Source organism: Pseudomonas sp. 10-1B, from assembly GCF_000935045.1.
Classification (GTDB): domain Bacteria; phylum Pseudomonadota; class Gammaproteobacteria; order Pseudomonadales; family Pseudomonadaceae; genus Aquipseudomonas.
In genome coordinates, this window is sequence record NZ_JYKS01000015.1 from 346,030 (window position 1) to 402,616 (window position 56,587).

Annotated in this window: 43 protein-coding genes and 1 tRNA gene (1 of these 44 cut by a window edge); 14 read left to right on the forward strand and 30 right to left on the reverse strand. The window is 62.6% G+C overall.

Going from position 1 to position 56,587, the window contains the following annotated elements:
• From TZ03_RS11645 to tssB, 12 genes are all read right to left on the reverse strand, one after another.
• On the reverse strand, positions 1-321 hold the start of the coding sequence (locus TZ03_RS11645; protein WP_321163307.1) for a sel1 repeat family protein. Its footprint begins 858 nt before the window's first position; the window shows 321 of its 1,179 coding nt (coding positions 1-321); the start codon lies at positions 319-321; its stop codon lies beyond the left edge, outside the window.
• Positions 322-407: 86 nt separating this feature from the next.
• Positions 408-2,225 (reverse strand): phospholipase D-like domain-containing protein, encoded by a 1,818-nt coding sequence (locus TZ03_RS11650; RefSeq protein ID WP_051097740.1) that lies wholly within the window; start codon positions 2,223-2,225, stop codon positions 408-410.
• A 71-nt stretch (positions 2,226-2,296) separates the two neighbouring features.
• The gene (locus TZ03_RS11655; RefSeq protein ID WP_152645424.1) at positions 2,297-3,475 is read right to left on the reverse strand and encodes a sel1 repeat family protein; all 1,179 of its coding nucleotides are present in this window, start codon (positions 3,473-3,475) and stop codon (positions 2,297-2,299) included.
• Positions 3,476-3,558: 83 nt separating this feature from the next.
• Positions 3,559-5,376, reverse strand: a complete 1,818-nt coding sequence (locus TZ03_RS11660; protein WP_051097742.1) for a phospholipase D-like domain-containing protein — start codon at positions 5,374-5,376, stop codon at positions 3,559-3,561.
• Positions 5,373-8,063, reverse strand: a complete 2,691-nt coding sequence (locus tag TZ03_RS11665; protein ID WP_051097743.1) for a type VI secretion system Vgr family protein — start codon at positions 8,061-8,063, stop codon at positions 5,373-5,375. The genes TZ03_RS11660 and TZ03_RS11665 overlap by 4 nt, the downstream gene beginning before the upstream one ends.
• The gene (gene tssH, locus TZ03_RS11670; protein ID WP_051097744.1) at positions 8,056-10,722 is read right to left on the reverse strand and encodes a type VI secretion system ATPase TssH; all 2,667 of its coding nucleotides are present in this window, start codon (positions 10,720-10,722) and stop codon (positions 8,056-8,058) included. Before tssH ends, TZ03_RS11665 begins: the two co-directional genes overlap by 8 nt.
• Before the next feature lie 151 nt (positions 10,723-10,873).
• Complete coding sequence (locus TZ03_RS11675; protein ID WP_051097745.1) at positions 10,874-11,371, reverse strand: Hcp family type VI secretion system effector; 498 nt, start codon at positions 11,369-11,371, stop codon at positions 10,874-10,876.
• A gap of 15 nt (positions 11,372-11,386) precedes the next feature.
• Entirely contained in the window at positions 11,387-13,120 is a 1,734-nt protein-coding gene (locus TZ03_RS11680) for an OmpA family protein (protein ID WP_051097746.1), read from the reverse strand.
• A gap of 7 nt (positions 13,121-13,127) precedes the next feature.
• Positions 13,128-13,808 (reverse strand): type VI secretion system protein TssL, short form, encoded by a 681-nt coding sequence (gene tssL, locus TZ03_RS11685; RefSeq protein ID WP_051097747.1) that lies wholly within the window; start codon positions 13,806-13,808, stop codon positions 13,128-13,130.
• Positions 13,805-15,160 (reverse strand): type VI secretion system baseplate subunit TssK, encoded by a 1,356-nt coding sequence (gene tssK / locus TZ03_RS11690; protein WP_051097748.1) that lies wholly within the window; start codon positions 15,158-15,160, stop codon positions 13,805-13,807. The genes tssL and tssK overlap by 4 nt, the downstream gene beginning before the upstream one ends.
• 21 nt (positions 15,161-15,181) lie before the next feature.
• The gene (gene tssC, locus TZ03_RS11695; RefSeq protein ID WP_051097749.1) at positions 15,182-16,720 is read right to left on the reverse strand and encodes a type VI secretion system contractile sheath large subunit; all 1,539 of its coding nucleotides are present in this window, start codon (positions 16,718-16,720) and stop codon (positions 15,182-15,184) included.
• 39 nt (positions 16,721-16,759) lie between these two features.
• On the reverse strand, positions 16,760-17,254 hold the full coding sequence (gene tssB / locus TZ03_RS11700) for a type VI secretion system contractile sheath small subunit (RefSeq protein ID WP_051097750.1): 495 nt from the start codon (positions 17,252-17,254) through the stop codon (positions 16,760-16,762).
• A gap of 308 nt (positions 17,255-17,562) precedes the next feature.
• Here tssB and TZ03_RS11705 point away from each other — a divergent pair, with 308 nt between their 5' ends.
• The 4 genes from TZ03_RS11705 to TZ03_RS11720 all read left to right on the forward strand — a co-directional run bounded on the left by TZ03_RS11705 (position 17,563) and on the right by TZ03_RS11720 (position 24,235).
• On the forward strand, positions 17,563-18,711 hold the full coding sequence (locus TZ03_RS11705) for a M14-type cytosolic carboxypeptidase (protein ID WP_051097751.1): 1,149 nt from the start codon (positions 17,563-17,565) through the stop codon (positions 18,709-18,711).
• A 399-nt stretch (positions 18,712-19,110) separates the two neighbouring features.
• A complete protein-coding gene (locus tag TZ03_RS11710; protein WP_051097752.1) occupies positions 19,111-21,357 on the forward strand; it encodes an ATP-binding protein in 2,247 nt (748 codons plus the stop codon).
• 15 nt (positions 21,358-21,372) lie between these two features.
• On the forward strand, positions 21,373-21,834 hold the full coding sequence (locus TZ03_RS11715; RefSeq protein WP_003250360.1) for a response regulator: 462 nt from the start codon (positions 21,373-21,375) through the stop codon (positions 21,832-21,834).
• A 13-nt stretch (positions 21,835-21,847) separates the two neighbouring features.
• Complete coding sequence (locus TZ03_RS11720) at positions 21,848-24,235, forward strand: hybrid sensor histidine kinase/response regulator (protein ID WP_051097753.1); 2,388 nt, start codon at positions 21,848-21,850, stop codon at positions 24,233-24,235.
• A 142-nt stretch (positions 24,236-24,377) separates the two neighbouring features.
• Here the strand turns inward: TZ03_RS11720 and TZ03_RS11725 are convergent.
• Both TZ03_RS11725 and TZ03_RS11730 read right to left on the reverse strand, forming a co-directional pair.
• Positions 24,378-24,452 (reverse strand) — tRNA-Gln (locus TZ03_RS11725).
• 140 nt (positions 24,453-24,592) lie between these two features.
• Complete coding sequence (locus TZ03_RS11730; protein ID WP_051097754.1) at positions 24,593-25,057, reverse strand: DUF1810 domain-containing protein; 465 nt, start codon at positions 25,055-25,057, stop codon at positions 24,593-24,595.
• A 158-nt stretch (positions 25,058-25,215) separates the two neighbouring features.
• On the opposite strand from TZ03_RS11730, the gene zapE reads away from it, so the two are divergent.
• Positions 25,216-26,286: a cell division protein ZapE gene (gene zapE / locus TZ03_RS11735; RefSeq protein ID WP_051097755.1), complete on the forward strand. Its 1,071-nt coding sequence runs from the start codon at positions 25,216-25,218 to the stop codon at positions 26,284-26,286.
• 142 nt (positions 26,287-26,428) lie between these two features.
• Here the strand turns inward: zapE and TZ03_RS11740 are convergent, their stop codons facing one another.
• A complete protein-coding gene (locus tag TZ03_RS11740; protein WP_051097756.1) occupies positions 26,429-28,318 on the reverse strand; it encodes a propionyl-CoA synthetase in 1,890 nt (629 codons plus the stop codon).
• A 183-nt stretch (positions 28,319-28,501) separates the two neighbouring features.
• Here TZ03_RS11740 and TZ03_RS11745 point away from each other — a divergent pair, with 183 nt between their 5' ends.
• The gene (locus tag TZ03_RS11745) at positions 28,502-29,368 is read left to right on the forward strand and encodes a LysR family transcriptional regulator (protein WP_051097757.1); all 867 of its coding nucleotides are present in this window, start codon (positions 28,502-28,504) and stop codon (positions 29,366-29,368) included.
• Here the strand turns inward: TZ03_RS11745 and TZ03_RS11750 are convergent.
• From TZ03_RS11750 to TZ03_RS11770, 5 genes are all read right to left on the reverse strand, one after another.
• Positions 29,342-30,496, reverse strand: coding sequence for an HPP family protein (locus TZ03_RS11750; RefSeq protein WP_051097758.1), 1,155 nt, complete (start codon positions 30,494-30,496; stop codon positions 29,342-29,344). The genes TZ03_RS11745 and TZ03_RS11750 overlap by 27 nt on opposite strands.
• Positions 30,497-30,957: 461 nt before the next feature.
• Positions 30,958-32,307: a sensor histidine kinase gene (locus TZ03_RS11755; protein WP_051097759.1), complete on the reverse strand. Its 1,350-nt coding sequence runs from the start codon at positions 32,305-32,307 to the stop codon at positions 30,958-30,960.
• Complete coding sequence (locus TZ03_RS11760; RefSeq protein WP_051097760.1) at positions 32,304-32,972, reverse strand: response regulator transcription factor; 669 nt, start codon at positions 32,970-32,972, stop codon at positions 32,304-32,306. The genes TZ03_RS11755 and TZ03_RS11760 overlap by 4 nt, the downstream gene beginning before the upstream one ends.
• Positions 32,973-33,287, reverse strand: coding sequence for a PepSY domain-containing protein (locus tag TZ03_RS11765; protein WP_051097761.1), 315 nt, complete (start codon positions 33,285-33,287; stop codon positions 32,973-32,975).
• Positions 33,287-33,595, reverse strand: a complete 309-nt coding sequence (locus tag TZ03_RS11770; protein ID WP_051097762.1) for a PepSY domain-containing protein — start codon at positions 33,593-33,595, stop codon at positions 33,287-33,289. Before TZ03_RS11770 ends, TZ03_RS11765 begins: the two co-directional genes overlap by 1 nt.
• A gap of 455 nt (positions 33,596-34,050) precedes the next feature.
• Between TZ03_RS11770 and queD the strand changes: the two genes are divergently transcribed.
• Positions 34,051-34,407: a 6-carboxytetrahydropterin synthase QueD gene (gene queD / locus TZ03_RS11775; protein ID WP_051097763.1), complete on the forward strand. Its 357-nt coding sequence runs from the start codon at positions 34,051-34,053 to the stop codon at positions 34,405-34,407.
• A 13-nt stretch (positions 34,408-34,420) separates the two neighbouring features.
• On the opposite strand, the gene TZ03_RS11780 is transcribed toward queD, so the two are convergent.
• Together TZ03_RS11780 and TZ03_RS11785 are read right to left on the reverse strand one after the other, a co-directional pair.
• Positions 34,421-35,017, reverse strand: a complete 597-nt coding sequence (locus tag TZ03_RS11780; protein WP_051097764.1) for a hypothetical protein — start codon at positions 35,015-35,017, stop codon at positions 34,421-34,423.
• 77 nt (positions 35,018-35,094) lie between these two features.
• Positions 35,095-35,562, reverse strand: coding sequence for a DUF1289 domain-containing protein (locus TZ03_RS11785; protein WP_177328457.1), 468 nt, complete (start codon positions 35,560-35,562; stop codon positions 35,095-35,097).
• Between the two features lie 406 nt (positions 35,563-35,968).
• On the opposite strand from TZ03_RS11785, the gene acnB reads away from it, so the two are divergent.
• Positions 35,969-38,578 (forward strand): bifunctional aconitate hydratase 2/2-methylisocitrate dehydratase, encoded by a 2,610-nt coding sequence (gene acnB / locus TZ03_RS11790; protein ID WP_051097766.1) that lies wholly within the window; start codon positions 35,969-35,971, stop codon positions 38,576-38,578.
• A gap of 149 nt (positions 38,579-38,727) precedes the next feature.
• On the opposite strand, the gene prpD is transcribed toward acnB, so the two are convergent.
• The 6 genes from prpD to TZ03_RS11820 form a co-directional block, all read right to left on the reverse strand.
• Complete coding sequence (gene prpD / locus TZ03_RS11795) at positions 38,728-40,212, reverse strand: 2-methylcitrate dehydratase (protein WP_051097767.1); 1,485 nt, start codon at positions 40,210-40,212, stop codon at positions 38,728-38,730.
• 172 nt (positions 40,213-40,384) lie between these two features.
• A complete protein-coding gene (prpF, locus tag TZ03_RS11800) occupies positions 40,385-41,578 on the reverse strand; it encodes a 2-methylaconitate cis-trans isomerase PrpF (protein WP_051097768.1) in 1,194 nt (397 codons plus the stop codon).
• Between the two features lie 164 nt (positions 41,579-41,742).
• Positions 41,743-44,331 carry a Fe/S-dependent 2-methylisocitrate dehydratase AcnD gene (gene acnD, locus TZ03_RS11805; RefSeq protein WP_051097769.1) on the reverse strand — a complete coding sequence of 863 codons (2,589 nt, stop codon included), beginning with the start codon at positions 44,329-44,331 and terminating at the stop codon, positions 41,743-41,745.
• A gap of 191 nt (positions 44,332-44,522) precedes the next feature.
• A complete protein-coding gene (gene prpC, locus TZ03_RS11810) occupies positions 44,523-45,650 on the reverse strand; it encodes a 2-methylcitrate synthase (protein ID WP_051097770.1) in 1,128 nt (375 codons plus the stop codon).
• A gap of 217 nt (positions 45,651-45,867) precedes the next feature.
• Positions 45,868-46,758 carry a methylisocitrate lyase gene (gene prpB, locus TZ03_RS11815; RefSeq protein ID WP_016714743.1) on the reverse strand — a complete coding sequence of 297 codons (891 nt, stop codon included), beginning with the start codon at positions 46,756-46,758 and terminating at the stop codon, positions 45,868-45,870.
• The gene (locus tag TZ03_RS11820; RefSeq protein ID WP_051097771.1) at positions 46,755-47,471 is read right to left on the reverse strand and encodes a GntR family transcriptional regulator; all 717 of its coding nucleotides are present in this window, start codon (positions 47,469-47,471) and stop codon (positions 46,755-46,757) included. Before TZ03_RS11820 ends, prpB begins: the two co-directional genes overlap by 4 nt.
• A gap of 322 nt (positions 47,472-47,793) precedes the next feature.
• On the opposite strand from TZ03_RS11820, the gene TZ03_RS11825 reads away from it, so the two are divergent.
• The 5 genes from TZ03_RS11825 to TZ03_RS11845 all read left to right on the forward strand — a co-directional run bounded on the left by TZ03_RS11825 (position 47,794) and on the right by TZ03_RS11845 (position 53,335).
• A complete protein-coding gene (locus tag TZ03_RS11825) occupies positions 47,794-48,330 on the forward strand; it encodes an ATP-dependent zinc protease (protein ID WP_051097772.1) in 537 nt (178 codons plus the stop codon).
• A gap of 5 nt (positions 48,331-48,335) precedes the next feature.
• The gene (locus TZ03_RS11830; protein WP_051097773.1) at positions 48,336-49,871 is read left to right on the forward strand and encodes an inactive transglutaminase family protein; all 1,536 of its coding nucleotides are present in this window, start codon (positions 48,336-48,338) and stop codon (positions 49,869-49,871) included.
• Entirely contained in the window at positions 49,871-50,851 is a 981-nt protein-coding gene (locus TZ03_RS11835; protein WP_051097774.1) for an alpha-L-glutamate ligase-like protein, read from the forward strand. Before TZ03_RS11830 ends, TZ03_RS11835 begins: the two co-directional genes overlap by 1 nt.
• A 211-nt stretch (positions 50,852-51,062) precedes the next feature.
• A complete protein-coding gene (gene pabB / locus TZ03_RS11840; RefSeq protein ID WP_051097775.1) occupies positions 51,063-52,406 on the forward strand; it encodes an aminodeoxychorismate synthase component I in 1,344 nt (447 codons plus the stop codon).
• A 194-nt stretch (positions 52,407-52,600) separates the two neighbouring features.
• The gene (locus TZ03_RS11845; RefSeq protein WP_051097776.1) at positions 52,601-53,335 is read left to right on the forward strand and encodes a phosphoadenylyl-sulfate reductase; all 735 of its coding nucleotides are present in this window, start codon (positions 52,601-52,603) and stop codon (positions 53,333-53,335) included.
• A 115-nt stretch (positions 53,336-53,450) separates the two neighbouring features.
• Here the strand turns inward: TZ03_RS11845 and cysB are convergent, their stop codons facing one another.
• Positions 53,451-54,425, reverse strand: a complete 975-nt coding sequence (cysB, locus tag TZ03_RS11850; RefSeq protein WP_051097777.1) for an HTH-type transcriptional regulator CysB — start codon at positions 54,423-54,425, stop codon at positions 53,451-53,453.
• Positions 54,426-54,552: 127 nt separating this feature from the next.
• Positions 54,553-55,050 (reverse strand): universal stress protein, encoded by a 498-nt coding sequence (locus TZ03_RS11855; protein ID WP_051097778.1) that lies wholly within the window; start codon positions 55,048-55,050, stop codon positions 54,553-54,555.
• Positions 55,051-55,320: 270 nt separating this feature from the next.
• On the opposite strand from TZ03_RS11855, the gene TZ03_RS11860 reads away from it, so the two are divergent.
• On the forward strand, positions 55,321-56,397 hold the full coding sequence (locus TZ03_RS11860) for a 3-deoxy-7-phosphoheptulonate synthase (protein ID WP_051097779.1): 1,077 nt from the start codon (positions 55,321-55,323) through the stop codon (positions 56,395-56,397).
• The last annotated feature ends 190 nt before the right edge of the window (positions 56,398-56,587 follow it).

The following is a 56,587-nucleotide window of genomic DNA, read 5'->3' on the forward strand; positions in this document are numbered from 1 at the left end:
GACGAAGTAATAACCTGTCGCGACCCCCGCCTCAATCAATCTCTGACTTAATCGCAGGTGCTCTCCTCTACCAATCTCAAATCGCCCACGCATAGCACCATTCTGCAGGTTGATATTGGCCTTGAAATGATCATGCTCCATTGCAATTCTATAGAGCCGTGCAATTTCAATATCCACGGCCCTATCACGTTTGAGTAGGTTGTTTTTTTGCAACCATCGCGCATATTTAAACAGGACATCAGCTTCCGCTGGCGGCTCTGGGATTTTTTCATGCACACAACTGAAATCCAGCTTGGCTTGTATATTTTCCAGCGAATCCACAGCCACCCCCTTGGACGAGTACACGTAACCAGGCTCATTGCTGCACGCAGACAGCAATAGGCCTATCAACAGTAAGCCACACCACATCAATCAAGATCCCTAATCACTCTATCTTCATAACGAAACTCAACTAGAGAACATGCCGGCATTTTCTTTGAACGCTGAAGTCCTTTGTTATCCTCCAGAATTCTGCCCCATTCTCTAAACGCATCCGCCGCTTTATCCTGTCCCCCTCTCCCACCCGTATGCAGCCCCCACAACCGCCGCCTCAACGCCTGCGTCACACTCGCCCACTCGTAGGCAATATTCAGTTCACTATCAACTTGCATACTTCGCGTATTGATATTCGCCGAGCCGTGCGTGGTGAATACATCATTGACGATCATCAACTTCGAATGGATATACACCGGCGTCCATGGCTGCCCCGCTGGCGAGTCCGGTGCAACCAACGAACACAGGTGTACCTTGAGCCCTGGAATATCCTCCGGCCTGATCGTGCTTTCTTCGATTTCCTGAATGTGCCCATCGAGTTCCGCCTGCCATTCTTCAGCAGCACGTTTACCCATGTAGTCATTCGGCCCGTCCACAGGCGGCCGTGGCGGTGCTTTTCTTTTCACCTGCTCGATGCGCAACAACTTGGTCACGCCCGGAATGGTGTCCGCACGCCCCAGGCTTTCGATCATCCGCTGGGTATTCACCGTCCCTGCGCCGATACCCTCGTCGCTGGCATTGGTGACGACGAACAGGTGCAAAGCACCATGAAGCCCCGGATCGCGCCCGCCAGCGGTCTGCTCCAATGCGGCCTTCTTGATTGCTTCGGCCAGCGGCGGCCAGCGGAAATACTGGTTCTCGATGTAGATGAACTGCGTGGCATTGTTGACTGCCTGCAGGTACAGCTTCTCGATCTCACGCCGCCCCTCCTGGGCCTGGGTGCGCAGCAACTGGCCCATCATCGGCGTACCTGTCCCCGTGTTGAAATCCAACTTCTGCGCCACGGCAATCGCCTGTCGCGATGCCAGCAGGTCTTCGCCGGTTTCCTTGCGCCAGGCACTGGCGAAGTTGTGGTGCAGGTGCTCGACAAGCGGCCCTCTGATCTGGCAGGAGATGTCCTGGCGCGGCTGCACGCCGCGCGGGCCGCGATTGGGCGCCGGTTTGTCGTAGCCACTGCGGTTCAGCGCGGAGTGCTGGTCGGTGTCCCAGTATTCGTCGAGCATGTTGTGCCCCATGACGAAACCTACCGCGCAATCTGCCAACTCGTAGTCCACCAGCACGCTTTTCTGGTGATGGGTGGCGGACAACCGCAAGGTCTGGCGCATGCGGGCACTGATGGCGCTATCGAGGCTGTGGTATTTGACCTGATGGGCCACTTCGGCCCGCTCGCGCCAGGAAAAACCACGGCTGACGAACACCGGAAGCCCGCTGTCGACACGCCCGGCAGCCTCGCTGTCGGCCACCCTGCAAGCAGCGAACCACTCACGGTCAAACGCGTACTGTGCCTCGCTCGAACTCTGCAGGGCGCGGTCGCTGAGGCGTATGGGCCCTTTGCCAGGCAGGTTGGCCTCACCCGCCATGCCAGCGGCATTGAGTGGCATCTCCCAGCCGAGCACGCGCACCTGCACCCCTTCACGGGCCTTGGCCATCAGCAGCTCGCCGATACTGGGCGCCTTGCCGTCGCGGATGAAGTACATCGACGGCTGGAAACCCCAGCAGATGATGTCGATGGATTTTTTCGCGCTGGCAATGGCCAGGTGCACCGCCCTGAACGTTTCCTCACCGTTCACCAACGGCTCGTAACTGGCCGGTGCCGGGTGGTACTGGGTATCGCAGACGAACCACGGGGCGGTAAGGACGCACTCGTTGGTTTCCCGTAGCGCTAGCGGTACGGTGATTTCGATCTGGCTCATTACAACTTGCCCTCAAACACTTTCGGTTCTCGCGTGACCAAGTTCACAGCTCAAACGATGCAGACCAGAGTTCAGCCAAGCAAACCCCACTCGACTCGCTTTACGCACTGCATCGGTTTGTCCCGCAATGGCCAAATACGCGGTTCTTTCCAGCTCATCGTGTACCGCGGCATGATTTCGCCTTGCTCGAAGTAGCGAGTAGTCTCTCGCAGGCTGGTGATCATGACCTTCCAATAACCACTCTCCGGGCAGGGTTGGTCGCTTTCGCAAATCAGCACCGGGAAGTTGGCATCGCTGAACGAGGGTGAGCCCGGCATGGGTTTGCCGGTGGCCGGGTCGAGGACTTTCTCCTTGGCCAACTTGCGAATTAGCGCTTCGCTGGGTTTTTCTGGCGGGATATTGGCCAGGCGGTCCTCCAGCCATTTAAGCTTGCCGTCCCATGGGGGGAGTTTGGCCGGAGGCAGTGGGACTATTTCGTTAATTTCGGGAACCGTGGGATTTGCGTAAGAATAGTTGCCCAACACGGCACCAATAATTCTATAGCGCTCAGCGCGCCCCAAGTCCTCTTTTAAACCCAAGTAATGAAGCGCATCTTCTGGCTCCGGACCTCGGAAGCCTTTTGAAAGGAATGAACTTGATATTTCGTCGCCAGCAGCTACTCCAAGTTGGAACGCTTCGAGTGATTCTACGTAGCGCCCTATATTTTTTAAATTCACCCCCAAAGATACCGCCGCACCACCATGACCTTGTTGCGCCGCGCACGCTCGCATCTGCCGTGCTACATCCGGAGCAATATCTATAGGGGCCAATTTCTCTGCCACATAATACTGGGCAAGCGCGCTACCCTCATCGGCAGCTTTACGGTAGTAACGCAGCGCCATTTCCTGATCTTTCCGCAGGCCAGCCGAACCTTGTTCGAGAAATATGCCGACGAAGTAATAGCCTGTCGCGACCTTCGAATCAATCAACCTCTGGCTTAACCGCAGGTGCTCTCCTCGACTGATTTCGAATTGCCCACGCATAGCACCATTTTGCAGATTTATATTGGCCTTGAAATGATCATGCTCCATTGCAACTCTATAGAGCCTAGCAATTTCAATATTCACTTTTCCGTCGCGCTTGAGTTGATTGTTTTTTTGCAGCCATCGTGCATATTTAAAAAGCATGTCAGCTTCCGCTGCCGGCTCTGGAATATTTTCATACGCACAACTGAACTCCAGCTTAGCTTTTACGTCTGCTAGTGGATCCATATCATCCCCTCCATACGAAAACCTGCTTACTTCAGCACCGCAAGCAGCAAGCAGCATACTTATCAGCAGAAAAATTGAGCGCATCAATCAATATCTCTTACAATCCTATCCCCATAATAAAACTCAACCAAAGAGCACACAGGCATTCTTTCTAAGTTCTTACGATCCTGGTTATCTTTTAAAATTTCACCCCATGCCTTAAACGCATCCGCCGCTTTATCCTGAGCCCCTACCCCACCCGTATGCAGCCCCCACAACCGCCGCCTCAACGCCTGCGTCACACTCGCCCACTCGTAGGCAATATTCAGTTCGCTATCAACTTGCATACTCCGCGTATTGATATTCGCTGACCCGTGCGTGGTGAATACATCATTGACGATCATCAACTTCGAATGGATATACACCGGCGTCCATGGCTGCCCCGCCGGCGAGTCCGGTGCAACCAACGAACACAGGTGTACCTTGAGCCCTGGAATATCCTCCGGCCTGATCGTGCTTTCTTCGATTTCCTGAATGTGCCCATCGAGTTCCGCCTGCCATTTTTCGGCGGCGCGTTTACCCATGTAATCATTCGGCCCATCCACAGGCGGCCGTGGCGGTGCTTTTCTTTTCACCTGCTCGATGCGCAACAACTTGGTCACGCCCGGAATGGTGTCCGCACGCCCCAGGCTTTCGATCATCCGCTGGGTATTCACCGTCCCTGCGCCGATACCCTCGTCGCTGGCATTGGTGACGACGAACAGGTGCAAGGCACCATGAAGCCCCGGATCGCGTCCGCCAGCGGTCTGCTCCAGTGCGGCCTTCTTGATCGCTTCGGCCAGCGGCGGCCAGCGGAAATACTGGTTCTCGATGTAGATGAACTGCGTGGCATTGTTGACTGCCTGCAGGTACAGCTTCTCGATCTCACGCCGACCTTCCTGGGCCTGGGTGCGCAGCAACTGGCCCATCATCGACGTCCCTGTCCCCGTGTTGAAATCCAGCTTCTGCGCCACAGCAATCGCCTGCCGCGATGCCAGCAAGTCTTCGCCGGTTTCCTTGCGCCAGGCACTGGCGAAGTTGTGGTGCAGGTGCTCGACAAGCGGCCCGCTGATCTTGCAGGAGATGTCCTGGCGCGGCTGCACGCCGCGCGGGCCGCGATTGGGCGCCGGTTTGTCGTAGCCACTGCGGTTCAGCGCGGAGTGCTGGTCGGTGTCCCAATATTCATCGAGCATGTTGTGCCCCATGACGAAACCTACCGCGCAATCTGCCAACTCGTAGTCCACCAGCACGCTTTTCTGGTGATGGGTGGCGGACAACCGCAAGGTCTGGCGCATGCGGGCACTGATGGCGCTATCGAGGCTGTGGTATTTGACCTGATGGGCCACTTCGGCCCGCTCGCGCCAGGAAAAACCACGGCTGACGAACACCGGAAGCCCGCTGTCGACACGCCCGGCAGCCTCGCTGTCGGCCACCCTGCAAGCAGTGAACCACTCACGGTCAAACGCGTACTGTGCCTCGGTCGAACTCTGCAGGGCGCGGTCGCTGAGGCGTATGGGCCCTTTGCCAGGCAGGTTGGCCTCACCCGCCATGCCCGCGGCATTGAGTGGCATCTCCCAGCCGAGTACGCGGACCTGCACCCCTTCACGGGCCTTGGCCATCAGCAGCTCGCCGATACTGGGCGCCTTGCCGTCGCGGATGAAATACATCGATGGCTGGAAGCCCCAGCAGATGATGTCGATGGATTTTTTCGCGCTGGCAATGGCCAGGTACACTGCCCGGAACGTTTCCTCACCGTTCACCAACGGCTCGTAACTGGCCGGTGCCGGGTGGTACTGGGTATCGCAGACGAACCACGGAGCGGTAAGGACGCACTCGTTGGTTTCCCGCAACGCTAGCGGTACGGTGATTTCGATCTGGCTCATGGTTGCCTTTCCGGTTTCTGCAGCACAGTGGCGTACTGATCTCGAATGGAAGTGAAGGGGGATATTTCAGCTTCGTTGCCCAGGGAGTAACGGAGCATGCCCCGATTGGCCAACTCGCCTTGTCGAGGTTTTGTGTACTGCTCCGGTAGCGGTATCCGATAGGTCGTGCCGTTGACCAGCCGTACCAGGTAATGGCTGGTAACTACCTGATGCTCGACCTGAATTACCCCGGTCTCGTCCAGTACGCCTTGCTGCAGCACTGCACCATCTGCTATCAGGGTGTAAGGCATACCTGCCCAATGTGCAGCCGACGCATTGGGGGCCTGAGGAATACGCAGTTGCACCGGCTGAACGCTCAGGCGTTTGGGATAATCCGCATGATCCGCCTTCATGCTCGCCGGCCCGCTGTAGTCGAAGTACGCCGACTTGACGTTGTAATCACCCTCGGTACCTGCCTCGATGCAGCAGGCATCCAAAGTGATGTAGCTCCCTCCGGCATTGAGGATGATCTTCTTCTTTGCGGTGATGCTGATGGTGTCTTCCGTACTGGTGATTGCCAGCCCTTCGCGCGCCAGCAGTTCCAGGGTGTCGTTCTGCGCCTGGACCGTGACCGGGCCCTGGTTGGCGATCAGCTTGATCCCCAGCTTGCGCACGAACAGGCTCAGTCCCTGCCCCACGCCGATGAACAAGCGCTTGATCACGCTCACATCCGCCTCACCGCCAGCGTTGAGCATCAGGTTCTGCTGCGCTGCCAACTGCAGGTGCTTGCCACTGCTCAAGGCGATGCCATCGGGGGCACTCAGCAGCAGCACCGATGCCTTGAGTTCATCGAGTTGCTCACGCAGCAATGTCAGCTGTGCCTGCACATCAGCAGGCTCGGCCTGGCTGGCTTGGGCATCGGCGGACAGCCGTTCAAGCTCGTCGCCCGCCTGCTGCAAACGGCCTGTCGCAGCACGCATTTCCAGCACTGGGCCCTGGGCGTTGGCCTGCGCATCTGCACTGATGAACAGCCCTTTGCCGCCCCGAATGGCCCCCCACGCATCGGTGCGCAACTCAAAGCCCTCGCCCCGCTTGTCCCTGCCGGCATCCACCACATGCCCCAGGTTCAACTGGCTCTTGCCACCATGCTCGCTGCTGAGCTTGATATGTTCCTCACCCCGGGTGTCATCCATGCGCAGCTTGTTGTTCGCCGGGGTACGCAGCACATTGCGCTTGTAGTTGCGCAGGGTCACGTGGTCCGGGTGGCGGCTGTCGTGCAGGGCATGGGCGATGTAGGGCCGGTCGGGGTCGCCTTGCTCGAACGCTACCGCCACTTCCGTGCCGCAGATCAGCGGCAGGTGCAGGCCATGGGTGTCGCCAGCGTAGGGCCGGGCCAGACGCAGCCAGGCGCTTTCCTGGCCCTGGTTCCAGCTGTCGCGGTCGAACAGGAAGCTGACCCGGTAGCGGCCTTCGAGGTCGATGTGGCCGTAGGGGTCGTTGGCCTTGGAACTGCTGACCCGCGCCGGCAGCGTGCCGGCCATGTGTGGCTTGGGCAGCAAGGCCGGGCGGAAGCAGATCGTCTCCGCGTAGGGAATGGCCTCGAAACAGGTTTCCAGGCTGCGATCACGGGCGGCACGGGTGTGCACGCGGGTAATCACCGCGCCGGGGGCGAACGCTTGTGGGGCGCCGCCCGAGATCTTCAGCACCTGCCCCGGGGCCAGGCCGGCACTGCTGCTGGCACCGCTGAGGTGGGTCTGGCCGTTCAGGTAGCGCTCGTGTTTCAGGCGGGCGTAGAAGAAGCCGCTTTCGCTGAGCAGGTCTTCATCCTGGGCGTAAGGCTCGCCAAGGGCGCTGTAGGGTTCGCCGTAGTGGTAGGCCTCGCCGTAGGTGGTGGTCGCGCCGCGGGTCTGGTCGACTTCGCCGTCCAGGTAGGCGCCCGCCTCGCGGTGGTGGTACGCACGGAAATTGATGTGCTGTTCCACCACCTGGTGGCTGGCCTGCAAGGCCCACACCGCTTCCTCGCCATTGCTGCTCAAGCCCGACGGTGGGCGGCACGGCAGCTTGACGTTGAACTGGTAGAAACGCTGGTCATCATGCAGCTCGACCACGCTGATGCGCAGGCGGTCATCGCTGACCAGGCGATACCAGATGCCCACCTCCGCCAGCAGGCGGGAGATGAACGCCAGGTCGCTTTCGCCATACTGCATCACCTGTTCACGCCGGGGATACTCGCGCGCCAGCTTGAACAGGAAGTGCTGCCCCCTGAATTGGTGGCGGCTGCGCAACACGCTCTCGACGATTTCCGGTACCGACTGTTGCTGGTAGATGCGGTACTGCTTGCCACGCCCGAGCAGGGCCAGGCGAGGCTCCAGGGTAATCTGGTAACGGGCTTCATCACGCGATTCGGACAGGCGTTTGAACGCGGTGATGACGCCGTGCAAGGTACGCAGCGGCTTGACGACCGGGGCGGTGAAGCCGCGCGGTGGGGGCTTTTGTGGTGGCGCGTTGAGGCTGAAAGTAGCGTCCCGGTTGAGCATTTGCTCGACGGGGATATCCTGCACGGCTGAGGTGAACTCCACCTGGTATTGGAAAGGTTGGCTCAGCCACTCATTGCCATCGAAGGCCAACACGTCGAGAGGTACCTTCAGGCCTTCGACTTCGAGCTTGTGCTGGCTGTGGTTGAAGAATAGAGCGATCGCTTCAGACATGATCGCGCTCCAGGTCCGCGGACCGCAACGGCTCGAGCTGATCGGCGAAGTCCAGGGTGATGCCCTGGGCTTCGCTGTAGCTCATGGTCACCGCCAGCGTCGCCTGGCCGCTGGCCTGACGCTGCAGCAACTGTTGACTGAGCACGGGCAGAATCTGCTGGTTGAGCAGGCTGTCGATGTTGCGGGCACCGGTATCGGGAAGCAGGCAGGCGGCAACCAAAGCGTCTTGCAAAGGCTCGTTGACCCGGCAGTGCAACCCGTAATGACGGCGCAGGCGTGTGGCAACCTTGGCCAGTTTGATTGCCACGATCGACCTGAGCGCTTCGGCTGCCAGCGGCCGATAGATCAGCGTTTGAAAGCGCGCCAGCAAGGCAGGCTGGAAGTGCTCGCGCAGGGTCGGGCGCAGCAATGCCTGTAGCTCGCTGTCGGCGGCCGTGGGTTGATCGTGCAGGTACTGCTGCAGCAGATCGCTGCCCAAGTTGGAGGTCATCAGGATGACGGTGTTCCTGAAGTCGATCTCACGCCCTTCGCCGTCGCGCATGAAGCCCCGGTCAAACATCTGGTAGAACAGGTTGAGGACATCGCGGTGCGCCTTCTCCACTTCATCGAGCAGCACCACGCTGTAGGGTCTCTGGCGTACCGCTTCGGTGAGCACGCCGCCCTGGCCGTAACCGACATAGCCAGGCGGCGAGCCTTTGAGTTGGCTGACGGTATGCGCCTCCTGGTATTCGGACAGGTTGAGCGTGATCAGCGACTTCTCACCGCCGAACAGGCTATCGGCCAGCGCCAGAGCGGTTTCGGTCTTGCCCGTGCCACTGCTGCCCACCAGCAGGAAGACGCCCAAGGGTGCCTGGTCATCGGTCAGGCCCGTTCTGGCTGCACGCAGTCGCTGCGCCAACGCGCTCAAGGCGGGAGTTTGGCCAATCACCCGCTCGGCCAGTTGCTGCTCTAGCGCCAGCAGGCTGGCCTGTTCGTCCTTGAGCAAGCTGCCCAGCGGCACGCCGGTCCAGTCGGCAACCACTTCGGCGATACTGCGTGCGGTCACATCCAGCGATAGCAGCGGTTGGTTACCCTCGGCGTCGCTCAACTGCTGCTGCAACGCGGTGCATTCTGCCGACGCGTTCGGCAGTGCCTGGCGGGCGTCGAGTAATTGCCGGGTCAGCGCCAGCGCCTGCTGGTATTGCAACTCCAGAGCGGCCTTGTCGAGGCCCAGTTGAACCTGCTGCGCCTGAAGCCTGGCCATGCCTTCGTCATCCCCCCTGCCATTGACCCGGGCATCCTCTTCCAGTGCCTGATACTCCAGCGTCAACGCAACCTGCCGGGCCTTGAGCCGCACCAGCGCCTGTGGTTCGCAGTCCAGGCCCATACGTACTCGGGCGCTGGCTGTGTCGAGCAGGTCGACGGCTTTGTCGGGCAGGTGGCGGCCTGTCAGGTAACGACGGGACAGGTTGACCGCAGCCTGTACGGCGGCATCCTGGATGTGCACGCCATGGTGGCTGGCATAGCGAGCCTTGAGCCCGCGCAGCATGAGGCAGGCATTGGCATCGTCCGGCTCTTCCACCTTGACTCTCTGGAAACGCCGTTCCAGTGCGGCGTCGCGCTCGAAGTACTGCTTGTATTCGCTCCAGGTGGTCGCGGCGATGGTGCGCAGTTCACCGCGGGCCAAAGCGGGTTTGAGCAGGTTGGCGGCATCTGCAGCGCCTGCCTGGTTGCCGGCGCCGATCAGTGTGTGGGCTTCATCGATGAACAACAGTACCGGCGTCGAAGACTGCTGCACCGCGTCGATGACGCTTTTGAGGCGTTGCTCGAACTCCCCTTTCACCCCCGCCCCCGCTTGCAACAGCCCGAGGTCCAGCGTACGTACGCTTACCGGTTTCAGGCTGTCGGGGACTTCGCCTTTGGCGATACGCAAGGCAAGCCCTTCTACCAACGCGGTTTTGCCGACCCCCGGCTCTCCCACCAGGATCGGATTGTTCTTGCGCCGACGGCTGAGGATGTCGATGACCTGGCGGATTTCATCGTCCCGGCCGTAAACCGGATCGATCTGCCCCGCCGCCGCTTTGGCGGTGATGTCCTGGGTAAACCGTTCGAGTACCGTTCGCCGGGCAAGGTCTTGAGTGGGCGCCTGATCGGCACCTGCATTCCCCGTTGCGCCTGGCTTCTCGATCAACAGCGCCTCAGCGTCAGGGCGTTCGTCCGATGCCTGATCGAGGGCCGGCGCCAGCTGCTGCAGCTGCGTCGCACTGATACTCAGCAGTGGCCAGGCAGCAGTGCACTTGAGCAGGCTTGGCGCCTCCAGCAGCGCCCCCAGCAAGTGAGCGGAGCGCAGTGTGTCGCTGTCATCCTCCAGTGATGCCCGCAACCACGCGTTGGTAATCAACTGCCGCAGTTCACTGCTCAGGCGCGGCTTGCTGCGCACACTGCATGGCAAGGTATCGAAGTAGTCCAGCAAACCTTGCCACAGCGCATCCAGGTCCCAGGCGTAGCGCTGAGCGATCACGTTGAGGTCACCGTGCCCCTGTTCCAGCAGCTTCAGCAACCAGTGTTCGATACTGATCAGCGCATGGCCGCGGCTTTGGCACAATGAAGCCGCCGCGGTCAGTGCCTGGGCACAGAATGGGTTGAGACGGCGAAGCAGACGAGCGGAGTTGTGTGCCATACGGAGCGTCCTTGGTATGTGTACTCGACAAAACCGTCAACGCACCTGGCGACAACGGGCCTGGGTGTGTTCGGCTGAACATCCGCACACGGAGGCTCAACCCAAGACACCTGCGCCGACAGGTGGCAACCCACCTGCCGGTAATGCGCTATCAGCCTGCAGCAGCAGGGCGTTCATTCCAGGAATCGGAATGGATGATGTTGCCGTCCAGGTAAGTCCAGGTGATCTTTTCGTAACGCAGCTCGACCACTTCCAGGTGATTGTGTTTCTCCTTGGACGGGTCCTTGATGTCGTGCATTTTTGGCGAGACGTTCACCACTTTGACGTTCTCCAGCGTGGTGTTGAAATACTCGACCTCCTGCCCGGCATCGTTGATTCGATACCACTTGAACTCGGCGCTCTTCAGCGTCTGCCCGGTGGTAACCGCCTTGTAGAGGTACGGGGTGGAAGCGTCGATTTCCTTGTTGAACACGAACGGGGTGTGGATGCGCGTGCCGGTCAGCCTGCCGGTGTTGTTGTCAGTCGGGATGTACACGCAGTGTTCCTGGGCGATCACCTCAATGGAGTCTTCGCGGCCGCCGACATTGACTGACCCCTTGAGGTCTGCACCGCCGTCATCCTTCAGCCACAGGTAAATGGGAATAGCCATGTGAAACTCCTTTTTTCAGTCGTTGAACGCCGCTGAATGCGGCAGGGGTTGCAGGCCTGATACGGCGTGGCCCGAGGCACAGGCCCCCGGCTCCGGCACCAGGCGAATTTCCACGCGGCGATTGGCCGCGCGACCGGATTCGGTGTCATTGCTGGCCACCGGTTGGCTGGCCCCCAGGCCTTGCACCGCGAAGCAGCTTGCAGGGATGTCACTCATGCGTAGCATCCACGCATGGACTGCGGCTGCGCGGGCGCGGGACAAACGAAGGTTGTGTTCATCACTGCCAGTGGCGTCGGTATGGCCAGCGATCACGATCAGCCAACCCGGTTGCGCCTGGATGCCGAACAGGGCCTTGATCAGCACCTGAGTCGCATCGGGCCTGAGCCGAGCGCTGCCGGTGCCGAACAGCGACAGACTGTCCAGGCGCACGCTGCCGGGTTTGTCGGCCGGCCTGGGTAAAGCGGCCGGTTGACGATGGCTCGCTATCGCTGCCAGCAGCGGAGCTCGCAGCGAGCCACCCTGATACAGGCCCAAACCCAGCGCCCAAGGCTCACCGTGGCGGTAGTAGCGGTCCAGGCGCTGTGCGTGCTGATGCAGCACAGCCACCGCCGCTTGCCGTTGCGCAAGGTCGTGCGGCTCCATTGCTGGGCCGATAGCCTGATAGCGACGCAAGTCATCGCTGACCTGGCGCATCAGCAATGTGTTCTGCCAAGCAGAGCTCATCAGTGCGGCAATGCCGGCAAAAACGAACAACCACACCCCCAGCACATGAGCCTTGAACCGGTCACGATTTGGGGCATGCCCCGGCAGCAGGTGCAGCAGTTCGTCCGGGAAGCGGGGCTGGACGTCGGGCGCACGCTGCATGGTGTCGCTTGCGGCTACACCCACTCGCTCGCAGAGCCAGCGCTGCCAGAGATTGTTGGCCACGGGCGTGTCCAGGGCCGGCGTCGAGGCGATGGCCAGGGTGACCGGGGGCCTCGCCGGGGCGTGACCTGGGATCGTCTCGGTCAAGGCCGGGACGACCCACTCAGCCAGCCATTGCGCAACGCTGTCGAGTTGTACGCAAGCCTGCAAGCGTGCCGGCTGTAGCGAGACGTCGCTGCCTGAGCGCTGCCAATCGGCCAGGCTCATGCAGGCACCGCCCTCACGTACGTTAGGGCTGGCACACCCTGCTTCCCAGCTGAACCAGGCGCCTGCCGCCGCTGCCTCTGGCAGGTAACTCATCACCATCAGCGGCAAAGCCAGCCCACGCTTGCGAATCTTCGCCACTTGGTAGCCGAAGCTGCGCACTTGGTTGACCAGCACCGCCGAGTCCGAGTGGCTGGCGGCATCCACCACCAGCAAGACGCCAAGTTGTGCGGCCCACTGCGGCCTTGCCGCCAGCAGCTCTGCGGCGACCGTGGTGAGTTGTTCTGCACCCGCTACCGGTAGATAGCACCCGTGCGCGGTCACGCGCAGCGCCAACTGCTCGTCGGCTACTGGGCCGAAAAGACCGCTCAGGCCATCCCCGCACACCAGCAGCACCGGATACCGGTATGTCACCGGCGGCAGGGCTGCCGCACGCCGCAGCATCCTCTCGCTCAGGTGCTGATCGATGCGCAAGGCACGGCGACACTGCAGCGCAACGAAGGCCACGCAGGCCAATGCTGCAATCACGCGCCACCCCATGGCCATCGGCACGATCGCCACCAGCACCAACGCAAGTGAACCCGCCCAAAGCCACAGGCCCAGCCTCTGCTTTCGCGTCATAGGCCCCTCACACCTGGCCCGCCAGGAGCGCGACGACAGCCCCACCCAAGGCCCGGTCCAGCCCCCACCAAACGCCAGCGAGCAACGCCAGCGCGGCTATCACATGGATCAAAGATGACGGTAGCCAGGGCATGGCATCACCCCTGCGCCGTACTTCGGCCTGGGTAATAACGGCACTGGTAATGCCCAACGGCGCGACCCGAGCAGCCAGTGCTTGCACCAGTTGCTGCCGCTGCGGGTCAGCGATGTCGCGATAGCGTCCCAGAAATCCGAGCATCAGCACACGGTGAAAGGCCGTCAGGACGTGAGGATTGGCTGCGGGTTCACGCAACACCGAGCGCATGTCTTCGTAGAGGAACTCCCCCGCTTGATGACGACTGAAGAACCTGACCTGCAACGTCTGCTCTGCCCAGGCTGCGTGCGCTTCCCCCTGGGCATGGCGCAGGACGGTTTCATCGAGCAAGGCGCACTGGGCATGGCTGATGAGATCGATGCTGCGCGCATCTTCTTCGGCGTGCCGCAGTGCCGCCTGTACGGTCTCTACCTGTCGCGCGCACAGTGCCCAGAGTTCGGGGCCACTGCGCACCGATGCGCCACGGCACAGTTCTACGACCAACAGGTAGGTATCCTGCAGCAACGCGTCGATGCACAGGCCACGCGTGATGGGTGGTTGCTGAACCGGGCTCATTTGCGCAACACCGCGAACAGTTCAAGCCTGGCGTCGGCGAAGGTGCTCGGCGCGTACAGTGCGCATACCCCGTGGGCCAACATTGCCCGCCCCTTCGCATGCGCAAGATCGAGGGCGAAGTACTGGTTCTCCAGGCGCAAGGGAATGGCAGCCGGAACCTGGCTCAGTGGTTGAAGAGGAACGCCATCGAGTGCGGCATTGACCAGATGATCGACATCATCCGGCGCCCCAACCTTGCATAAGCTGGGGAACTGGCTTTGCACCTGAGCGGCAGGCAATGCACTGCGTACCGAGAGGTAGAAATCAACGCCCTCCGGCTCACGCAGGCGTGCATCGTTGAGGGTGACCTGCCAGCGGTTCGCCCCCTTTGCCTCGAGCACCAACGCCACCACCCGTGATGGCAGGCTCGCCTCCAGCAGGGTGGCAATGGTACGCATCAACGGCGGCAACACCGCTTCCAGGTTGCTGTGCTGATAAGCCGGTATGCAGTCGAGATCGTGATCCAGCGAGAAGGTCAGCAGGCTCCCGGTCAACTTGATCAGTGTCTGGTACACCTGTTCCGGGTGGCGCGCCGGGTAGGCTTGCAGGTCAGCCAATACCGGCTGGTAGGCGTTCAAGGCATTGAGCAGCCAGAAAAGCGTCACATCGGCAACGGCAAAGTCGGCCATGCGCTGGTTGCTTTCCCGACGCATGCCCATCAGGCGTTCGCGCTTGGCGGATAGCTGGGTGAGCAGGTTATCCAGTTGAGTCAGCAATCCGGAGTGTGCGCAAAAGCTGAGCAGTGGCGGTATGTAGCTACTGTCCAGCGCCCAACTGCCTTGGGCATCGCGCACCAACCTGGCCACGGGGCAGGTCACGTAGTCAGCGTTGTCGTCATCGACAAGACGCAGGCTCAGCGCGTGTTCGAGCACCCCGACCGATTGTGTCTCGTCACCGTAGATATCCTGTATGTCCCGCCATGCCTGACGGTAGCGGGTCGGGCGCTCGACCCTGCCGCCCTCGAACAGGCAGTTGCCGCCGTTGGCCTGCTCAAGCGGCAAGGCGAGCACCACCGTGGCATCCGGGCTGCCTTCGGGGAGCACCCGTGACAGCTCCAGCGCCGGTGGTAGCGGGTCCAATCGCTCACTGTCGATCAGGGTGCCGTCAGGCATGCACAGGCACACTCGACTGGCCTTGAGCTTGCCAAGCTGCAGCGCATCCTTGTCGAAGGCTATCGCCTGCAGGCCCCAAGGATGTACAAGCGACTGACGTGAAACGCACAGGTTGGCCCACGCCTCCAGGCGCGCCTGCTGCTGGAACTGCTGCGGGGACAGCAAAGCCCCCGAAGCCCACAGGGGACGGTCGATATTCAAGGTAACGCTCCTGCTGTATGGCTACGATTTGGCTTTTGGCATCTGCGAAACCAATGACAAGTTGATATCCATGCCTTCGACCTGGAAGTGCGGCACGGCGAACAACTTGACGCGGAAGAACCCAGGGTTGTCCTCGATGTCTTCGACAATCACCTTGGCCTCACGCAGTGGGTGGGAGGCCTGCAAGTCATCACCCGGGTCGGTCATTTCGGTAACCAGGCTTGCAACCCATTTATTCAACTCCAACTCCAGCAAACGACGGTCTTTAGTCGTGCCGATGTTTTCGCGCTGAATAAGCTTCAGGTAATGAGCAATGCGTGAAAGCAGGAACACATAGGGCAGCCGAGCATTGATACGACTGTTGGCGGTTGCCTCTGGAGTATCATAAACCGCGGGTTTGTGCGCAGAGTTGGCCGAAAAGAAGCAGGCATAATCGCGGTTCTTGTAATACGACAGCGGAATCAAACCCAGGTTGGAAAATTCGAACTCACGTGTTTCCGGAATCATCACCTCCGAAGGTATCTTGACTTGGTTACCAGTCCCAAGGTCATAGAGGTGTATGGGCAGGTCGGTCACTGCACCGCCTGACTGCGGGCCACGGATCTGCACGCACCAGCCATTTTTGATAAAACTCTTGACCATATTCGCAGCAAAGGCGAATGACGCATTCACCCACAGGTACTTGGCGTGATCGGGTCCTTTTACGCTTTCTATGTAGTTGAAGCCGCGCACCGGTTTCGTATCAGGCCCATAGGGTAAGCGCCCAATGACGCGCGGCATGCAGAGACCGATGTAACGTGCATCGTCACTGGCCGCAAAACTGTGCCATTTTATATATTCAGCGCGCTCCATGTAGTTGCCAATATCCTTGATGGCAGCAACTTCCTCCATGCTGACCTTGCCGAAGAATGCAGGCCCTACCGAGCCCAGAAATGGCATATGGGCCGCCGCCGCCACTTTTGAAATACTGCGCAACAACGCAATATCCTGAGGGCTACGATCAAATTCGTAGTTGGACACGGCCGCAGCGATGGGCTCACCGCCGGGTGTGTCGTATTCCTGGGTATAGGTGTGCAAATACAGGCCGCTTTGGGCGATTTCCGGAGCGTCTTCGAAATCCTGCAGCAGATGCGCTTTGCTGATGTCGAGCAACTCGATACGCACATTCTGGCGGAAATCGGTCTGATCGATCAGCGATTTCGCCCCGCACCAGGTAGCCTCCACGTTCTGGAAATCGGGATGGTGCATCACGGCGTCGAGCTGGCGACTGATCTGCGCGTCCAGTGAAGCGATGTGCTCATCCAGTAAGGCCCTGTCCAGGCGGTCGATTTTCGGTGCCGCGCTTTTGAGCAGATCCAGAAATACACTCATGGACGCGGTGACACGTTCGTCAGGGGTAGCCTCCGACAACGCATCCAGGCTCTGAAAAGCTTCTATGCCGCCTATCTCATCAAGCGGCGTGAGGTTGATCTTGTCGAAAAGCGCGTGATAGACGCCGCGACTATTTTCAGGCAATACGGTGGTGCTGTGCGATTGCACAGAAGTTTGCTCTTCGGGCATGTCTTACTTCCTGTACATTGAAACCAAGGTAATAGCGCGTTAGCGCGAGGCAAGCGCTGATAGTTCATTGCGCAAGGCGTCACTGAGCGCTTCATCCTTGAGAATACGCTCCAGCTCGAAGCGGAAGGTCGCGTTATCCAGCAAATTCGCTTTCAACTCGCGCAACAGGTTGCGCATTGCCAGAAGCGCCCGCAATTGGGGCAACTGCCGCGCCACCTGCTCCGGCTCGAAGTCTTTCATGCACTGAAAACTCAACTCAACGGTTGTGTCACTGCCATCATCAGCAAGCGTATCTTCCACGGCAAGCCTGAGCGTGGGTGAAAAATCGGCCAACACATTATCGAAATTATTCTTGTCAATGTTGACCTTGCCGCGCTCTGAAAGCGGGCGTTGTTCCCTGCCATTACTGTAGTCGCCCATCAGCACGAGCTTCAGGGGAAGTTCGAACTTCCTCTGAGCACCGCCGGTATGCAAGTCGAGCTTTATATTTACACGCGCCTTGGGCACTTCGTTCTGAAAGCTAGTTGAAACCATGTTCCTCTCCTTCGGCATGAGCCACCATTTGCGACGACAACAATGACCTACGCCCGAACCGATTTCCACCCCGAACGAACAACTCAGAGCAATCTTACATTCACCTGTAAAACTTCCTACAGACTCAGCCCCATAATCGTGAAACTCGGCGCCCCACTATCACATTTAAGAAATGCAATATATTGATAAGAGTCAATATTCTGGAACGCTCCGCTTTGAGGAAAACTGCCAATACGCTGAGCACTACCCTCGCCTTCCAACCGGTGTACAGTACCCCCACAACAAAGCCCCCAGAAGGAGCCCGGCACATGACCGTGACGCTGTCCCCCCTGCAGATCGACTGCGATTTCGACTCCGGCAACATCCAGGTGCTGGATGCCAGCAACCCAGCCCAGGTTCACCTGGCCATCCGCCCGGACACCCACAGCGGCCACTACCAGTGGTTCCACTTTAAGGTCAGTGGGCTGACACCTGGCCAGGCCCATCGCTTCAGCCTCGACAACGCCTCCGGCTCCTCCTACAAGAACGCCTGGAGCGGCTACAACGCCGTGGCCTCATACGACCAGCAAACCTGGTTCCGCGTACCCAGCCAGTTCGACGGCACCGCGCTGTCGTTCGAGGTGAAAGCCGAGCAACAACAGGTCTGGTTCGCCTACTTCGAACCCTACCCGCGCGCCCGTCACAACCAACTGATCGAGCGCGCCCGGCAATTGCCGGGGGTCGAGTTGCTGGCCAGCGGCCGCAGCGTACAAGGCCGCGACATCCCCCTGCTGCGTGCCGGTGATGGCGCCGCGGGCAAACGCAAGCTGTGGCTGATTGCCCAGCAGCACCCGGGCGAACACATGGCCGAATGGTTCATGGAAGGCGTGATCGAGCGCCTGCAGGCCAACGACACGGTGATTCAGCAATTGCTGGCCAAGGCCGACCTGTACCTGATCCCCAACATGAACCCCGATGGCGCCTTCCTCGGCCACCTGCGTACCAACTTCAAGGGCAAGGACCTCAACCGTGCCTGGCAGGACGCCAGCGTCGAGCTAAGCCCGGAGGTGTTCTTCGCCCAGGCGCAAATGAAGCAATACGGGGTGGATGCCTTCATTGACGTGCATGGCGACGAAGAGATTCCACACGTGTTCACCGCAGCTTGCGAGGGCAACCCGGGTTACACCCCGCGCCTGGCGAAACTGGAAGAGCAGTTCCGCAGTACCCTGTCCAGCCTGACCCACGACTTCCAGACCGTGCATGGCTACACCCGCGACGAGCCCGGGCAGGCCAATACGACGCTGGCCTGCAATGCCGTGGGCATGGCGCATGACTGCCTGTCACTGACGCTGGAAATGCCGTTCAAGGACCATGACGATGCGCCGGATGCGGTTACCGGCTGGTCGGGGGCACGCTCGAAGGCATTGGCCGGGGCGGTGTTGGAGACGTTGGCGAAGATGGTTGACGATTTGCGTTGACGCTTGCCCGCAGGCTGACCGCAGCCTTGTGTCGCGAAAGGGCTGCAAAGCAGCACCGGCAATTTGTGCAGCGTTGCTGCAACCCCGGGGCCGCTTTGCGGCCCTATCGCCGACAAGCCAGCTCCCACCTCGGCCGCGTTGCCCTCGCGCCATGTGCAGTACCTGTGGGAGCCGGCTTGCCGGCGATAAGGCCCTATGCGCTGACCGCATATCCAGAATCACACTGCGATAGCGTCCCCTTCAAAAAAAGCCTGCACCTTGCAGAACCCTGGGTTGTCGCGCGCCTCCAATGGCCAAGGGCCGCAAATCGAGCGGATATTCTGCTAGGGTGCATCACCAGCATCCTGCACCAGGCACATGTGGCATGCATGGCCCTCATTGACAGGAGCGTCTTGACTTATGACCGCAGATGACACGCTCACCGCAGCCATGGAGCGTTGCGCTCAGGAACCGATCCAGGTGCCAGGCAGCATCCAGCCCCAGGGTTTTCTGCTGGTGCTGGACGACACCGACCTGCGCGTGCTCCAGGCCAGTGAAAATGTCGAACGCTGGCTGGGCATACCGGCCAGGGAACTGCTCGGTTGCAACGTCGCCGAACTGCTCAGTAGCACCTTCGACCTGCGTGGGCATCTGGCACACCTGCCCGAAGACGAAGCCTTCCCATTCCATATCGGCGACGTGTGCCTGCGCCAAGGCGCGCCGTTCAGCGACAAGCTGCATGTGCTGGCCCATCGTCACGACAAGGTACTGATCACCGAATTCGAGCCCCCGCGCCTGCCGGCCGACCTGGCCGGGCAAGGCGACTACTACCCACTGGTGCGCAGCTTCGTCGGTAACCTGCACCTGGCTGGCAGCCTGGAAGAACTGCTGCAGCAAAGCGTGGTGCAGCTAAAGCGCATCACCGGGTTCGGCCGGGTAAAGGCCTACCGCTTCGATGCCGAGGGCAATGGCCAGGTGCTGGCCGAGGTGGCCGACCCGGGTTACCCGTGCTACCTGGGCCTGCGCTTCCCGGCAGCGGACATTCCGCGCCAGGCGCGCGAGCTGTACCGGGTCAACCGCATCCGCGTGATCGAGGACGCCAACTACCAGCCATCGCCGCTGGTGCCCAGCGCCAACCCGCGCACCGGCAAGGCCCTGGACATGAGCTTCGCGGCACTGCGCAGCGTGTCACCGGTGCACCTGCAATACATGCGCAACATGGGCACCCTGGCGTCGATGTCGTTGTCGATCGTGGTCGACGGCGCGCTTTGGGGGTTGGTGTCCTGCCACCACCAGCAACCGCGCGCGGTGGACCTGCGCACCCGCACCGCCTGCGAACTGCTGGCCAGCGTGCTGTCATTGCAGATCGAGTCGCGCGAATCCCACGCCAACACCCGCAAGCTGCTGGAACTGCGCCAGCACATCGTGCGCATGATCTCGTCCATGGCCGACCACGACAGTGTCAGCGACGGCCTGCGCGACTTGCCCGAGGTGCTGCTGGAATTCGCCGGCGCCAGCGGTGCCGCAGTGATTTCGGCCGAGCGCTGCGACCTGTTCGGCCAGACCCCGCCGGCCGCCCAGGTCAACGCACTGGTGCACTGGCTGGCCCGGCGCGGTGAAGACAGCGTGTTCCACAGTGACAACCTGCGCCGCGATGTCGACGAGCTGCCCGAGTTGGCAGCGCATGCCGGCGGCGTGCTGGCAGTGGCCATTTCGCAAATTCACTCGCACTACCTGCTGTGGTTCCGACCTGAGCAGGTGCGCATCGTGAACTGGGCCGGGCAGCCGGCCAAGCAGGTCGGCACGCAAGGCACACTTGACCCACGGCACAGTTTCGAACGCTGGCAGGAAGAACTGCGTGGCTACTGCGAACCCTGGGACCCGCTGATCGTCGAAGGTGTGCTGGAGCTGCGCACCGCCGTGCTCGGCATCGTCCTGCGCAAAGCCGAGGAGCTGGCGCAACTGGCCAGTGAACTGCGCCGTTCGAACAAGGAACTGGAGGCGTTCTCCTACAGCGTATCCCACGACCTGCGCGCGCCCTTGCGGCATATTGCCGGCTACACCGAGCTGCTCGGCGAGATCGAAGGCCAGGGCCTGAGCGAGCGCGGCAAGCGCTTCCTGCAGCACATCGAGGAAGCCGCGCATTTTGCCGGCAGCCTGGTGGACAACCTGCTCAACTTCTCGCAAATGGGCCGCTCGGCCCTGCGCCTGTCCGACGTCGACCTCAACACGCTGGTCGACACCATTCGCAACGAACTTGCGCCCGACTACGAGGGCCGCGCAATCATTTGGGACATCGCCCCGCTGCCCAAGGTGATCGGCGACCCGGCGTTCATCAACCTGGCATTGCAAAACTTGATATCCAATGCCATCAAGTACACACGTGGCCGTACGCCTGCGCGCATCCAGATCAGCGCCATACAGCATCCCGACGAAACCGAAATCTGTATCCGCGACAATGGCGTGGGCTTCGATATGGCCTATGCCAACAAGCTGTTCGGTGTGTTCCAGCGCCTGCACCGCATGGAAGACTTCGAGGGCACAGGGATTGGCCTGGCAAGCGTGCGCCGCATCATCGAGCGCCATGACGGCCGGGTCTGGGCCGACGGCCAGATCGACCAAGGTGCCAGCTTCCACTTCACCCTACCCCGAAACACTGCTACCTGAGGCACCTGTACCATCATGCTCAAACCTATCCTGCTGGTCGAAGACAACCCCCGGGACCTGGAACTGACGCTGCTGGCCCTTGAGCGCAGCCAGTTGGCCAACGAGGTCATCGTGCTGCGCGACGGTGCCGACGCGCTCGACTACCTGCTGCGCCGCAATGCCTACGCCGAACGCGACGACGGCAACCCTGCCGTACTGCTGCTGGACCTGAAACTGCCCAAGGTCGATGGCCTGGAAGTGCTCAAGGAAGTACGCGCCACCGCCGAACTGCGCAGCATCCCCACGGTGATGCTGACCTCCTCGCGCGAGGAGCCCGACCTGCTGCGCGCCTATGAGCTTGGGGTCAATGCCTACGTGGTCAAGCCCGTGGAGTTCAAGGAATTCGTCACGGCCATCTCCGACCTGGGGGTGTTCTGGGCCGTGCTCAACGAACCGCCACCCGGCTCGCTGCGCCTGAACCGGCGCGGCAGCAACTGAGGCCAGCGCGACGATGCAGCCCACTCCGTTGAAACTGCTGATGGTCGAAGACAGCTCGATGGACGCCGAGCTGACCCTGATGCGCCTGGAGCGTAGCGGGCTGCATGTGCAGTCGCACTTGGTGTTCGACCATGTTGGCGTCGAGCACGCCCTGCGCGAGGCCCGTTACGACCTGGTTCTGTGCGATTGCGTGTTGCCTGGTTCGTCCGGTACCGAAGTGCTGGCCATCGCCCAGCGCCTGGCGCCGGACACTCCGTTCATTTTCCTGTCGGGCATCTACGGCGAAGAGCACGCGGTGGAAATGATCCGCCTGGGTGCCACCGACTATGTACTGAAGAAGAACCTGCCACTGCTGCCCAAGGCCGTGCGCCGGGCCCTTACCGAGGTGCAGGAGCGCCAGCGCCGGCGCCGCGCCGAAGAGGCCCTGGCAGACGTCGAGGCACAGGCGCGCATCGCTATCGACGCCGCCGGCATGGGCACCTGGGACCTGCGCCCACAAGAAGGCCTGTTGCTGTGGGACGACCGTTGCAAGATCCTGTTCGGCCTACCCACCAGCACGGAAATGAACCTTGAAGTGTTCTACGCCGGCATCTACCCCGACGACCTGCCACGGGTGCGCGACGCGGTGGAACACGCCATGCGCCCCGAAAGCGGTGGCCAGTACCGGGTAGAGTTCCGCATCGCGCAACCCAATGGCCTGGCGCCGCGCTGGTTGCTCAGCAGCGGCCAGAGCCAGTTCCTCGACGACCAGTGCGTGCGCTTTTCCGGCGTGCTGCAGGACATCCACACGCAACGCCTGGCCACCCAGGCACTGCGCCAGCTCAACGAGATGCTCGGCGAACGGGTCGAACGCCGCACCCGCGAACGCGATCGGGCCTGGGAGCTGTCGCAGGACTTGCTGGCCGTGCTGAACAAGGACCTGACCCCGGTCGCGCTGAACCCCGCCTGGGAAGCCAGCCTGGGCTTCTCGCGCGAGCGCCTGAGCCAGACATCCCTGCTGCACCTGCTACCCGAGCCCGACCAGGAACTGCTGCTCACCGAACTGGCCGCCCTCGCCCATGGCCGCACCAGCGCCCGCTTCGTCGGGCGCGTGCTGCATGCCGGCGGCCAGCAGCGCTGGCTGTCGTGGGTGGTGGTGCCGGAAGACACCTTGCTGTACGTGGTGGCGCGCGACATCACCAGCGAGCGCGAGGCCGCCCTGGGCCTGGCCGAGGCCAATGCACGCCTGCGTGAACAGATCGACGAACGCGAACGCATTGAGGCCGCGCTGCAGCAGATGCAGCGGCTGGAAGCGGTCGGCCAGCTGACGGCCGGCGTGGCCCACGACTTCAACAACCTGCTGACGGTGATCCTCACCGGCGCCAGCTTCCTCGAACGCGACCTGGCCAAGGCCGACCTGGACAAGGCCCGCACGCGCCTTACGCATATCCGCGCAGCGGGCGAGCGCGGCGCCAAGCTGACTTCGCAGTTGCTGGCATTCTCCCGTCGCCAGCGCCTGGAGCCGGTGCCGCTCAACCTCAACCGTACCTTGGCCGGCCTGGAAGAGCTGCTGCGTCGCACCTTGGGTGGCAATATCTCGGTGCGCCTGGACCTGGACCAAACCCTGTGGCAGGCACTGACCGACCCGACCCAGACCGAGATGATCATCCTCAACCTGGCGATCAATGCCCGCGATGCCATGCCCGATGGCGGCCAACTGACCCTGTCGACCCGCAACACCCGCATCACCAGCCGCCCGCAACGCCCGGAAGACCCTGACCCGGGCGAGTACGTGATGCTGAGCATCCGCGATACCGGCTGTGGCATGAGCGAAGAAGTGCTGGCCAAGGTATTCGAGCCGTTCTTCACCACCAAGGATATCGGCAAGGGCTCGGGCCTGGGCCTGGCCCAGGTGTTCGGTTTTGCCAAGCAGTCCGGGGGCGGCGTGCGCATCGACACCTCGCCGGGCCGTGGCACCCAGGTGGCGGTATACCTGCCGGCGGTCAAGGATCAAGCCGTGAGCGAAACGGTGGCACCGCTGCTCAGCCAGTCGACCAGCGCAAGCGGCCACAACCGCACGGTGCTGCTGGTGGATGATGACCACCTGGTACGCGACATGCTCGGCGATGTGTTGCGCCAGTACGGTTACCAGGTGCGCCAGGCGCACAGCGGCGAACAGGCCCTGGCACTGCTGGATGACGAGATAGACCTGCTGCTTACCGATTTCGCCATGCCCGAGTTCAACGGCGCGCAGCTGGCGCTGGCGGCCCGCGAGCAGCACCCGCACCTGCCGGTGGTGTTCCTCACCGGTTATGCGGAGTTGCAAGGGCTGGAGCTGCCGGGCAGCCTGGTGATCCAGAAGCCGGTGCAGGCCGATGAACTGGCCCGGGTGCTGAACGAGATGCTGGGGGTGGTGAGGTAAGCCTCAAGCGAAACGGACGCCGTCGCATCCTTCGCGGGTAAACCTGCACAGGGGCCGCGATGGCTTGAAAAACGACAGGAACGACAAAACCCAGCGCTTGCCTTCCGAAGCACCGGGTCAAAATACATTTGAATCTTTTAAATGGCAGGGGCGGCTGGATTCGAACCAACGCATGGCAGGATCAAAACCTGCTGCCTTACCGCTTGGCGACGCCCCTGTATCGGATGCAGCATTTGCTGCCCTGACAATTCCAACTGAGTGACAACTGGGTTGTTGTCTTGGAATGCGCGGCACTTTAACAACAAACTTTTCATCTGTGAAGCCCCTGATGAAAAAAAATTGCCAGAAAACAGCGAGTTAGTCATTTTTGCGGTGAGTGCGCCAAGCATCCATCGTGTTCGCCGGTAGCATGTCCAGGGTCAGGGTGTCCGGCTCACCGTCGTAGAACTGCACCAGCGCCCGCTGGAACAGCGGGTTGGCGGGCGCCGCCGCGGCGAACAAGGTCAGGCACGAGCGCAGCTTGAGGTGGTCGGGGCTGCCAAGCATTTCCCGGGCGCTCTTGTCGCTGTGTTGCAGCAGCGCTGTCACGCAGGCCTCCAGCCGCAGGCCAAGGAGCGGGTGGCCTAGATAGGCCTGGGCCTCGTCGATACTGGCCAGTGCATAGCGCTCGGCCATAGCGCTGTGGCCCAGACCATCGAGCTGCGGGAACACGTACCACATCCAGTGGCTGCGCTTGCGCCCGGCCTGCAGTTCCTGCATCACCTGGTCATACACCCGGTTCTGCGCCTCGACGAAGCGTTCCAGATCAAGATCGGCGCGCATGTTCGCCTCTCCTCGCATCGGTTTCAGCCTTTACTCTAACCTTATACGACAGACCTATCTCGTCAGGCGATCATTGCCCCGTACTTTCTCTATTAGTCAAAATGGCCGCCCTCGGGCAAGCTGCACGCTGCCCCGCCATCACCCAAGGAGCTTCGCGTTTGCCTGCCTGGATCCCGACCCCACTGCGCCAGCTCGGCCAGCGCCTGCGTGGCGCAGCTTCAAACCACAGCGAACTGCTTGGCTGGTTCGAGGACAAGGCCCGCAGCCGGGGATATCAGCTTAGCGATGGCCAGCGCCGAGTGATCCACAGCATGGCCGAACAACTGGCGCAGCTCGAACAAGGGCAGCCGCGCAGCCTGTACCTGTACGGCTCGGTGGGCCGCGGCAAAAGCTGGCTGCTCGATGGCTTTTTCCAGGCCGTGCCAGTGCAAGCCAAGCGCCGCCTGCACTTCCATGACTTCTTTGCCCGCCTGCACCAGGGCATGCACCGCCACCGGGCACTGGACGACGCCCTGGGCGCGGCCCTCGACGAGCTGGTGGGTGATTGCCGGGTGCTGTGCTTCGACGAATTCCACGTGCATGACATTGGCGATGCCATGCTGCTCACCCGGCTGTTCAATGCGTTGTTCCGCCGTGGCGTGTTCCTGCTGGTGACTTCCAACTATGCTCCCGAAGGGTTGCTGCCGAACCCGCTGTACCACGAACGCTTCCTGCCAGTGATCCGCCTGATCAACAGCTCGATGGAAGTACTGGAAGTAGGTGGCGATACCGACTTTCGCAGCCTGCCAGCCAACCGCGAGCATCAGCGCTTTACCCAGGGCCACTACGTGTGGCCGGGCAACGCGGCGCAGCGCCAGGCACTGAATGTGCCTGAGGAACAACCGGTGCTGCTGGAAGTGAACAAACGCCCGCTACGCGCGCTGGTCACCGACGGCCGGCGGGTGGTGTTTGCCTTCGAGGACCTGTGCGAGAAGGCCACGGCAGTGATCGACTACCTGGTCCTGGCCAGGGAGTACGATGAGTGGATCATCGATGGCCTGGATGATCTGTCGGAATGCTCGCTGGCGGCGCAGCAGCGCTTCGTCAACCTGGTGGATGTGCTGTATGACCAGGACCGGCAGGTGCTGGTGATAGGTAAACGACCGCTGGAAGAGAGCCTGGGCGGGCCGCTTGCCGACCTGATGCGCACCCGCAGCCGGTTGGGGCAGCTGCACCAGCTAACCCCGTAGAGTGGCATTGCCTGAACCGGCCTCTTCGCGGCGGTTCGACGCCTCGATAAACCCGCTCCCACAAAGGCTAAAGTGTGACTGAAACCTGCACAGTACCTGTGGGAGCGGGCTTGCCCGCGAAGAGGCCGGCAAGGTCAACCCATCAACCAGCCCTGGGCAAATCCGCCAGCACCGCCTCGATCTCCCCCAGCACCGCCGGATCATCCAGGGTCGAAGGCGGCACATAATCCTGCCCATCGGCTATCTTGCGCAGCACGGCCCGCAAGATCTTCCCCGAGCGGGTCTTGGGCAGCCGCTTCACCAGCCGCACCCGGTTGAAACAGGCCAACGCGCCAATCTCCTCGCGCACGCTGCCCACCAGGTCCACCAGCAACTGCGACTCGGCAATGCCTTCGCCGTCCTTGAGTACCACCAGGGCCAGCGGCACCTGCCCCTTTATCTCGTCATGCACGCCAATCACCGCGCACTCGGCCACCGCCGGGTGCCGCGCCACCAAGTCCTCCATCTCGCCGGTGGACAGCCGGTGCCCGGATACGTTGATCACGTCATCCGTGCGCCCCATGATGTAGACGAACCCGTCATCGTCCAGGTAGCCGCCATCGCCGGTGTGGTAATACCCAGGGTAGGTGCGCAGGTAAGCCTGCAGGTAGCGCTCGTGGTCGCCCCACAGCGTCTGGCTGCAACCAGGCGGCAATGGCAGGGCGATAACGATCGAACCCTGGTGGTTGGCCCCCAGCAGGTGGCCGTCGTCATCCAGCACGCGCACGTGATAGCCCGGCACTGCCCGATTGCTCGACCCCGGCTTCGCCGCGCTGCCTTCCAGCCCCACGCAAGGCGCGGTGACCGGCCAGCCAGTCTCGGTCTGCCACCAGTGGTCGTGCACCGGCTTGCCACTGACCCGCTCCAGCCATTCGTGGGTGCTGGAATCGAGTTTCTCCCCGGCCAGGAACAGCTGGCGCAGCGAGCTCAGGTCGTACTTGCGAATCAGCTCGCCCTCCGGGTCTTCCTTGCGGATGGCGCGCATGGCGGTGGGCGCACAGAACAAGGCATTGACCTTGTACTGCTGCACGATCCGCCAGTAGGCCGAGGCGTCCGGGGTGCGGATTGGCTTGCCTTCGTAGAACACCGTGGTGCAGCCGCTCATCAACGGCCCATAGACGATCAGCGAATGGCCGACCACCCAGCCCACGTCGGAAATGCCCCACCATACATCGCCCGCCTGCATGCCGTAGATGTGGCGCATGGCATAGCACAGCGCCACGGCATTGCCGCCGTTTTCCCGGACGATGCCCTTGGGTTTCCCGGTGGTGCCGGAGGTGTACATGATATACAGCGGGTCCTCTGCATTCAGCTCCACCGGGGCAACCGCTGTGGCACTGGCCAATGCCGCCTGCCAGTCCAGGTCACGCCCCGGCTGCAGCTCAGCCCGCGCCTGCGGCCGTTGCAGCACCAGCACGTTGCGCGGCTGGTGCCGGGCCAACTGCAGGGCGCGGTCGACCAGCGGCTTGTATTCGATCACCCGATCGAATTCCAACCCGCAGGACGCCGTGAGCAGCAGCGTCGGCCGGGCATCGTCGATGCGCAAGGCCAGCTCGTTGGCGGCAAAGCCACCGAACACCACCGAATGCACCGCGCCAATCCGCGCGCAGGCGAGCATGGCCATGGCCGCCTGCGGCACCATGGGCATGTAGATGATCACGCCATCGCCCTTGTTCACCCCCAGTTGGCGCAGCAAGCCGGCCAGGCGCGCCACCTCGTCGCGCAGTTGGTGGTAGGTATAGGCCTGCTGCACGCCGGTCACCGGCGAATCGTAGATCAGCGCCAGCTGCTCGCCACGGCCCTGCTCGATCTGGTGATCGAGGGCCAGGTAGCAGCTGTTCAGGCGGCCATCGGCGAACCAGCGGTGGGTGCCGTCGGCGTTGTCTTGCAGCGTGAGGGTAGGCTTGCGGTGCCAGGCCAGGTGCGCAGCCTGTTCGGCCCAGAAGGCGGCAGGGTCGGAAATGGAATGGGCGTAGCTGTGCTGGTAGCTCATATCGAAGAAAACCCGGTACTTGTTGTTATTGAAGGGCGAACCTTGAGTATGGACCGCTACACCGCCGCCGCCATGGGACTAAAGTCACAACCGACCTGCAAATTTGCAGACAACGCAAAAGCGCGCCCCATAACGGTGCAAAGCCTCTAGAATAGGCCACCCCCTTCAGCCACCGAGCAGCTCATGGATATCGATCAGGCCCGTACCTTCCTGGAAATCGTGCGTTGCGGCAGCCTGGTCGCCGCCGCCGAGCGCCTGTTCGTGTCACAGACGGCAATCACCGCCCGGGTGCAGCGCCTGGAGCAGCAACTGGGCTGCCAGCTGTTCGTGCGCAGCCGTAACGGCGCCAGCCTGACCAGCGATGGCGAGGCCTTCGTCAGTTATGCCAACCAGCTGGTGCAGACCTGGGAAGCGGCGCGCCGCGACCTGCCGCTGCCCGAAGGCTGCCAGCAGGTGCTGCACGTGGGTGGTGAAGTGAGCCTGGGCAACCCGATGATGCTCGACTGGGTCAGTGCCCTGCACCACGAGCTGCCCAGTCATGCCATCCGCAGCGAGGTAAGCGACGGCGAGTCGCTGCTGCGCAAGGTCGAGATGGGCCTGCTGGACGCCGCACTGGTCTACCAGCCGACCTACGGCCCGGGCCTGCAGGTGGAGCAGCTTATGGAAGAGAAGCTGATCCGGGTACGCCGGGTCGGCCAGCCAGACCCGTACATCTACATCGACTGGGGCGAGGCCTTCCGCCGCCAGCACGATGCCGCCCTGCCCGACTGCGCACGCCCGGCGCTGAGCTTCAACCTGGGCCCGCTGGCCCTGCAGTTCATCCTCGACCAGGGCGGCAGTGGCTACTTCCGCACGCGGGTGGTGCAGGCCTACCTGGACAGCGGGGTGTTCGAGCGGGTACCGCAGGCACCAGAGTTCACCTACCCGACTTTCCTGGTGTACCCGCGCAAACGCGACAGCGAAGCCCTGCAACAGGCCTTCGCCATCCTGCGCCGGCTGGTGGCCGCCGGCGCCAGTGACTGGTCACAACGCTGGGACCCGGTTATCTGAAACCTGGGCTTTGCTGAGCAGTTGGCGCTTGAGGCCGGCGATCAGGTCGGTCTGGGTAATCACCCCTACCAGCTGGTCGGCATCGAGCACCGGCAGGCAGTGCAGGCCCTGCTCGCACAGCAGCGGCAACAGACGCTCCAGCGGGTGCTGGCTGCTGACGCTGATCACCCGGCGGCTCATCACCTGCTCCATGCGCACCACCTTGCGGCCGAACAGCCCACGCCAGCTGAAGCGGCCACGCTGCATGGCCGGGCCAACCAGATCGCTGAGGCTGACGATGCCCACCAGCTTGCCCTGCTGCAACACCGGCAGGGTTTTCAGGTGGTGGCTGGCGAGCATTTTCCAGGCCTGCTCCAGGGTGGTGTGCGGCGTGGCGAACTGCACATCGCGCGACATCACCGAGGCCGCGGTGATACCACCAAGGCTGCGCTGCAGGGCGTGCTGCTCGGTGGCCAGGATGATGCGTTCCAGCTCGTCACGGGTGACGTCGACGAACTCGCCCAGTTCTTCCAGGGCCTGGTCCAGGTCCTCGCCGCGGATGCCGACCCGCTCGCTGGGCAGCGGATCATGGGTGTGGTGCAGGTCCTTGCGCGGCATCGTGCCTTTCGGGTAGCGCACACCGGTGAGGCGGTTGTAGAGGATCGCCACCGTCACCAGCACCAGCGCATTGAGCAGCACCGGCTCCAGCAGGTGGTCGCCCATGGCCGTCAGCCCCGAGTCGGCCAGCACCGCACTCACCGCCACCCCGCCACCTGGCGGGTGCAGACAACGCAGCAAGCACATCACCAGAAGCGCAATGCCCAGGGCGGCGGCGGCCACCCACAGTTCGGCGCCGAAGCCCTGGCGCATGGCCAGGCCAACCGCACCGGCCAGGGCATAGCTGCCCAGCACCGGCCAAGGCTGGGCCAATGGGCCGGAATGCACGGCAAACACCAACACCGCCGAAGCCGCCAACGGGCCGAGCAGGTGCAGGGCGATGCTTGGGCCATAGGCCATGCTGGTCAGCCAGCCGGCGAGAAACAGGCCGATCAGCGCGCCAATACCAGCACGCAACCATTCTTTGGGGGGAATATTCAGGGGCGCCGGCAACAGCCGCTGCAGACGACTTTCGGAACGCGAGGCAGACATGTAGGTAATCGGAATCTGTCGTTTTTCTGGTTAAAAAGAAAGCCCAGCCGAGGTGGCCTGGGCCTCGTATTGCGAGTGCAATATCACAAGGGGCTCCGTCCGTGGAAAGATGGAAACCGCAGGGTTTCGTGGGGGGGATTTTGCCGGGCGGGGCGCGATTGGGCTAATTCAAAAAAATGCGCCTGGACTGCAATTTTTTTGCAGTGGTGGTATGGCCATGGGGCTGCCTACCTACTGGCATAGGGTCTGCCTTGCAGCCCATCGCCGGCAAGCCGGCTCCCACAGGTACTGCACAAGGCTCAGACCTGTGATGATCCTGTGGGAGATTCTATGGTTTCTGGCAATGGCATCAGGGTTGCCAGTGCTCGCCGCTGCATATCTTGTGGCAAACACTTGTCAGCCCTGATGCGGCCTCTGTGGGAGCTGGCTTGCCGGCGATGGGCCGCACAGCGGCCCCGACATTATCGAGCCTTGCGTGGCAGATCGATGCTCACCCGCAGCCCGCCCAGCGGGCTCTCCAGCAAGGTCAGCTGCCCGCCCCAGGCCTCGACGATATCACGCACAATCCCCAGCCCCAGACCATGCCCGTCGACCTGCTCATCCAGCCGCGAACCACGCTCCAGCACCTGCTGCCGCTGGCTCTCGGGGATACCGGGGCCGTCGTCATCGACCCACAGCTGATACCCCTCGGCATTCGGCGCAACACCCAGCCGCACTTCACTGTCGGCCCACTTGCAGGCGTTATCCAGCAGGTTGCCCAGCAGCTCCAGGACGTCCTCGCGGTCCCATGGCAACAGCAACCCAGGGGGCACATCGTTGGCCAGCAGCAAGCCCTCGCCGTGGATCATGCCCAAGGTTCCCAGCAACCCCGGCAACTCGGCGTCACAGTCGAACTGCGCGCCGGGCAGCGCATCCCCCGCCAGCCGCGCACGATTCAGCTCACGAGCCAAACGCTGCTGGATCTGCTCCAGTTGCTCGCGCATCTGCGCACGGACCTCGGGCAAATCCTTCAGCCGTTCGCTGGACGCCAGGCTCAGCAACACCGCCAGCGGCGTCTTCAACGCGTGCCCTAGGTTGCCCAGGGCATTGCGCGAACGGCGCAGGCTGTCTTCGGTATGGCTGAGCAAGTGATTGATCTGGCCGACCAATGGCGCCAGCTCGCTGGGCACCTCGGCATCCAGCTGCGAGCGCTGGCCCTGCTGCAACTGGGCGATCTGCTGGCGCGCGCGCTCCAATGGCCGCAACGAGCGGGTAACGGTGATGCGCTGCAGCACCAGCACCAGGATCAGCGCCACCAGGCCCATGCCCAGGCCAATCTGCTGCATGCGCCGGAAGCCTTCGCGCACCGGTGAATAGTCCTGTGCCACGCTGATCGAGATGTCCTGGCCCAGGCGCCGGTAGTCGGCGCGCAGGGCCAGCAGTTGCTGCCCTTCCGGGCCGAGTTCATGGCTGTCGGACAGGCCCGGCGCGGCGGGCTTGGGCATATCCAGATCCCACAGCGAGCGTGAGCGCCATGTGCGTTGGTGGAAGGTGCTCTGGTGAAGGGCGCCCTGGTCGAAATCGATACGGAAGTAGTAACCGGAAAACGGCCGCTGATAGGCGGCCGAGATGCGCCGTTCATCCAGTTGCAAGCCGGAAGGCCCGCGCACCAGCGCGACCAGCAGGTTTTCGCTTTCCTTGCGCAGGCCGTTTTCCAGATAGCGCTGCAGGCCGGCCTCGAACAGCCACAAGGTCAGTTGCGCCAGCACCACGCCCACTACCACCAGCACCGCCACCAAGCCCAGGCTCAGGCGCGCCTGGATCGACTTCACTCGCCGCTCCCGGCGTAGATGTAGCCTTGCCCGCGGCGGGTCTCGATGACACTGCGGCCCAGCTTGCGCCGCAAGTGGTTGACGTGCACTTCCAGCACGTTGGAGTCGCGCTCGGTTTCGCCATCGTAGAGGTGTTCGGCCAAGTGACTCTTGGACAGGATCTGCTGCGGATGCAGCATGAAGTAGCGCAACAGGCGGAACTCGGCGGCAGTCAGCTGGACATCCACACCATCGCGGCTCACGCACTGGCGGCTTTCATCCAGGTGCAGGCCGGCAGCTTCCAGCTTCGGCTGGTTGGCCAGGCCACGGGCACGACGCAACAGCGCCTGGATGCGCAGTTGCAGCTCTTCGGGGTGGAAGGGTTTGCTCAGGTAGTCATCGGCGCCGGCCTTCAGCCCTTCGATGCGTTCGGCCCAGGAGCCACGGGCGGTAAGGATCAGCACCGGCGTGGCCAGGCCGGCGGCGCGCCACTGGGCCAGCACTTCCAGGCCCGGCAAACCCGGCAGGCCGAGGTCCAGGATAATCAGGTCGTAAGGTTCGCTCTGGCCCTGGTACACCGCGTCACGGCCGTCGGCCAGCCAGTCCACGGCGTAGCCCTGGCGCTGCAGGCCGGCGATCAGTTCGTCGGCCAGCGGCACATTGTCCTCGACAAGCAACAGGCGCATTCAGTCGTCTTCCTCGTCTTTGAGCAGGGCACCGGTACTGGCGTCGAGCTTGATCTCGCGCACCACACCTTCCGCCGTCAGCAATTCGACTTCATATTCGTAGCGATCATCGTCTTCTTCCAGCTCGGCCTCCAGTAAACGCGCCCCGGGGTAACGCCCCAGGGCGGTTTCCAGCAACTGTTCGAGCGGCAGGATGATGCCTTTCTGGCGCAGCTCCAGGGCTTCGTCCTGGTCAAGGTCGCGGGCAGCAGCCAGGGAGCATACGGCCAGCAGCGCAAGCGCAAGGTAGCGTGCCGGCCGCGGTAAATGGATCATCAGTTGTCCCGTTCGTCCTTCAGCACTTCACCGGTCTTGGCGTCCAGGTCCACGTCCCATTCGACGTTCTGCGTGTCGCGCAGCTCGACCTTGTAGATGTAGCGACCGTACTCGTCTTCAAGTTCCGAATCGGTAACGGTGGCGCCCGGGTGCTTGGCCACGGCGGCGGCCTTGAGTTCGTCCAGCGACTTGATGGTCTTGGCGTTGACCAGTTTGACCACTTCATCGGGCTGCACGTCCTTGGCTAAGGCGGCATTGGCGCCCAGGGCAAGGGCGGCGGCGGTGAACAGGGCAGTCAAGGTTTTCATCGTTCTTTTCTCCTGAAAACTGTGCAAGTTGTCTACGGGGTTAAGATTAACCACTGGTCCTTAATTCAACCTGAAAACGGGTGGCGGCATGATAGCGCATGGGGACCGGGGGTTGCGTCATGGCCGCCGGGTGATCGCCGGAACATCTTCAGCGCCTATCAGATCGAGCGCCGCCCGCGCGGCGCTTCGCGGGCAAGCCCGCTCCTACGTTTGTTTCGGGCCAATTACGCCTGTGCCTGACGCGCGCGACCGCCTTATTTGTACGACGCAATATCCAGACATGCGCCAAGGCGTTCGCGTGCCAATGTCACAGGAATGACTGGCCCGAGACAAACGTAGGAGCGGGCTTGCCCGCGAAGCGCCGCGCGGGCGGCGCTCGATCTGATAGGCGCTGAAGATGTTCCGACTAACTGGTAGACTGCACGCCATATTGATTCACACAGAGCTAACCCCGCGTGGAAATTTTCAAAGAATTCACATTCGAATCAGCCCACCGCCTGCCTCACGTGCCTGCCGGGCACAAATGCGGCCGCCTGCATGGCCACTCGTTCAAGGTCGGCCTGCACCTGACCGGCCCGCTCGACCCGCACACCGGCTGGATCCGCGATTTCGCCGAAGTGAAGGCGATTTTCAAGCCGATCTACGAGCAACTGGACCACAACTACCTGAACGACATCCCGGGCCTGGAAAACCCCACCAGCGAAGTGATCGCCAAGTGGATCTGGGACCAGGTCAAGCCGCTGATGCCGGAACTGTCGAAAGTGCGCATCCATGAGACCTGCACCAGCGGCTGCGAATATACCGGCGATTGAAATACCGCAGCAGTCAGGCAGCCCCTATGCTCAGCACTTGCAGGTGCAGGTAACCATCTTCGCCCTGCTGCTCGCTGAGGTAGGGGAAATCGTCCTCAATCAGCCGCTTGACCGTCTTGCCATGCAGGCTGATCAAGCGCAGGTTGCTGACCCCCACGCCTTCACCGAGGAGCGAAACATCCAGCCCATCCAGACGCCAGAGCATGGTGCCGGCGGCCAACGCATCATGGCCGACCGCCTCCCCGGCCGAATACAGTGCCAGATAGCCATTTCGACTGACATCCAGGCGGTGGCCGCACCGCTGCCAATGCGGATGGCTGTCTTCATCACGGACAGCGCGAATCTCAAAGTCGTATTCACCGTCAGTCTCGTAGCACCCGAACCAGAACAGCGTGCGGAACTTGCGACGCGCAATCACATACGGGGCTGCCCTCAAGTCGGTGTACTTGTCCACGCCTGCGTGTAGCCATCCGCCGCTGGTAAAGGGCGAATCACCATTCCCCGTATCACCGATGCGCGAGCCTTGAACCGGCTCTTGCGTACTGAAACCTGGCTGCCAGTACAGTTTGGCAATGAAGCTTTTCTCGGGCTGGAATTGGTAATGGCTCATGGAGTTGGTCCCTCTTCGTTAGCGGAAAAGGAAGACATTAATGAGTGCCATGCAGCGCATACAGCCGGAACCCGCTCCTAGCCGAGCGTACTTTTGAGAAACGCAGGGGCGATGTAACGCTGGTAATGCGCCTCGGACAGCAGGAAGAACTCGCGATCGATGGCATCGCGCAGTTGCGGCAGCTCCCAGTCGCGGAACTCCGGTAGCAACACCATGCCATAGGCCTCCAGGTCGCGGATCATCCGCGCCCCGCGGGCAATCAGCTGGTACGCCCAGCAATACTCGGACTGCTGCTCGACAAAGCGGATGGAACGCTGCTCCAGTTGCTGGCGCAGCAGGCCTTTGTCGAACACTTCCAGCTTGGCCATCATCACCTGCACCAGCAGTTGCTCAAGACGCAGCCACACGGCGCGCTTCTGCGCGTCGTCGTAGCCGTTCCAGTTGATCACTTCATGGTGAAAACGCTTGCAACCACGGCACACCGTGTCTCCATAAACCGTGGAGCACAGGCCGACGCAAGGGGTCTTGATGGACTTGTTGGACATGAACAACAACAGCTTGGCGGTGGAACACGGGCCCATGTTAGCCCTTTGTCTAACCAGGGTCACTCGTTAAAGTCATCTTCGCCGCCTTACCTTCGAGCATTTTTTGCCGTAGAATCATCCGGCCTTTTCAAAGGCAACAATGTCCGTTGGAAGCTGTTTTCAAAGCGTCACGAGCACAGTTCATCCGGTAGAACGGCGTTGGCCCGGGCCATGCACCCCTCGCATGCCCGTGCCAGCCCTCATCAGCTCCCCGTTCTGCTGGCGTAAAACTTTGAAAGCAGCTTCTGTAAGGATTCTTTGCGACCCTGGCTCGGCGGCCCACAAAGCCGTGGCAGCGCATGGGTGCATTGAATGCTGGATGAGCGTCCCGGACCCCCTTTAGGGACCACTGATGAGGGAAATAACTGTGCTTGAAGCCTACCGCAAACACATCGAAGAGCGTGCCGCCCTGGGTATCGTGCCCCAGCCGCTGAACGCCGAACAAACTGCAGGCCTGGTCGAGCTGCTGAAAAACCCGCCGGCCGGCGAAGAAGCCTTCCTCGTAGACCTGATCACCAACCGCGTACCGCCAGGGGTCGACGAAGCTGCCTACGTCAAGGCCGCTTTCCTCTCCGCCGTCGCCAAGGGCGAAGCCAAGTCGCCACTGATCGACCGCAAGCACGCCACCGAACTGCTGGGCACCATGCAGGGCGGCTACAACATCGAAACGCTGGTCGCACTGCTGGATGACGCCGAACTGGGCGCCGTCGCGGCCGAGCAGCTCAAGCACACCCTGCTGATGTTCGATGCCTTCCACGACGTGGCCGAAAAGGCCAAGGCCGGCAATGCTCACGCCAAGGCCGTGCTGGAGTCCTGGGCTGCCGGCGAGTGGTTCACTTCGCGTCCGGCCATCGCCGACAAGTACACCCTGACCGTGTTCAAGGTGCCTGGCGAAACCAACACCGACGACCTGTCCCCTGCCCCGGATGCCTGGTCGCGCCCTGACATCCCGCTGCACGCCCTGGCCATGCTGAAAATGGCCCGTGACGGCATCGAGCCGCAGCAGCCTGGCTCGGTCGGCCCGCTGGCGCAGATCGAAGCGGTCAAGGCCAAGGGCTTCCCGGTTGCCTACGTCGGCGACGTGGTCGGTACCGGTTCCTCGCGTAAATCCGCCACCAACTCGGTGCTGTGGTTCTTCGGCGACGACATCCCGTACGTGCCGAACAAGCGCGCCGGTGGCTTCTGCTTCGGCACCAAGATCGCCCCGATCTTCTACAACACCATGGAAGACGCCGGCGCCCTGCCGATCGAATTCGACTGCACCAACCTGGGCATGGGCGACGTCATCGACGTTTACCCGTTCAAAGGTGAAGTACGCCGTCACGACAGCGACGAGCTGGTCACCAGCTTCCAGCTGAAAACCGAAGTACTGCTGGATGAAGTCCGCGCTGGCGGCCGTATCCCGCTGATCGTCGGCCGTGGCCTGACCGAAAAAGCCCGCGCCGAGCTGGGCCAGGGCCCATCGGACCTGTTCAAGAAGCCAGAGCAGCCTGCCGACACTGGCAAGGGCTTCACCCTGGCGCAGAAGATGGTCGGCCGTGCCTGTGGCCTGCCAGAAGGCCAGGGCGTGCGCCCAGGTGCCTACTGCGAGCCGAAGATGACCACCGTCGGTTCCCAGGACACCACTGGGCCGATGACCCGCGACGAGCTGAAAGACCTGGCCTGCCTGGGCTTCTCCGCTGACCTGGTAATGCAGTCGTTCTGCCACACCGCGGCCTATCCGAAGCCGATCGACGTCAACACCCACCACACCCTGCCAGACTTCATCCGCACCCGTGGCGGCGTGTCGCTGCGCCCGGGCGACGGCATCATCCACAGCTGGCTGAACCGCATGCTGATGCCTGACACCGTCGGTACCGGTGGCGACTCGCACACCCGCTTCCCGATCGGCATCTCGTTCCCGGCCGGTTCCGGCCTGGTGGCCTTCGCCGCCGCCACCGGCGTCATGCCGCTGGACATGCCAGAGTCGATCCTGGTGCGCTTCAAGGGCAAACTGCAACCAGGCATCACCCTGCGTGACCTGGTCCATGCCATCCCTTACTACGCCATCCAGAAGGGCCTGCTGACCGTCGAGAAGAAAGGCAAGAAAAACGCCTTCTCCGGCCGCATCCTGGAAATCGAAGGCCTGGACGACCTGACCGTCGAGCAAGCCTTCGAGCTGTCCGACGCCTCGGCCGAGCGTTCCGCTGCCGGTTGCACCATCAAGCTGCCGGAAAAGGCCATCGCCGAGTACCTGCAGTCCAACATCACCCTGCTGCGCTGGATGATCGGCGAAGGCTACGGCGATGCCCGCACCCTGGAGCGCCGCGCCCAGGCCATGGAAGCCTGGCTGGCCAAGCCTGAGCTGCTGTCGGCCGACGCCGATGCCGAATACGCCGAGATCATCGAAATCGACCTGGCCGACGTGAAAGAGCCTGTGCTCTGCGCGCCGAACGACCCGGACGATGCCCGCCTGCTGTCCTCGGTACAGGGCGAGAAGATCGACGAAGTGTTCATCGGTTCGTGCATGACCAACATCGGTCACTTCCGCGCTGCCGGCAAGCTGCTGGACAAGGTCAAGGGCGGCATCCCGACCCGTCTGTGGCTGGCCCCGCCAACCAAGATGGACGCTCACCAGCTGACCGAAGAAGGCTACTACGGCATCTACGGCAAGGCCGGTGCGCGCATGGAAATGCCAGGCTGCTCGCTGTGCATGGGTAACCAGGCGCGTGTGCAGACCGGTTCGACCGTGGTCTCCACCTCGACCCGTAACTTCCCGAACCGTCTGGGCGATGCCACCAACGTGTACCTGGCATCGGCCGAGCTGGCTGCTGTCGCTTCGATCATCGGCAAGCTGCCGACTGTCGAAGAGTACATGCAGTACGCGAAAGACATCGACAGCATGGCTGCCGACGTTTACCGCTACCTGAGCTTCGACCAGATCGCCGAGTTCCGCGAAGCGGCGGCCAACGCCAAGATCCCGGTGGTTCAGGCGTAAGCTGAGCGGCAAGTTGTAAGCTGCAAGCTACAAGAAGAAGCCCTGGCAGAAATGCCGGGGCTTTTTTTGTCCTCTTCGCGGGCAAGCCCGCTCCTACATTGGCCTGTGTAGGAGCGGGTTTACCCGCGAAGAGGCCAGTACAAGAGAAATCAAATCACGAACAGGTCGACAAACCTGTGCACCGCCATCCCCTCCAGCCGCTGCTGGTCCTTGCACACATCCACAATCTCAGCACACCGCTGCCGCACAAAGCGCGTCGCCAGGTTGCCCCTGAACTTGGCCTCCAGCAACGGAATGCCCTCCCCGCGCCGCCGCCGATGGCCGATCGGGTACTCCACCACTACCTGCTCGGTACTGCTGCCATCCTTGAAAAACACCTGCAACGCGTTGGCAATCGAGCGCTTGTCCGGCTCCAGGTACTCACGGCTGAAGCGCGGGTCTTCCACCACCTCCATCTTCTCGCGCAGGCGATCGATGCTCGGGTGGTTGGCATGGAAGGTGTCCTCATAATGCTCAGCGATCAAATGCCCGAAGATCAGCGGCACCGCCACCATGTATTGCAAACAGTGGTCGCGGTCCGCTGCGTTGGCCAGCGCCCCACTCTTGGAAATGATGCGAATCGCCGACTCCTGGGTGGTGATGACGATGCGGTCGATTTCATGCAGACGGTTACGCACCAGTGGATGCAAGGTTACCGCCGCCTCGCAGGCGGTCTGGGCATGGAATTCGGCGGGGAAGCTCACCTTGAACAGCACGTTTTCCATCACATAGCTGCCCAACGCCTGTGGCACGCGCAATTCCTGCTGCCCGGCCGGCTTGAGCGCCAGGTCCTTGTTGGTGTGGCTGAACGATACGTCATAGAAGCCCCACTGCGGCGCGGTGAGCACACCCGGTACGCCCATCTCGCCGCGCAGGGCGATGTCCGCCAGGCGCACGCCACGGCTGGAGGCATCGCCGGCGGCCCAGGACTTGCGCGAACCGGCGTTGGGTGCATGACGGTAGGTACGCAGCGCCTGGCCATCGACGAAAGCGTGGGACAAGGCGCTTAGCATCTGCTCGCGGGTGGCGCCCATCAACCTGGCACACACCGCCGTGGAAGCCACCTTGACCAGGATCACGTGGTCGAGGCCGACGCGGTTGAACGAGTTCTCCAGCGCCAGCACCCCCTGAATCTCATGGGCCATGACCATGGCTTCGAGCACATCCCGCATCAGTAGCGGTTGTTCGCCTGCGGCCACGCATTTCTGCGACAGGTGATCGGCAACGGCCAGGATGCCGCCGAGGTTGTCCGAAGGGTGAGCCCACTCGGCGGCCAGCCAGGTGTCGTTGTAGTCCAGCCAGCGCACGGCGCAGCCGATGTCCCACGCTGCCTTGACCGGGTCAAGGCGGTAGGCGGTGCCAGGAACGCGCGCGCCATTGGGCACCACGGTACCTTCCACCAGGGGGCCGAGCAGTTTGGTGCATTCAGGGAAGCGCAAGGCCAGCAGGCCGCAGCCGAGGGTGTCCATCAGGCAGTTGCGCGCGGTGTCCAGGGCTTCGGCGGATTCGACCCGGTAGCCGAGGGCATAGTCAGCGAGGGTTTGCAGCACCCGGTCGTAGTCCGGGCGATCGTTGAGGTCCACGTTGGCGCTCATATCCAGCTCCCTTTCAGAATTGCCGGGGCTGCGCTGCAGCCCTTCGCGGGCTTGCCCGCTCCCACAGGTACACCACAGCGTTGAGAACCTGTGGTTACCCTGTGGGAGCGGGCAAGCCCGCGAAGGGCCGCAAAGCGGCCCCAACGAACGAAAGCCGAGCGCCAATAGTGCGTTAGAAGCTATCGCCAGGCACGCGAACCCAGCCCTCCATCAGCACGCGAGCACTGCGGCTCATGATTGCCTTGGTCACTGTCCACTGGCCATTCACCTGGCGCGCCTCGGCCCCGACCCGCAAGGTGCCCGAAGGGTGACCGAAACGTACGGCGCTGCGCTCGCCCCCACCTGCGGCGAGGTTGACCAGCGTGCCCGGAATGGCCGCCGCGGTACCGATCGCCACCGCGGCCGTACCCATCATAGCGTGGTGCAGTTTGCCCATCGACAACGCGCGTACCAGCAGGTCGATATCACCCGCCTGCACCGCCTTGCCACTGGACGCAGTGTAGGTGCTCGGCGGCGCGACGAACGCTACTTTCGGCGTGTGCTGACGCCCGGCAGCCTGGTCGACGTTGTCGATCAGCCCCATGCGCACGGCGCCATGGGCACGAATGGTCTCGAAACGCAGCAGCGCCTGCGGGTCGCCGTTGATGGCGTCCTGCAGTTCGGCACCGGTGTAACCGATATCCGCCGCATTGACGAAGATGGTCGGGATGCCAGCATTGATCAGGGTCGCCTTGAAGGTGCCGACACCCGGCACTTCCAGGTCATCGACCAGGTTGCCAGTGGGGAACATCGCACCACCACCATCGCCGTCTTCGTCGGCTGCCGGGTCGAGGAACTCCAGCTGCACCTCGGCAGCCGGGAAGGTCACCCCGTCCAGCTCGAAATCGCCGGTTTCCTGCACTTCACCTTCGGTGATCGGCACATGGGCGATGATGGTCTTGCCGATATTGGCTTGCCAGATACGCACGGTGGCGATGCCGTTGCGCGGAATGCGCGCAGCGTCGACCAAACCGCTGCTGATGGCGAACGAACCGACCGCAGCGGAGAGGTTGCCGCAGTTGCCGCTCCAGTCGACGAAAGCCTTGTCGATACTGACCTGGCCGAACAGGTAGTCGACATCATGCTCGGGCTTGATGCTTGGCGACAGGATCACGGTCTTGCTGGTGCTCGAAGTGGCGCCGCCCATGCCGTCGATCTGCTTGCCGTAGGGGTCGGGGCTGCCGATCACCCGCAGCAGCAGGGCATCGCGGGCAGGGCCTGGGACCTGCGCCTGCTCGGGCAGGTCTTGCAGGCGGAAGAATACGCCTTTGCTGGTGCCGCCACGGATGTAGGTGGCGGGGATTCTTACTTGCGGTACGTGAGCCATTGCTTTGCTGTCCTGTCTGATAGACATGAGACCCTCGGGGCTGCTTTGCAGCCCATCGCCGGCAAGCCAGCTCCCACAGGAACCGTGCTGCCTTCGGGATTGCGCAACTCCTGTGGGAGCTGGCTTGCCGGCGATGGGCCGCAACGCGGCCCCCGCTCTTATGGTTAGGCGGTCGCTTCGAGGAAGTCCTGGGCAAAGCGCTGCAGCACCCCGCCCGCCTCGTAGATCGACACTTCCTCGGCGGTGTCCAGGCGGCAGGTCACCGGTACTTCCAGGCGCTCGCCATTGGTCCGGGTGACCACCAGGGTCAGGGTCGCCCGCGGCGTACGCGCACCCAGCACGTCATAGGTCTCGCTGCCGTCCAGGCCCAAGGTCTTGCGGTCGGTGCCCGGTTTGAATTCCAGCGGCAGCACGCCCATGCCCACCAGGTTGGTGCGGTGAATACGCTCAAAGCCTTCGGCGACGATCGCCTCGACACCCGCCAGGCGCACGCCCTTGGCCGCCCAGTCACGGGACGAGCCCTGGCCATAGTCGGCACCGGCGACGATGATCAGCGGCTGCTTGCGCTGCATGTAGGTCTCGATCGCCTCCCACATGCGGGTGACCTTGCCTTCCGGCTCGATACGCGCCAGCGAGCCTTGCTTCACGCTGCCGTCTTCCTTGCGCACCATTTCGTTGAACAGCTTGGGGTTGGCGAAGGTCGCGCGCTGCGCGGTCAGGTGGTCGCCACGGTGGGTGGCGTAGGAGTTGAAGTCCTCTTCCGGCAGGCCCATCTTCGCCAGGTACTCACCGGCGGCGCTGTCGAGCATGATGGCGTTGGACGGCGACAGGTGGTCGGTGGTGATGTTGTCCGGCAGCACCGCCAGCGGGCGCATGCCACGCAGGGTGCGCTCGCCGGCCAGGGCCCCTTCCCAGTACGGCGGGCGACGAATGTAGGTGCTCATCGGGCGCCAGTCGTACAGCGGTGCCACCTTCGGTCCACGGTCTTCCTCGATGGCGAACATCGGGATGTACACCTTGCGGAACTGCTCCGGCTTGACCGCGGCACGCACCACGGCGTCGATCTCTTCATCGCTGGGCCAGATGTCCTTGAGGCGGATTTCCTTGCCGTCGACCACGCCCAGCACATCCTTCTCGATGTCGAAGCGGATGGTACCGGCGATGGCGTAGGCCACCACCAGCGGCGGCGAAGCGAGGAAGGCCTGCTTGGCATACGGGTGGATACGCCCGTCGAAGTTACGGTTGCCCGACAGCACGGCAGTGGCGTACAGGTCGCGGTCGATGATTTCTTGCTGGATCACCGGGTCCAGAGCGCCGGACATGCCGTTACAGGTGGTACAGGCGAAGGCGACGATGCCAAAGCCGAGTTGCTCCAGCTCCTTCTCCAGGCCGGCCTCTTCCAGGTACAGCTGCACGGCCTTGGAACCCGGCGCCAGCGACGACTTGACCCACGGTTTGCGGGCCAGGCCCAGCTTGTTGGCATTGCGCGCCAAGAGGCCGGCGGCAATCACGTTGCGCGGGTTGCTGGTGTTGGTGCAGCTGGTGATGGCAGCGATGATCACCGCGCCGTCGGGCATCTGCCCTGGCACTTGTTCCCAGTCGCCGGCAATGCCTTTGGCCGCCAGGTCGCTGGTGGCGACGCGGGCGTGCGGGTTGGACGGGCCGGCCATGTTACGCACCACGCTCGACAGGTCGAAGCTCAGGGCGCGCTCGTAGACGGCGCCACCCAGGCTGTCGGCCCACAGGCCGGTGGCCTTGGCGTAGGTTTCCACCAGCTTGACCTGCTGCTCTTCGCGGCCGGTCAGGCGCAGGTAGTCGATGGTCTGCTGGTCGATGGCGAACATCGCCGCAGTGGCGCCATATTCCGGGGCCATGTTGGAGATGGTGGCGCGGTCGCCCAGGGTCAGGGCGCGGGCGCCCTCGCCATGGAACTCCAGATAGGCGCCGACGACTTTCTGTTTACGCAGGAATTCGGTCAGGGCCAGCACCAGGTCGGTGGCGGTGATGTTCGGCGCCAGCTTGCCGGTCAGCTCGACGCCGACGATTTCCGGCAGACGCATCCACGAGGCACGGCCGAGCATCACGTTTTCGGCTTCCAGGCCGCCAACGCCAATGGCGATCACGCCCAGGGCATCGACGTGCGGGGTGTGGCTGTCGGTGCCGACGCAGGTGTCCGGGTAGGCCACGCCGCGGTCGTTGTGGATCACCGGCGACATCTTCTCCAGGTTGATCTGGTGCATGATGCCGTTGCCCGGCTGGATCACGTCGACGTTCTTGAACGCCTTCTTGGTCCAATTGATGAAGTGGAAACGGTCTTCGTTGCGACGGTCTTCGATGGCGCGGTTCTTCTCGAACGCCTGTGGGTCGAAGCCACCGCACTCGACGGCCAGCGAGTGGTCGACGATCAGTTGCACCGGCACCACCGGGTTGACCTGGGCCGGGTCACCGCCCTTGTCGGCGATGGCATCACGCAAGCCGGCGAGGTCGACCAGCGCGGTCTGGCCGAGGATGTCGTGGCACACCACGCGCGCCGGGAACCATGGGAAGTCGAGGTCGCGCTTGCGCTCGATCAGCTGGCCCAGGGAGGCGTCGAGCGTAGCCGGGTCGCAGCGGCGCACCAGGTTTTCGGCGAGCACGCGGGAGGTGTAAGGCAGGCCATCGTAGGCGCCGGGCTTGATCGCCTCGACCGCCGCGCGGGCATCGAAGTAGTCCAGGTCAGTGCCTGGCAGGTGCTTGCGGAATGCAGTGTTCATATCGTTATCAGGCTCGGTCACGGTACGGTCGTGGATAGCTTTTTCTTGCAGACCTGTGGGGGCTGTTCCGGCCTCATCGCCGGCAAGCCAGCTCCCACAGGTGTTGCACTGCCCTTGAGGTCTTTGCTGTACCTGTGGGAGCTGGCTTGCCGGCGATGAGGCCGGAACAGCCACCCCACAGGTTCAACTTGTCAGCGCTGCTCGATCGGCACGAACTGGCGCTGCTCGACGCCGACATACTCGGCGCTCGGGCGGATGATGCGGTTGTTGGCGCGCTGTTCGAAGACATGCGCCGCCCAGCCGGTCAGGCGCGAGCAGACGAAGATCGGGGTGAACAGCTTGGTCGGGATGCCCATGAAGTGGTACGCCGAGGCATGGTAGAAGTCGGCGTTGGGGAACAGGCGCTTCTGCTCCCACATGGTCTTGTCGATGGCTTCGGAGACCGGGTACAGCACCTTGTCGCCAACTTCGTCGGCCAACTGCTTCGACCAACCCTTGATCACCTCGTTGCGCGGGTCGGACTCTTTGTAGATGGCATGGCCAAAGCCCATGATCTTGTCCTTGCGCTCGAGCATGCGCAGCAGCTCGGCGGTGGCTTCCTGCGGGCTCTGGAAGCGCTCGATCAGCTCCATCGCCGCCTCGTTGGCACCGCCGTGCAGCGGGCCGCGCAGCGAGCCGATGGCGGCGGTGACGCAGGAGTACAGGTCGGACAGGGTCGAGGCACAGACCCGGGCGGTGAAGGTCGAGGCGTTGAACTCGTGCTCGGCGTAGAGGATCAGCGACACGTTCATCACCTTGACGTGCAGTTCGCTGGGCTTCTTGCCATGCAGCAGGTGCAGGAAGTGGCCGCCGAGGGTGTCTTCGTCGCTGCTGCAGTCGATGCGCACGCCATGGTGGGTGAAGCGGTACCAGTAGCACATCACTGCCGGGAACAGCGCCAGCAGGCGGTCGGTCTTCTCGCGCTGGGCTTCGAAGGTCAGTTCGGGCTCCAAGGTACCCAGCACCGAGCAACCGGTACGCATCACGTCCATCGGGTGTGCGTCGCGCGGGATGCGCTCGAGCACTTCCTTCAGCGCCTGAGGCAGGTCACGCAGGCCCTTGAGCTTGCGCTTGTAGTCGTCCAGCTCGGCCTGGGTTGGCAGTTCGCCGTACAGCAGCAGGTAGGCGACTTCTTCGAATTCGGCTCCGGCGGCCAGGTCGCGGACGTCGTAACCACGATAGGTCAGCCCGGCACCGGCCTGGCCCACGGTCGACAGTGCGGTCTGCCCGGCCACCTGGCCGCGCAGGCCTGCGCCACTGAGTACTTTTGCTTCGGCCATGGTGTTTCTCCTTTCTTGAATTTGTTATGGAAAGCTTGCTGGCTAATCGGGTTTGCCTGTGCCGGCCTCTTCGCGGGCAAGCCCGCTCCTACAGAGGTAGTGGTGTTTCCATTGGCCAGTCATGGCAGGCAACAACAAGGTTCAGATGCTGCACTGAACCTGTGGGAGCGGGCGTGCCCGCGAAGAGGCCACTCGCTCCCGCACAAGACTTGAACCTTCAGCCCTTCTTCTGGGCAAACAACGCGTCGAGGCTCTGCTCGAAGGCGTGGTACCCGATGGCATCGTAAAGCTCCATGCGGGTCTGCATGGTGTCGATCACGTTCTTCTGCGTGCCGTCACGGCGCAGCGCGGTGTACACGTTCTCGGCCGCCTTGTTCATGGCGCGGAACGCCGACAGCGGGTACAGCACCAGCGACACATCGACCGAGGCCAGCTCTTCGGTGGTGTACAGCGGCGTGGCGCCGAACTCGGTGATGTTGGCCAGGATCGGTGCCTTCACCCGGTCGGCGAAGGTCTTGTACATCTGCAGTTCGGTGATGGCCTCCGGGAAGATCATGTCGGCGCCAGCTTCGATGCACGCTTCGGCACGGTCCAGGGCAGCGTTCAGGCCTTCCACGGCCAGGGCGTCGGTACGCGCCATGATCACGAAGCTGTCATCGGTACGGGCATCGACGGCAGCCTTGATGCGGTCGACCATTTCCTGCTGGCTGACGATTTCCTTGTTCGGCCGGTGGCCGCAGCGCTTGGCGCCGACCTGGTCCTCGATATGGATGGCAGCAGCGCCGAACTTGCTCATCGAGCGCACGGTACGGGCGACGTTGAAGGCCGAGGCGCCGAAACCGGTGTCGACATCCACCAGCAGCGGCAGGTCGCAGACGTCGGTGATGCGGCGCACGTCGGTGAGCACATCGTCCAGGCCACTGATACCCAGGTCCGGCAGGCCCAGGGAGCCAGCGGCCACGCCACCACCGGACAGGTAGATGGCCTTGAAGCCGGCGCGCTTGGCCAGCAGGGCATGGTTGGCATTGATGGTACCAACCACCTGCAGCGGATGTTCAGCGGCAACGGCGTCGCGGAAACGCTGACCGGGGGTGCTCTTCACAGTCATTTCTCACCTCGTGGGCTGTTGTTGTGGGCGTCCAGGTAATGACGCTCGATATTGCGCTTGGACGCGCCGATGTGGCGGCGCATCAGGAGTTCGGCCAGCTCGCCGTCACGGTCGGCGATGGCATCGAGAATGCGGTGGTGCTCGGCAAAGGCCTGGCGTGGCCGGTTGGGTGTGGCGGAAAACTGGATGCGGTACATGCGCACCAGCTGGTACAGCTCGCCGCAGAGCATCTTGACCAGGGTCTGGTTGCCACTGCCCTGGATGATCCGGTAATGGAAGTCGTAGTCGCCTTCCTGCTGGTAGTAGCCCAGGCCGGCCTGGAACGCGGCATCTCGTTCGTGGGTGTCGAGCACCCGGCGCAGCTCGTCGATGTCGGCCTGGCTCATGCGTTCGGCGGCCAGGCGGCAAGCCATGCCTTCCAGCGACTCGCGAATCTCGTACAGCTCGATCAGCTCAGCGTGGTTGAGCGACACCACCCGCGCCCCTACATGCGGCACGCGCACCAGCAAGCGCTGGCCTTCGAGGCGATGGATGGCCTCGCGCAGCGGCCCGCGGCTGATGCCATAGGTGCGCGCCAGCTCTGGCTCGGAAATCTTGCTGCCTGGGGCGATATCGCCTTTGACGATAGCCGCCTGTATGCGCCGAAAAACGTTTTCGGACAAGGTTTCCGTTTCGTCTGCCAGCACCGGGCTGGGGGTGGATAGGCCGTGCATATTGTCGACACCTTGAAAATCTCTTAGCCAGAAATTAGCTAATTCGACCGCATCAGTCAAAGACAAAATGAATATTGTCGACAATCGTCTAAGAACGAACTAACCCCGGCCCGCCGATGTCAGATCGCGCACCGCTGGCGTCAAGACGTCGGCGTGATAGAATGCCGCGCCTCCGTCGGAGTGTGGATAGCCTATCTGCCATCCCGTCATGTTGTTGACAGATGAACGAGGAAGCTTGCGCAGTACTGTAGTTGCCAGTCGCCTTGCCCTGAAGATAGCCCTGAAGATTGCCCCGAACCTTGCACAGCACCGCGCCAGGAATATGAGACTTACACCCGTTTTATTGCTGCTATGCCTCACCCTGCTGCCGGCCCTTGGCCAGGCTGCGGGCAAGACCGTGTACGGTCTCAATGAATATGCACGGCTGGGCGACCTGGACCTGGAAGTGGCCGCCAAGCTCGACACCGGCGCCAAGACCGCGTCGCTCAGCGCCCGCGACATCAAGCGCTTCAAGCGCAACGGCGAAAGCTGGGTGCGCTTCTACCTGGCCATCGATGCCGCCCATTCGCACCCGATCGAGCGCCCGCTGGCACGCGTGAGCAAGATCAAGCGCCGGGCCGGCGACTATGATGCTGAATCAGGCAAGGCCTATACGGCACGCCCGGTCATCGAACTCGAAATTTGCATGGGCCAGGCCGTGCGCACCATCGAAGTCAACCTCACCGACCGCAGCGCCTTCCAGTTCCCGCTGCTGATCGGCTCCGAGGCGCTCAAGCACTTCGACGCGCTGGTCGATCCAAGCCTTAAATACGCGGCCGGCAAACCTGCCTGTGCCACCGACGCTCCCAAAGCAGAGTAATCCCGATGCGCTCTCTTACCCTCCATCTGAAAGTCCTGATCACCGTGCTGGTGCTGTTGGGCGTGGCGGTCACGGCTTATCAGATCTTCGTGCTCGGCATCCCGGTGACCGAGGATGAAACCGACGACCTGTGGAACATCGACGCCAAGGTCGAGTTCGTGGCCAGTACCAAGGACCCGGTCAAGGTGCAGATGTTCGTGCCACCGTTGAGCCGCGACTACGTCAGCCTCAACGAGAGCTTCATCTCCAACAACTACGGGGTGAGCGTCAACCGTGCCGACGGCAACCGCAAGGTCACCTGGTCGGCCCGCCGCGCCAGTGGCAACCAGACCCTCTACTACCGCCTGGTGCTGACCAAGCGCTACAGCAACGAGAAGACCACGGACAAAGGCCCGACCTTCCGTGACAGCCTGGCAGTGGAAGGCCCCGAGAAGATCGCCGCCGAGGCCCTGATGGCGCCGATCCGCCAGCACTCGGCCGACGTCGAGACCTTCGTCAGCGAGACCATCAAGCGGGTCAACAACCTCAACGACGACAACGTCAAGCTGCTGCTGGCCGGCGACACCTCGGCCATGAAGAAGGCCCAGGTCATCGACCTGCTGCTGTCGATCGCCCACGTGCCGATGGAAAAGGTGCACACCATCCGCCTGGTTGCCGACACCCCGCAAACCCCGGAACTGTGGCTGCGCAGCTTCAACGGCACCGAATGGCTGTATTTCAACCCGGACACTGGCGAACAGGGCCTGCCCAGCGACCGCCTGCTGTGGTGGACCGGTGACGACAACCTGATCACCATCGATGGCGGCAAGAAGGCCAACGTCACGTTCAGCATGAACAACAGCGAGATGAACGCCATCCGCCTGGCCAAGCTGACCGACGAGAACACCGACGCCGACTTCCTCGAGTACTCGCTGTACGGCCTGCCCCTGCAGACCCAGCAAACCTTCATGATCATGGTGATGATCCCGATCGGCGTGCTGGTGATCCTGGTACTGCGCAACCTGGTCGGCCTGCAGACCCTGGGTACCTTCACCCCGGTGCTGATCGCCCTGGCGTTCCGCGAGACCCAGCTGGGCTTCGGTATCGTGCTGTTCACGGTGATCACCGCCCTGGGCCTGTCGCTGCGCTCGTACCTGGAGCACCTGAAGCTGCAGATGCTGCCGCGCCTGTCGGTGGTGCTGACCTTCGTCGTGGTGCTGATCGCCGCCATCAGCTTGTTCAGCCACAAGCTGGGCCTTGAGCGCGGGCTGTCGGTGGCTCTGTTCCCGATGGTGATCCTGACCATGACCATCGAACGCCTGTCGATCACCTGGGAAGAGCGTGGTGGCGGCCATGCCATGAAAGTGGCCATCGGCACCCTGTTCGCGGCCTCGGTGGCGCACCTGCTGATGATGGTGCCGGAGCTGGTGTACTTCGTGTTCACCTTCCCGGCGGTGCTGCTGGTCCTGGTGGGCTTCATGCTGGCGATGGGCCGCTACCGCGGCTACCGCCTGACCGAGCTCGTGCGTTTCAAGGCATTCCTGAAGAAGGCTGACGCCTGATGTTTGGCCTGATCAAGACGTGGAAAGCCCTGGAGGCCCGGGGCATCATGGGTATCAACCGGCGCAACGCGGACTACGTGTTGAAGTACAACAAGCGCCACCTGTACCCGATCGTCGACGACAAGATCATCACCAAGGAGCGCGCCCTGGCGGCCGGCATCCATGTGCCGGAAATGTACGGCATCATCGAGACCGAGAAAGAGATCGAGAAGCTCGACAAGATCATCGGCGGGCGCAACGACTTCGTCATCAAGCCAGCGCAGGGTGCCGGCGGTGACGGCATCCTGGTGATTGCCGACCGCTTCGAGGACCGCTATCGCACGGTGTCGGGCAAGATCATCAGCCATGAGGAAATCGAGCACCAGGTCTCGAGCATCCTCACCGGCCTGTACTCGCTGGGCGGCCACCGCGACCGCGCCCTGATCGAGTACCGGGTCACCCCCGACCAGATCTTCAAGAGCATCAGCTACGAAGGCGTGCCGGACATCCGCATCATCGTGCTGATGGGCTACCCGGTGATGGCCATGCTGCGCCTGCCGACCCGCCAATCCGGTGGCAAGGCCAACCTGCACCAAGGTGCCATCGGCGTGGGGGTCGACCTGGCCACCGGCGTGACCCTTCGCGGCACCTGGCTGAACAACATCATCAGCAAGCACCCGGACACCACCAACGCGGTGGATGGCGTGCAACTGCCGAACTGGGACGGCTTCATGAAGCTGGCCGCCGGCTGCTACGAACTGTGTGGCCTGGGGTACATCGGCGTCGACATGGTGCTGGACCAGGAAAGAGGCCCGCTGATTCTGGAACTCAACGCCCGCCCGGGCCTGAACATCCAGATTGCCAACGACTGCGGGCTGACCCAGCGCACCCACGCCATCGAGGCGCACATTGAAGCGCTGGCCAAGGATGGCGTTACCGAAGACGCCGAACAGCGGGTGCGGGTAGCACAAGGGTTGTTCGGGCACGTGCATCCGGGCTGACATCGCCGGGGCCGCTTTGCGGCCCAATCGCGACGCAAGGCCGCTCCCACAGGGTTACGCAATCTCCTGTGGGAGCGGCCTTGCGTCGCGATTGGGCTGCAAAGCAGCCCCAGATGCCAAACACAATATTGAATGTCGCGCCCAGTGCTAGGCGCTTTTCCTACACAGGTCTACAATCGCCCTCCTCGCTTTTACATCGCCGTCCACACTGATGCCGACCTGTACGCTCCACCCCCTGCCCTACCAGCCCGACCCTGCCGCCTATTTCGCCCGCCTGCGTCAGGCCCCTGGCGCGATCCTGCTCGACAGCGCCCGCCCCGGTGCCGAACGTGGCCGCTTCGACCTGCTCAGCGCCTGGCCGCTGCAACAATTGCAAGCGCAGCCCGATGAAGATGGCCGCGCCTTCCTCCAGCGCCTGCGCACCAGCCTGGCACAACTGGGCCACGCACAACTGCCCGAAGGCAGCGCACTGCCCTTCGCCGGCGGCCTGATCGGCTACCTGAGCTACGATTTCGGCCGCCGCCTGGAACACCTGCCCAGCCTGGCAGTGGACGACCTCGGCCTGCCAGACGCGCAACTGGGCCTGTATGCCTGGGCGTTGGCCACCGACCACCAGTGCGCGACCAGCCAGTTGGTGTTCCACCCGCACCTGACAGGCAGCGAGCGCGAACGCCTGATCAACCTGTTCGAAACTGTCGACACTTCGAGCACTGGCGATTTCCACTTGCTCGCAACCATGCAAGGCGACCTGCAGCCAGACCAGTACAAGGCAGCGTTCGACCAGGTCCAACGCTACATCCAGGCGGGCGACTGCTACCAGATCAACCTCACCCAGCGCTTTCGCGCCCCCTGCCAGGGTGACCCGTGGCACGCTTACCAGGCACTGCGCAAGGCCTGCCCCACGCCGTTTTCCGGCTACCAGCAACTGGCCGACGGCAGCGCCTTGCTGAGCTTTTCGCCCGAGCGCTTCATCCGCCTCAGCCAGGGCCTGGTGGAAACCCGACCGATCAAAGGCACCCGCCCGCGCGCCAGCGACCCGGGTGAAGACGCGCGCAATGCCGAGGAGCTGCGCCACAGCCCCAAGGACCGCTCGGAAAACCTGATGATCGTCGACCTGCTGCGCAACGACCTGGGGCGCACCTGCCAGATCGGCTCGGTGAAGGTGCCGGAGCTGTTCAGCCTGGAAAGCTACCCCAACGTGCATCACCTGGTCAGCAGCATCACCGGCCGCCTGGCCCGCGACAAGGACGCCCTGGACCTGATCGGCGACAGCTTCCCCGGCGGCTCGATCACCGGCGCGCCGAAAATCCGCGCCATGCAGATCATCGACGAACTGGAGCCGGCACGCCGGGCGCTGTACTGCGGTTCACTACTGTATGTGGACGTGCGCGGCGAGATGGACAGCTCCATCGCCATTCGCAGCCTGCTGGTCAAGGACGGGCAGGTCAGCTGCTGGGGCGGTGGCGCGGTGGTGGCTGATTCCGAATGGCAGGCCGAGTATGAAGAGTCGATTGCCAAGGTGCGGGTGCTGATGCAGACACTGCAGGGCTTGTGATCCGTGGTGGATTCTTCGCGGGCGCGCCCGCTCCCACAGGGTATGCGCAACCGTGCAGATGTGCGCTGTACCTGTGGGAGCGGGCGTGCCCGCGAACCAGGCGCCGCCGATATCAACCCGTCTAGCCCGCGATTTTTTGTTACCATCACTCCATTACGAGCGCACAGCGCCACAGCCAAGATGGAAACCGCCTGATGAGCCAACCCTTCGACGTCGCCGCCCTGGCCACGACCTATGCCAACAAGTCCCCACAGGACATCCTCAAGCTCGCCTTCGAGCATTTCGGTGATGACCTGTGGATCTCCTTCAGCGGCGCCGAGGACGTGGTGCTGGTCGACATGGCCTGGAAGCTGAACAAGCAGGTCAAGGTCTTCAGCCTCGACACCGGCCGCCTGCACCCGGAGACTTACCGGTTCATCGACCAGGTCCGCGAGCAGTACAACCTGCCGATCGAAATCCTCAGCCCCGACCGCGCCAAGCTCGACCCGTTCGTCAAGGAAAAGGGCCTGTTCAGCTTCTACAAGGACGGCCACGGCGAATGCTGCGGCATCCGCAAGATCGAGCCGCTGCGCCGCAAGCTGGCCAGCGTGAGCGCCTGGGCCACTGGCCAGCGCCGCGACCAGAGCCCAGGCACCCGCAGCCAAGTGGCGGCACTGGAGGTCGACAGCGCCTTCTCCACCCCCGAGCGCACCCTGTACAAATTCAACCCGCTGGCGCAGATGACCAGCGAGGAAGTGTGGGGTTATATCCGCATGCTGGAGCTGCCCTACAACAGCCTGCACGAGCGCGGCTTCATCAGCATCGGCTGCGAGCCCTGCACCCGCCCGGTACTGCCGAACCAGCATGAGCGCGAAGGGCGTTGGTGGTGGGAAGAGTCGACGCAGAAGGAATGCGGGTTGCACGCGGGCAACCTGATCAGCAAGGCTTGATGTAGGAGCGGGTTTACCCGCGAAGAGGGCGACGCGGTGTAGGCACCGGCTTCGCCGGTGTTCGCGGCTAAAGCCGCTCCCACAGGGGGCGCGAAGCGCCCCCTGCAATACTGAATCAGTGCACCGGCAGCTCGACACCTTCAAACAATTCTTCGAGCTCCTGCTTGTTATGGCACTGAATCGCCTTGGCCATCACTTCACGGGTCAGGTGAGGGGCGAACTTCTCGATGAAGTCGCACATGAAGCCACGCAGGAAGGTGCCACGGCGGAAACCGATCTTGGTGATGCTGGCTTCGAACAACTCGCTGGCATCCAGGGCCACCAGGTCACTGTCGAGCTTGCTGTCCACCGCCATCTTGGCGACGATACCCACGCCCAGCCCCAGGCGCACATAAGTCTTGATCACGTCGGCGTCAGCCGCGGTGAACACCACTTTCGGCGTCAGGCCACGGTGGTTGAAAGCCTCGTCCAGCTTCGAACGCCCGGTGAAACCGAACACGTAGGTGACGATCGGGTACTCGGCGACCGCTTCCAGGGTCAACTTCGGCAGCTTGGTCAGCGGGTGACCTTGCGGCACCACCACGCAGCGGTTCCACTTGTAGCACGGCATCATGATCAGGTCGCCGAACAGCTCCAGCGCCTCGGTGGCGATGGCGAAGTCGACCGTACCATCCGCGGCCATCTCGGCAATCTGCATGGGCGAACCCTGATGCATGTGCAGCGACACTTCCGGGTACTGCTTGATGAAGCTGCTGATCACCGGCGGCAAGGCGTAGCGTGCCTGGGTGTGGGTGGTAGCGATGGACAGCGTGCCCTTCTTCTCGTTGGAGAACTCCTGGGCAATCTGCTTGATGCTTTCGACCTTGCGCAGGATTTCGCCCGCGGTATTGATGATGCGCTCACCGGCCGGGGTGACGCGGGTCAGGTGCTTGCCGCTACGGGCGAAGACTTCAACACCCAGTTCATCCTCGAGCAGACGGATCTGCTTGCTGATACCCGGCTGGGAGGTATACAGGCTCTGCGCCGTCGCGGAGACGTTGAGGTCATGGTGCGCCACTTCCCAGATGTAGCGCAGTTGTTGAAGCTTCATAGGTTCCCCTCGGTTCAGCGATGAGTCAGCGGCAGCAAGCAGCGACGATATATAACTATATTAGTGGTTCTGGAAATAAATCTAGAACTATTTTGTTACATGCCCCGGAAGCGGCCTATGGCTATCTTCATGCTTTCCTACGCCCCAAATGCTGCGCCAAGGGCACCATGTAAACCGGCACCGGCGATAGCTGCAGCAGCCTTACCGCCGTTCGCCCCAGCGGCACATCCACGCCGGCACCGGCGCTGTGGCTGCCGAAAATCAGCAGGTCGACACTCAGCCGCTGCGCCTGGTCGAGGATGACCTGCGCCGGGTCGCCCTGCCGCACCCGCACGGCCTTGATCACCGCCAGGTCGGCCTCCTCACCCAGTTCGTCGCGAAAGTTTTCCAGCACGCGCTGTTCGATATTGGCCATCACCGTATTCACTCCCTGGCTGTGCAGCTGGTCGAGCGTCTGTTCGTCGAGGTAGCTTTGCAGGAGGGATTCGGCGAACTGGCCCATGGGCTCTACCGCGTGGATCACATACAACTCGGCGCTGAAAGTACGTGCCAGGGCCAGCGCGTGTTGCATGACAAAAGGGGCGTAGACACCGAGGTCGGTGGCGTACAACATGGAGTGGATCATTCGACCTCCTCGACTGCCGCTGCGGCAGAGCAAGCTTCAGCTTAGCAGCGCGCCGCACGCGCGCTTTGCCGTCCGGCGCGCTGCCAGCGCGGGCTGCAAAGCGCTGGGTAGCTCGCCTGTATCTGGGAAAAACCCCACGTGCACGGGGCCCGCCCCATTGTCGCGCCACCTGTAACGCGCTAAGGTTCGGCTCCCCGCTGCGATTATTCTTGCTGCTGGGCCGCACGGGGATAGTTGGCGGCCGGCACCCGTGACCTGACGAGTAACACGATGGCTGATTTACCGATCGATGACTTGAACGTTGCCTCCAACGAGACCCTGATCACCCCCGATCAGCTCAAGAAGGAAATCCCCCTCAGCGCCAAGGCCCTGCAGACCGTGACTGCCGGCCGTGAAGTAGTGCGCAATATTCTCGACGGCAAGGACCATCGCTTGTTCGTCGTGGTCGGCCCTTGCTCGATCCACGACATCAAGGCTGCCCACGAATACGCCGAGCGCCTGAAAGTGCTGGCCGAGGAAGTGTCCGACACGCTTTACCTGGTCATGCGCGTGTACTTCGAAAAACCGCGCACCACCGTCGGCTGGAAAGGCCTTATCAACGACCCGTACCTGGATGACTCCTTCAAGATCCAGGACGGCCTGCACATCGGCCGCAAGCTGCTGCTGGACCTGGCCGAAATGGGCCTGCCGACCGCCACCGAAGCGCTCGACCCGATTTCCCCGCAGTACCTGCAGGACCTGATCAGCTGGTCGGCCATCGGCGCCCGCACCACCGAATCGCAGACCCACCGCGAAATGGCTTCGGGCCTGTCCTCGGCAGTCGGCTTCAAGAACGGCACCGACGGCGGCCTGACCGTCGCCATCAACGCCCTGCAGTCGGTATCCAAGCCGCACCGTTTCCTCGGTATCAACCAGGAAGGCGGCGTGTCGATCGTCACCACCAAAGGCAACGCCTACGGCCACGTGGTACTGCGCGGCGGCAACGGCAAGCCGAACTACGATTCGGTCAGCGTCGCCCTGTGCGAGCAGGACCTGGCCAAGGCCAAGATCAAGGCCAACATCATGGTCGACTGCAGCCACGCCAACTCCAACAAGGACCCGGCCCTGCAACCACTGGTGATGGAGAACGTCGCCAACCAGATCCTCGAAGGCAACCAGTCGATCATCGGCCTGATGGTCGAGAGCCACCTGAACTGGGGCTGCCAGTCGATTCCGAAGGACTTGAACGAGCTGCAATATGGCGTATCGGTCACCGATGCCTGCATCGACTGGTCGGCTACCGAGAAGACCCTGCGCAGCATGCGGGCCAAGCTGAAGGATGTGCTGCCGCAGCGTAAGCGCGGCTGATGTAAAAAGCGGGGCCGCTTCGCGCCCCATCGCCGGCTAGCCGGCTCCCACATTTCACGCATTTCGCCGTACGTGTGGGAGCCGGCTAGCCGGCGATGGGGCGCGAAGCGGCCCCGCTTTTTATTTACAGAATCAAACCTTGCTCGAATGCCGCTGCTGACGCTCCATGTAGCGCTCCACATACGAGCAG

Bases quoted from the DNA above. Each gene is read 5' to 3' on its own strand.
- TZ03_RS11820 (WP_051097771.1), bottom strand. From the start codon at position 47,471: ATGCACGGCCTATCCACCCCCAGCCCGGTGCTGGCAGACGAAACGGAA.
- prpB (WP_016714743.1), bottom strand. From the start codon at position 46,758: ATGACTGTGAAGAGCACCCCCGGTCAGCGTTTCCGCGACGCCGTTGCC.
- TZ03_RS11860 (WP_051097779.1), top strand. From the start codon at position 55,321: ATGGCTGATTTACCGATCGATGACTTGAACGTTGCCTCCAACGAGACC.
- TZ03_RS11705 (WP_051097751.1), top strand. From the start codon at position 17,563: ATGACCGTGACGCTGTCCCCCCTGCAGATCGACTGCGATTTCGACTCC.
- TZ03_RS11830 (WP_051097773.1), top strand. From the start codon at position 48,336: ATGCGCTCTCTTACCCTCCATCTGAAAGTCCTGATCACCGTGCTGGTG.
- TZ03_RS11655 (WP_152645424.1), bottom strand. From the start codon at position 3,475: ATGGATCCACTAGCAGACGTAAAAGCTAAGCTGGAGTTCAGTTGTGCG.
- TZ03_RS11855 (WP_051097778.1), bottom strand. From the start codon at position 55,050: ATGATCCACTCCATGTTGTACGCCACCGACCTCGGTGTCTACGCCCCT.
- TZ03_RS11745 (WP_051097757.1), top strand. From the start codon at position 28,502: ATGGATATCGATCAGGCCCGTACCTTCCTGGAAATCGTGCGTTGCGGC.
- pabB (WP_051097775.1), top strand. From the start codon at position 51,063: ATGCCGACCTGTACGCTCCACCCCCTGCCCTACCAGCCCGACCCTGCC.
- TZ03_RS11765 (WP_051097761.1), bottom strand. From the start codon at position 33,287: ATGATCCATTTACCGCGGCCGGCACGCTACCTTGCGCTTGCGCTGCTG.
- TZ03_RS11660 (WP_051097742.1), bottom strand. From the start codon at position 5,376: ATGAGCCAGATCGAAATCACCGTACCGCTAGCGTTGCGGGAAACCAAC.
- TZ03_RS11760 (WP_051097760.1), bottom strand. From the start codon at position 32,972: ATGCGCCTGTTGCTTGTCGAGGACAATGTGCCGCTGGCCGACGAACTG.
- TZ03_RS11750 (WP_051097758.1), bottom strand. From the start codon at position 30,496: ATGTCTGCCTCGCGTTCCGAAAGTCGTCTGCAGCGGCTGTTGCCGGCG.
- tssB (WP_051097750.1), bottom strand. From the start codon at position 17,254: ATGGTTTCAACTAGCTTTCAGAACGAAGTGCCCAAGGCGCGTGTAAAT.
- prpD (WP_051097767.1), bottom strand. From the start codon at position 40,212: ATGAGCGCCAACGTGGACCTCAACGATCGCCCGGACTACGACCGGGTG.
- TZ03_RS11720 (WP_051097753.1), top strand. From the start codon at position 21,848: ATGCAGCCCACTCCGTTGAAACTGCTGATGGTCGAAGACAGCTCGATG.
- TZ03_RS11650 (WP_051097740.1), bottom strand. From the start codon at position 2,225: ATGAGCCAGATCGAAATCACCGTACCGCTAGCGCTACGGGAAACCAAC.
- TZ03_RS11730 (WP_051097754.1), bottom strand. From the start codon at position 25,057: ATGCGCGCCGATCTTGATCTGGAACGCTTCGTCGAGGCGCAGAACCGG.
- TZ03_RS11680 (WP_051097746.1), bottom strand. From the start codon at position 13,120: ATGACGCGAAAGCAGAGGCTGGGCCTGTGGCTTTGGGCGGGTTCACTT.
- TZ03_RS11845 (WP_051097776.1), top strand. From the start codon at position 52,601: ATGAGCCAACCCTTCGACGTCGCCGCCCTGGCCACGACCTATGCCAAC.
- TZ03_RS11780 (WP_051097764.1), bottom strand. From the start codon at position 35,017: ATGAGCCATTACCAATTCCAGCCCGAGAAAAGCTTCATTGCCAAACTG.
- prpF (WP_051097768.1), bottom strand. From the start codon at position 41,578: ATGGCTCACGTACCGCAAGTAAGAATCCCCGCCACCTACATCCGTGGC.
- TZ03_RS11740 (WP_051097756.1), bottom strand. From the start codon at position 28,318: ATGAGCTACCAGCACAGCTACGCCCATTCCATTTCCGACCCTGCCGCC.
- TZ03_RS11675 (WP_051097745.1), bottom strand. From the start codon at position 11,371: ATGGCTATTCCCATTTACCTGTGGCTGAAGGATGACGGCGGTGCAGAC.
- tssL (WP_051097747.1), bottom strand. From the start codon at position 13,808: ATGAGCCCGGTTCAGCAACCACCCATCACGCGTGGCCTGTGCATCGAC.
- acnD (WP_051097769.1), bottom strand. From the start codon at position 44,331: ATGAACACTGCATTCCGCAAGCACCTGCCAGGCACTGACCTGGACTAC.
- TZ03_RS11715 (WP_003250360.1), top strand. From the start codon at position 21,373: ATGCTCAAACCTATCCTGCTGGTCGAAGACAACCCCCGGGACCTGGAA.
- tssH (WP_051097744.1), bottom strand. From the start codon at position 10,722: ATGGCACACAACTCCGCTCGTCTGCTTCGCCGTCTCAACCCATTCTGT.
- TZ03_RS11785 (WP_177328457.1), bottom strand. From the start codon at position 35,562: ATGTCCAACAAGTCCATCAAGACCCCTTGCGTCGGCCTGTGCTCCACG.
- TZ03_RS11835 (WP_051097774.1), top strand. From the start codon at position 49,871: ATGTTTGGCCTGATCAAGACGTGGAAAGCCCTGGAGGCCCGGGGCATC.
- cysB (WP_051097777.1), bottom strand. From the start codon at position 54,425: ATGAAGCTTCAACAACTGCGCTACATCTGGGAAGTGGCGCACCATGAC.
- tssC (WP_051097749.1), bottom strand. From the start codon at position 16,720: ATGCCCGAAGAGCAAACTTCTGTGCAATCGCACAGCACCACCGTATTG.
- TZ03_RS11665 (WP_051097743.1), bottom strand. From the start codon at position 8,063: ATGTCTGAAGCGATCGCTCTATTCTTCAACCACAGCCAGCACAAGCTC.
- prpC (WP_051097770.1), bottom strand. From the start codon at position 45,650: ATGGCCGAAGCAAAAGTACTCAGTGGCGCAGGCCTGCGCGGCCAGGTG.
- TZ03_RS11770 (WP_051097762.1), bottom strand. From the start codon at position 33,595: ATGAAAACCTTGACTGCCCTGTTCACCGCCGCCGCCCTTGCCCTGGGC.
- TZ03_RS11825 (WP_051097772.1), top strand. From the start codon at position 47,794: ATGAGACTTACACCCGTTTTATTGCTGCTATGCCTCACCCTGCTGCCG.
- TZ03_RS11710 (WP_051097752.1), top strand. From the start codon at position 19,111: ATGACCGCAGATGACACGCTCACCGCAGCCATGGAGCGTTGCGCTCAG.